Source organism: Streptomyces sp. NPDC031274 (assembly GCF_055570235.1).
This window is the reverse complement of the sequence record NZ_JBVIHP010000001.1, coordinates 577,724-634,517: the sequence shown is the minus strand read 5'-3', so window position 1 is coordinate 634,517 and position 56,794 is coordinate 577,724. Positions and strand designations below refer to the sequence as shown.

General features: G+C 69.6%; 52 protein-coding genes and 1 pseudogene (1 of these 53 only partly in view). 30 read left to right on the top strand and 23 right to left on the bottom strand.

Features of this window, described 5'->3' with window-relative positions; genetic code table 11:
• The 4 genes and pseudogenes from recA to ACZ5CR_RS02860 form a co-directional block, all read left to right on the top strand.
• Positions 1–667 carry the 3' portion of a recombinase RecA gene (recA, locus tag ACZ5CR_RS02875; protein ID WP_389913152.1) on the top strand. Its footprint begins 467 nt before the window's first position, so 667 of the gene's 1,134 nt are visible here — the last part of the coding sequence; its start codon lies off the left edge, out of view; it ends in the stop codon at positions 665–667.
• Between the two features lie 3 nt (positions 668–670).
• Positions 671–1,420 (top strand): recombination regulator RecX, encoded by a 750-nt coding sequence (recX, locus tag ACZ5CR_RS02870; RefSeq protein WP_468852915.1) that lies wholly within the window; start codon positions 671–673, stop codon positions 1,418–1,420.
• Positions 1,421–1,639: 219 nt separating this feature from the next.
• Positions 1,640–2,380: an ArsR/SmtB family transcription factor gene (locus ACZ5CR_RS02865; RefSeq protein WP_468852913.1), complete on the top strand. Its 741-nt coding sequence runs from the start codon at positions 1,640–1,642 to the stop codon at positions 2,378–2,380.
• A pseudogene (locus ACZ5CR_RS02860) lies at positions 2,377–4,919 on the top strand (FtsX-like permease family protein). Before ACZ5CR_RS02865 ends, ACZ5CR_RS02860 begins: the two are co-directional and overlap by 4 nt.
• Here the strand turns inward: ACZ5CR_RS02860 and ACZ5CR_RS02855 are convergent.
• From ACZ5CR_RS02855 to ACZ5CR_RS02820, 8 genes are all read right to left on the bottom strand, one after another.
• A complete protein-coding gene (locus ACZ5CR_RS02855; RefSeq protein WP_468852911.1) occupies positions 4,894–5,397 on the bottom strand; it encodes a rhodanese-like domain-containing protein in 504 nt (167 codons plus the stop codon). The pseudogene ACZ5CR_RS02860 and the gene ACZ5CR_RS02855 overlap by 26 nt on opposite strands.
• On the bottom strand, positions 5,394–5,996 hold the full coding sequence (locus tag ACZ5CR_RS02850) for a cupin domain-containing protein (protein WP_468852910.1): 603 nt from the start codon (positions 5,994–5,996) through the stop codon (positions 5,394–5,396). The genes ACZ5CR_RS02855 and ACZ5CR_RS02850 overlap by 4 nt, the downstream gene beginning before the upstream one ends.
• A 74-nt stretch (positions 5,997–6,070) precedes the next feature.
• Entirely contained in the window at positions 6,071–6,118 is a 48-nt protein-coding gene (locus ACZ5CR_RS02845; protein ID WP_468852993.1) for a hypothetical protein, read from the bottom strand.
• 82 nt (positions 6,119–6,200) lie between these two features.
• On the bottom strand, positions 6,201–7,844 hold the full coding sequence (locus ACZ5CR_RS02840) for an FAD-dependent monooxygenase (protein WP_468852908.1): 1,644 nt from the start codon (positions 7,842–7,844) through the stop codon (positions 6,201–6,203).
• A gap of 260 nt (positions 7,845–8,104) precedes the next feature.
• Positions 8,105–9,049, bottom strand: a complete 945-nt coding sequence (locus ACZ5CR_RS02835) for an amino acid ABC transporter permease (RefSeq protein ID WP_468852906.1) — start codon at positions 9,047–9,049, stop codon at positions 8,105–8,107.
• The gene (locus tag ACZ5CR_RS02830; protein ID WP_468852903.1) at positions 9,046–9,693 is read right to left on the bottom strand and encodes an amino acid ABC transporter permease; all 648 of its coding nucleotides are present in this window, start codon (positions 9,691–9,693) and stop codon (positions 9,046–9,048) included. Before ACZ5CR_RS02830 ends, ACZ5CR_RS02835 begins: the two co-directional genes overlap by 4 nt.
• 168 nt (positions 9,694–9,861) lie before the next feature.
• Positions 9,862–10,782: a glutamate ABC transporter substrate-binding protein gene (locus ACZ5CR_RS02825; protein ID WP_468852901.1), complete on the bottom strand. Its 921-nt coding sequence runs from the start codon at positions 10,780–10,782 to the stop codon at positions 9,862–9,864.
• Between the two features lie 46 nt (positions 10,783–10,828).
• Positions 10,829–11,608, bottom strand: a complete 780-nt coding sequence (locus tag ACZ5CR_RS02820) for an amino acid ABC transporter ATP-binding protein (protein WP_468852900.1) — start codon at positions 11,606–11,608, stop codon at positions 10,829–10,831.
• Between the two features lie 287 nt (positions 11,609–11,895).
• Between ACZ5CR_RS02820 and ACZ5CR_RS02815 the strand changes: the two genes are divergently transcribed.
• Together ACZ5CR_RS02815 and ACZ5CR_RS02810 are read left to right on the top strand one after the other, a co-directional pair.
• Complete coding sequence (locus ACZ5CR_RS02815) at positions 11,896–12,585, top strand: response regulator transcription factor (protein WP_468852898.1); 690 nt, start codon at positions 11,896–11,898, stop codon at positions 12,583–12,585.
• Between the two features lie 16 nt (positions 12,586–12,601).
• Positions 12,602–14,017, top strand: a complete 1,416-nt coding sequence (locus ACZ5CR_RS02810) for a sensor histidine kinase (protein ID WP_468852897.1) — start codon at positions 12,602–12,604, stop codon at positions 14,015–14,017.
• A gap of 43 nt (positions 14,018–14,060) precedes the next feature.
• On the opposite strand, the gene ACZ5CR_RS02805 is transcribed toward ACZ5CR_RS02810, so the two are convergent.
• On the bottom strand, positions 14,061–15,056 hold the full coding sequence (locus tag ACZ5CR_RS02805; protein WP_468852896.1) for a TAXI family TRAP transporter solute-binding subunit: 996 nt from the start codon (positions 15,054–15,056) through the stop codon (positions 14,061–14,063).
• Positions 15,057–15,142: 86 nt separating this feature from the next.
• Here ACZ5CR_RS02805 and miaB point away from each other — a divergent pair, with 86 nt between their 5' ends.
• Genes miaB through ACZ5CR_RS02790 form a run of 3 tightly spaced genes read left to right on the top strand, consistent with a single transcriptional unit; the run spans position 15,143 to position 17,756 of the window.
• Positions 15,143–16,663, top strand: coding sequence for a tRNA (N6-isopentenyl adenosine(37)-C2)-methylthiotransferase MiaB (miaB, locus tag ACZ5CR_RS02800; protein WP_389913116.1), 1,521 nt, complete (start codon positions 15,143–15,145; stop codon positions 16,661–16,663).
• Positions 16,664–16,696: 33 nt separating this feature from the next.
• On the top strand, positions 16,697–16,981 hold the full coding sequence (locus tag ACZ5CR_RS02795) for a hypothetical protein (protein ID WP_383270683.1): 285 nt from the start codon (positions 16,697–16,699) through the stop codon (positions 16,979–16,981).
• A 28-nt stretch (positions 16,982–17,009) separates the two neighbouring features.
• A complete protein-coding gene (locus ACZ5CR_RS02790; RefSeq protein WP_468852895.1) occupies positions 17,010–17,756 on the top strand; it encodes a class III extradiol dioxygenase subunit B-like domain-containing protein in 747 nt (248 codons plus the stop codon).
• A gap of 157 nt (positions 17,757–17,913) precedes the next feature.
• Here the strand turns inward: ACZ5CR_RS02790 and ACZ5CR_RS02785 are convergent, their stop codons facing one another.
• Together ACZ5CR_RS02785 and ACZ5CR_RS02780 are read right to left on the bottom strand one after the other, a co-directional pair.
• Positions 17,914–18,183: an antitoxin gene (locus ACZ5CR_RS02785; RefSeq protein ID WP_468852894.1), complete on the bottom strand. Its 270-nt coding sequence runs from the start codon at positions 18,181–18,183 to the stop codon at positions 17,914–17,916.
• A gap of 25 nt (positions 18,184–18,208) precedes the next feature.
• Positions 18,209–18,538: a hypothetical protein gene (locus ACZ5CR_RS02780; protein WP_468852892.1), complete on the bottom strand. Its 330-nt coding sequence runs from the start codon at positions 18,536–18,538 to the stop codon at positions 18,209–18,211.
• Positions 18,539–18,721: 183 nt separating this feature from the next.
• On the opposite strand from ACZ5CR_RS02780, the gene miaA reads away from it, so the two are divergent.
• The 6 genes from miaA to hflX all read left to right on the top strand — a co-directional run bounded on the left by miaA (position 18,722) and on the right by hflX (position 26,743).
• Positions 18,722–19,660, top strand: a complete 939-nt coding sequence (miaA, locus tag ACZ5CR_RS02775; RefSeq protein ID WP_468852890.1) for a tRNA (adenosine(37)-N6)-dimethylallyltransferase MiaA — start codon at positions 18,722–18,724, stop codon at positions 19,658–19,660.
• Positions 19,661–19,767: 107 nt separating this feature from the next.
• Positions 19,768–20,223 (top strand): hypothetical protein, encoded by a 456-nt coding sequence (locus ACZ5CR_RS02770; protein WP_468852991.1) that lies wholly within the window; start codon positions 19,768–19,770, stop codon positions 20,221–20,223.
• Positions 20,224–20,298: 75 nt separating this feature from the next.
• Positions 20,299–21,177 (top strand): diaminopimelate epimerase, encoded by an 879-nt coding sequence (gene dapF, locus ACZ5CR_RS02765; RefSeq protein ID WP_468852888.1) that lies wholly within the window; start codon positions 20,299–20,301, stop codon positions 21,175–21,177.
• A 142-nt stretch (positions 21,178–21,319) separates the two neighbouring features.
• Entirely contained in the window at positions 21,320–23,473 is a 2,154-nt protein-coding gene (locus ACZ5CR_RS02760) for a RelA/SpoT family protein (RefSeq protein ID WP_468852885.1), read from the top strand.
• A 111-nt stretch (positions 23,474–23,584) separates the two neighbouring features.
• Positions 23,585–25,072: a M1 family metallopeptidase gene (locus tag ACZ5CR_RS02755; protein ID WP_468852883.1), complete on the top strand. Its 1,488-nt coding sequence runs from the start codon at positions 23,585–23,587 to the stop codon at positions 25,070–25,072.
• Positions 25,073–25,243: 171 nt separating this feature from the next.
• Positions 25,244–26,743, top strand: coding sequence for a GTPase HflX (gene hflX / locus ACZ5CR_RS02750; protein ID WP_468852880.1), 1,500 nt, complete (start codon positions 25,244–25,246; stop codon positions 26,741–26,743).
• Positions 26,744–26,859: 116 nt separating this feature from the next.
• Here the strand turns inward: hflX and ACZ5CR_RS02745 are convergent, their stop codons facing one another.
• The 7 genes from ACZ5CR_RS02745 to ACZ5CR_RS02715 all read right to left on the bottom strand — a co-directional run bounded on the left by ACZ5CR_RS02745 (position 26,860) and on the right by ACZ5CR_RS02715 (position 32,605).
• On the bottom strand, positions 26,860–28,080 hold the full coding sequence (locus ACZ5CR_RS02745) for a trypsin-like serine peptidase (protein ID WP_468852879.1): 1,221 nt from the start codon (positions 28,078–28,080) through the stop codon (positions 26,860–26,862).
• Between the two features lie 244 nt (positions 28,081–28,324).
• Positions 28,325–29,560, bottom strand: coding sequence for a trypsin-like serine peptidase (locus tag ACZ5CR_RS02740; RefSeq protein WP_468852877.1), 1,236 nt, complete (start codon positions 29,558–29,560; stop codon positions 28,325–28,327).
• 1,035 nt (positions 29,561–30,595) lie between these two features.
• Entirely contained in the window at positions 30,596–31,015 is a 420-nt protein-coding gene (locus ACZ5CR_RS02735; protein ID WP_468852874.1) for a hypothetical protein, read from the bottom strand.
• Positions 31,012–31,638 carry a hypothetical protein gene (locus tag ACZ5CR_RS02730; protein ID WP_468852873.1) on the bottom strand — a complete coding sequence of 209 codons (627 nt, stop codon included), beginning with the start codon at positions 31,636–31,638 and terminating at the stop codon, positions 31,012–31,014. The genes ACZ5CR_RS02735 and ACZ5CR_RS02730 overlap by 4 nt, the downstream gene beginning before the upstream one ends.
• Before the next feature lie 131 nt (positions 31,639–31,769).
• Complete coding sequence (locus tag ACZ5CR_RS02725) at positions 31,770–31,943, bottom strand: CsbD family protein (protein WP_468852871.1); 174 nt, start codon at positions 31,941–31,943, stop codon at positions 31,770–31,772.
• A gap of 39 nt (positions 31,944–31,982) precedes the next feature.
• Positions 31,983–32,174, bottom strand: a complete 192-nt coding sequence (locus ACZ5CR_RS02720) for a hydrophobic protein (protein ID WP_468852870.1) — start codon at positions 32,172–32,174, stop codon at positions 31,983–31,985.
• A 143-nt stretch (positions 32,175–32,317) separates the two neighbouring features.
• Complete coding sequence (locus ACZ5CR_RS02715; RefSeq protein ID WP_468852868.1) at positions 32,318–32,605, bottom strand: hypothetical protein; 288 nt, start codon at positions 32,603–32,605, stop codon at positions 32,318–32,320.
• 272 nt (positions 32,606–32,877) lie between these two features.
• Here ACZ5CR_RS02715 and ACZ5CR_RS02710 point away from each other — a divergent pair, with 272 nt between their 5' ends.
• From ACZ5CR_RS02710 to ACZ5CR_RS02700, 3 genes are all read left to right on the top strand, one after another.
• Positions 32,878–33,147: a hypothetical protein gene (locus ACZ5CR_RS02710; protein ID WP_468852866.1), complete on the top strand. Its 270-nt coding sequence runs from the start codon at positions 32,878–32,880 to the stop codon at positions 33,145–33,147.
• 269 nt (positions 33,148–33,416) lie between these two features.
• Positions 33,417–33,773, top strand: a complete 357-nt coding sequence (locus tag ACZ5CR_RS02705) for a PRC-barrel domain-containing protein (RefSeq protein WP_468852864.1) — start codon at positions 33,417–33,419, stop codon at positions 33,771–33,773.
• 63 nt (positions 33,774–33,836) lie between these two features.
• Positions 33,837–34,676, top strand: a complete 840-nt coding sequence (locus tag ACZ5CR_RS02700) for a DUF1206 domain-containing protein (RefSeq protein ID WP_468852989.1) — start codon at positions 33,837–33,839, stop codon at positions 34,674–34,676.
• Positions 34,677–34,866: 190 nt separating this feature from the next.
• Here ACZ5CR_RS02700 and ACZ5CR_RS02695 read toward each other — a convergent pair whose 3' ends face one another.
• The 3 genes from ACZ5CR_RS02695 to ACZ5CR_RS02685 form a co-directional block, all read right to left on the bottom strand.
• Positions 34,867–35,280 carry a hypothetical protein gene (locus ACZ5CR_RS02695; protein ID WP_468852861.1) on the bottom strand — a complete coding sequence of 138 codons (414 nt, stop codon included), beginning with the start codon at positions 35,278–35,280 and terminating at the stop codon, positions 34,867–34,869.
• A gap of 309 nt (positions 35,281–35,589) precedes the next feature.
• Positions 35,590–36,159 (bottom strand): hypothetical protein, encoded by a 570-nt coding sequence (locus tag ACZ5CR_RS02690; RefSeq protein ID WP_468852860.1) that lies wholly within the window; start codon positions 36,157–36,159, stop codon positions 35,590–35,592.
• Positions 36,160–36,320: 161 nt separating this feature from the next.
• A complete protein-coding gene (locus tag ACZ5CR_RS02685; protein ID WP_468852859.1) occupies positions 36,321–36,680 on the bottom strand; it encodes an ANTAR domain-containing protein in 360 nt (119 codons plus the stop codon).
• Between the two features lie 508 nt (positions 36,681–37,188).
• Between ACZ5CR_RS02685 and ACZ5CR_RS02680 the strand changes: the two genes are divergently transcribed.
• From ACZ5CR_RS02680 to ACZ5CR_RS02660, 5 genes are all read left to right on the top strand, one after another.
• Positions 37,189–38,715: a diaminobutyrate--2-oxoglutarate transaminase family protein gene (locus ACZ5CR_RS02680; protein WP_468852857.1), complete on the top strand. Its 1,527-nt coding sequence runs from the start codon at positions 37,189–37,191 to the stop codon at positions 38,713–38,715.
• 98 nt (positions 38,716–38,813) lie between these two features.
• Positions 38,814–40,778 carry an IucA/IucC family protein gene (locus ACZ5CR_RS02675; protein ID WP_468852856.1) on the top strand — a complete coding sequence of 655 codons (1,965 nt, stop codon included), beginning with the start codon at positions 38,814–38,816 and terminating at the stop codon, positions 40,776–40,778.
• 36 nt (positions 40,779–40,814) lie between these two features.
• Positions 40,815–41,552: a GNAT family N-acetyltransferase gene (locus ACZ5CR_RS02670; protein WP_468852854.1), complete on the top strand. Its 738-nt coding sequence runs from the start codon at positions 40,815–40,817 to the stop codon at positions 41,550–41,552.
• Between the two features lie 71 nt (positions 41,553–41,623).
• Positions 41,624–43,564 carry an IucA/IucC family protein gene (locus tag ACZ5CR_RS02665; protein ID WP_468852853.1) on the top strand — a complete coding sequence of 647 codons (1,941 nt, stop codon included), beginning with the start codon at positions 41,624–41,626 and terminating at the stop codon, positions 43,562–43,564.
• A 40-nt stretch (positions 43,565–43,604) separates the two neighbouring features.
• Positions 43,605–45,671 carry an ATP-dependent DNA helicase gene (locus tag ACZ5CR_RS02660; RefSeq protein WP_468852852.1) on the top strand — a complete coding sequence of 689 codons (2,067 nt, stop codon included), beginning with the start codon at positions 43,605–43,607 and terminating at the stop codon, positions 45,669–45,671.
• A gap of 116 nt (positions 45,672–45,787) precedes the next feature.
• Here the strand turns inward: ACZ5CR_RS02660 and lexA are convergent, their stop codons facing one another.
• Positions 45,788–46,570 (bottom strand): transcriptional repressor LexA, encoded by a 783-nt coding sequence (lexA, locus tag ACZ5CR_RS02655; RefSeq protein WP_383270716.1) that lies wholly within the window; start codon positions 46,568–46,570, stop codon positions 45,788–45,790.
• Positions 46,571–47,088: 518 nt separating this feature from the next.
• Between lexA and nrdR the strand changes: the two genes are divergently transcribed.
• A complete protein-coding gene (gene nrdR / locus ACZ5CR_RS02650) occupies positions 47,089–47,643 on the top strand; it encodes a transcriptional regulator NrdR (protein ID WP_468852851.1) in 555 nt (184 codons plus the stop codon).
• 136 nt (positions 47,644–47,779) lie between these two features.
• Complete coding sequence (locus ACZ5CR_RS02645; RefSeq protein ID WP_468852850.1) at positions 47,780–50,677, top strand: vitamin B12-dependent ribonucleotide reductase; 2,898 nt, start codon at positions 47,780–47,782, stop codon at positions 50,675–50,677.
• A 175-nt stretch (positions 50,678–50,852) separates the two neighbouring features.
• On the opposite strand, the gene ACZ5CR_RS02640 is transcribed toward ACZ5CR_RS02645, so the two are convergent.
• Positions 50,853–51,383 carry a TerD family protein gene (locus ACZ5CR_RS02640; RefSeq protein WP_468852847.1) on the bottom strand — a complete coding sequence of 177 codons (531 nt, stop codon included), beginning with the start codon at positions 51,381–51,383 and terminating at the stop codon, positions 50,853–50,855.
• Between the two features lie 182 nt (positions 51,384–51,565).
• Between ACZ5CR_RS02640 and ACZ5CR_RS02635 the strand changes: the two genes are divergently transcribed.
• The 5 genes from ACZ5CR_RS02635 (at position 51,566) to ACZ5CR_RS02615 (ending at position 56,684) form a co-directional block, all read left to right on the top strand.
• Positions 51,566–52,399: an arylamine N-acetyltransferase family protein gene (locus ACZ5CR_RS02635; RefSeq protein ID WP_468852846.1), complete on the top strand. Its 834-nt coding sequence runs from the start codon at positions 51,566–51,568 to the stop codon at positions 52,397–52,399.
• A gap of 34 nt (positions 52,400–52,433) precedes the next feature.
• A complete protein-coding gene (locus ACZ5CR_RS02630) occupies positions 52,434–53,039 on the top strand; it encodes a YdbC family protein (protein WP_468852844.1) in 606 nt (201 codons plus the stop codon).
• 143 nt (positions 53,040–53,182) lie between these two features.
• Positions 53,183–53,842, top strand: coding sequence for a histidine phosphatase family protein (locus ACZ5CR_RS02625; protein WP_468852841.1), 660 nt, complete (start codon positions 53,183–53,185; stop codon positions 53,840–53,842).
• Between the two features lie 12 nt (positions 53,843–53,854).
• Positions 53,855–54,763, top strand: coding sequence for an ADP-ribosylglycohydrolase family protein (locus ACZ5CR_RS02620; RefSeq protein WP_468852839.1), 909 nt, complete (start codon positions 53,855–53,857; stop codon positions 54,761–54,763).
• Between the two features lie 181 nt (positions 54,764–54,944).
• Positions 54,945–56,684, top strand: coding sequence for a DUF4153 domain-containing protein (locus ACZ5CR_RS02615; RefSeq protein ID WP_468852837.1), 1,740 nt, complete (start codon positions 54,945–54,947; stop codon positions 56,682–56,684).
• Positions 56,685–56,794 lie beyond the last annotated feature (110 nt).

The following is a 56,794-nucleotide window of genomic DNA, read 5'->3' as shown; positions in this document are numbered from 1 at the left end:
GGGCGAGATGGGCGACTCGCACGTGGGTCTGCAGGCCCGTCTGATGAGCCAGGCGCTCCGGAAGATCACCAGCGCGCTCAACCAGTCCAAGACCACCGCGATCTTCATCAACCAGCTCCGCGAGAAGATCGGCGTGATGTTCGGCTCCCCGGAGACCACGACCGGTGGCCGCGCGCTGAAGTTCTACGCCTCGGTGCGGCTCGACATCCGCCGCATCGAGACCCTGAAGGACGGCACGGACGCGGTCGGCAACCGCACCCGCGTCAAGGTCGTCAAGAACAAGGTCGCGCCGCCCTTCAAGCAGGCCGAGTTCGACATCCTCTACGGCCAGGGCATCAGCCGCGAGGGCGGCCTGATCGACATGGGCGTGGAGAACGGCTTCGTCCGCAAGGCAGGCGCCTGGTACACGTACGAGGGCGACCAGCTCGGCCAGGGCAAGGAGAACGCCCGCAACTTCCTCAAGGACAACCCCGATCTCGCCAACGAGATCGAGAGGAAGATCAAGGAGAAGCTGGGCGTCGGCGTGAAGCCGAAGCCGGAGGAGCCGACCGCCGAGCCCGGCAAGGACGAGGCCGGTGTGACGGGTGCGGCCGAGGACGCCGCCAAGACGGTGCCCGCACCGGCGGCCAAGGTCACCAAGCCCAAGGCCGCCGCGGCCAAGAGCTGATCCATGACGCGGCGCACGGACTGGGCGGACCAGATCACTCCCGAGCACCACACCGACCCCGCGGGCCGAGGCCTCGCGGACGGTGCGGATCAGGGCGGCGCCGACCAGGCTGGTGACGGCACCGGCCTCCGCGGGGGCGGCGGCCGGAGGGGCCGCCGACGGCGTGGCGGCTTCGGTGAAGGTCGAGGTGACGGTTCACAGGACAGCGGCCCCCCTTCCTCGTCGAGGGCCGAGAAGGGGGAACCGCCGACGGGGGATCCGGGTGAGCGGGCGCGGGCGATCTGTCTGCGGCTGCTCACCGGGACCCCACGCACGCGCAAACAGCTGGCGGACGCGCTGCGCAAGCGGGACATCCCGGAGGACGTGGCGGACGAGGTGCTGACCCGCTTCGAAGAGGTCGGTCTGATCAACGACGGAGCCTTCGCGGGCGCGTGGGTGGAGTCCCGGCACCACGGCCGGGGCCTGGCCCGACGAGCGCTCGCGCAGGAGCTGCGTACGAAGGGCGTGGACGCCACGCTGATCGAGGAGGCCGTGGGGCAGCTGGACTCGGAGCAGGAGGAGGCGACCGCACGCGAGCTCGTCGCCCGCAAGCTCCGTGCCACGCGGGGCCTCGACCGCGACAAGCGGCTGCGCCGCCTCGCGGGCATGCTCGCCCGCAAGGGCTACTCGGAAGGCCTGGCACTGCGGATCGTCCGGCAGGCACTCGAGGAAGAGGGCGAGGACGCGGAGGGCTTGGGGTACGACGGGGGTTGAGCCGGCCAGGGCCCTCGCGGGGGTGGGGCCCAGGTCAGGGCCGGGCAGCGCGGTGCGAACCGCGGCCCGGCCCTTCTGCGTTCCGCGGGACAGGCCTCGCTCCGTAGTCGCGCCAGGCCTCAACTCACCCTGTCCAGGCAGAGGGTGGGGTTAACCCCCCGCTGAAGACGCCGGTCCACCGCACTGCACAGGAACCTGTGCACAGACGACTGTGTACGCATGGCAAAGGAACCCGGCACGACCGATGGGGCCCCGGAGGAGCTGAGCGATCTCCGCGTCCTCAAGGCGCTCGCACAGCCGCGGCGCCAGCAGATGCTGCAGCACCTCACCGTGCACGGCCCGGCCACCTCCGCGACGCTCGCCAGGGCGCTCGGCCTCAACACCGGGGCCACCAGCTACCACCTGCGCGAACTCGCCCGCTACGGCTTCGTCGAGGAAATCGAGGAAATCGAGGAAATCGAGGGCGCGGGCGCAGGCGCGGGCCACGGACGTGAGCGCTGGTGGCGCGCGATCCCCGGCGACCGCCGCTTCCCGCCGCGCAGTCGGCAGAACGCCGAGACGCGGCTCGTCATGGACGAGTTGAACCATCTCTCGTACGCCGCCGACCTGGAGCTCTTCGAACGGCTGCAGCGAGAAGGCGGCGACGAACCCGGTGAGTGGGCCGACGCGTTCCCATACTCGCGCGGCACGATCCGGCTGACACTCCCCGAACTCCGTGAGTTCTTCGAGGAGTACATCGCCCTGCTCAACCGTTACAAGCGCCCCGATGCCAAGACCCCGGCCGACGCTCGCACCGTACTCACGCGGCTCCTGGCCTTCCCGGCGCCGGAGCGGATCGACGCGCCTTCGCTGCCCGACCCAGCCCCAGCCCCAGCCCCAGCCCCAGCCCCAGCCCCAACCCCTGACCCAGCCCCCACCCCAGCCCTCACCCCCTCCTCCGAGCCCGAGGCGACATCATGATGCTGCGCTACGCACTGCAGACGGTCCGGGACCGCAAGGGCGGGTTCCTCGGCGCCTTCCTGGCACTGATGTGCGCCGCCGCACTCATCACGGCCTGCGGCACCCTCCTGGAGACCGGCCTGCGCGGCACCGTCCGGACCGAGCGCTACGCCGCGGCCCCGTGATCGTCTCCGCAGACCAGAACGTCCACCGGACCACCGTCAAGCGCAAGAAGGGCAAGACCAAGGTCAAGCACAAGGCCAAGCCGATCGCCGAGCGGGCCTGGCTGTCGGCCGACATCGCGCACAAGCTCAAGGATGTTCCGGGCGTCGCCAGAGTCGTCCCCGAACTCACCTTTCTCGCCGTGCCGTTGACTCCCGTGGCCGGTGACCTCGCCGACAAGCCCGCGTACGGCCACGCCTGGGAGTCGGCCGCGCTGACGCCCTTCCGCCTCGTCGAGGGCGAGGCCCCGCGTGCCGCGGGTGACCTCGTCATCGACCGGGACCTCGCCGGGCGCGCCCACCTCAAGACCGGCGACCACCTCACCGTCCAGTCGACGCAGGCCCCGCGCTCCTACCGCGTCACCGGTGTGGCAGCCCCCTCCGAAGGCGCCCTCGCCCATCAGACGTCCCTCTTCTTCTCCGCCGAGGAGGCCGGGCGGCTCGCCGCGCACCCCGGCCGGATCACCACCCTCGGCGTCGTCCCGTCCAGGGGCACCGGGACGGGTGACCTCAAGGAGGCGGTCACAGATGCCCTTGCCGGTACGAAGGCGCAGGTCAGCACCGGTGAAGACCGTGGTCCGGTGGAGTTCCTCGACGCGGCGGCCGCCCGCGTCAAGCTGGTCAGCATGGGCGGCGCGATGGGCGGCACCTCCCTCCTCGTCGCCGTCCTCGTGGTCGTCGGCACCTTCGCCCTCTCCGTGCAGCAGCGCCACCGCGAACTCGCCCTGCTCCGCGCCATCGCCGCGACCCCGAAGCAGATCCGGGGACTCCTCGGCCGCGAGGCCCTGATCGTCGGCGCGGCGGCAGGCGTCATCGGCGCACTCGCCGGGATCCCGCTGGGCGGCTGGCTGCACGGCGAGTTCGTGGACATGGGCGCCGTCCCCGCCACCCTGGAGCGGACGGTGAGCGTCTTCCCGCTCCTCGCCGCCGTGGCCGCGACGCTGCTCGGAGCCTGGGCCGCGGCCCGACTCTCGGCCCGCCGCATCGCTCGTGTCCGGCCGGCCGAGGCCCTCGCCGAAGCACGCGTCGAGACCACCCGGACGCCGTGGATCCGCGTCATCGCGGGCCTTGCCCTTCTTGCCGGAGGCGCCGTGCTGGTCGCCGTGCTCAGCGTGCTGCGCACCGAGCCCGCGTCGACGCCGGTGACGTTCCTGACCGTCGTGGTCCTCGCCTCCGCCGTCGCGCTCCTCGGCCCGCTCCTGGTCAGGGCGGCGGCCGCCGTACTCCGTGGCCCGCTGCGGATCTCCGGCCCCGGCGGCCGACTCGCGCACGCCAACCTCCGTGGAAACGCCGCCCGGATGGCGGCGGCCGTCACCCCGCTCACCCTCCTGATCGGCATGACCTGCACCGTCCTGTTCGTCCAGCCCACCCTCGGCGACGCCGCCCGCGCACAGGCACGCGAGGGCATCCGCGCCGACTGGGTCCTCGCGACGCAGGGGCCTGGCGTCCCGGCCCAGGCCGCGCAGAAGCTGCGTACGACCGAAGGTGTCGAGGCCGCCACCGAGGTCGTGCGCACCACCGTGCGCGTAGGACTCGACAAGTACCCGGCGCAGGGCGTCAGTACGGCAGGGCTCACCCGCACCTGGGACCCGGACGTGACCGCCGGAACCTTGAAGGGCTTCGGCGAGGACAGCATCGCCGTCAGCGAACTGGCCGCGGACCAGCTCAACGTGGAGCCCGGCAGCACCCTCAAGCTCACGCTCGGCGACGGCACGAAGACCTCGCTCAAGGTCGGCGCCGTGTACGCGCGCGGGCTCGGGTTCGGAGATCTGACCATGGCGCACGACCTGGTCGCCCGCCACGTCGACAACCCGCTCGCCACCACGGTCCTGATCAAGAGCGACCGTACATACCGACAACTCGTGGCAGGCGTCGCGAAGTTCCCGGGCGTGCGGATCCTCGCCCCGGCCGCCGCCGACAACCTCCAGGCCGAGCGCCAGCAGGCCAACTCCGAGGTGAACTACCTGGCCATGGGCCTCATTCTGGCCTTCACCGCGATCGCCGTCGTCCATACCCTCGCGATGTCGGTCTCCGAGCGCGTCCGTGAGTTCGCCATGCTGCGCCTCGCGGGAGCGAGCCGCCGCCAGGTCCTGGGCATGCTGCGCACCGAGGCACTGTCCGTCCTGCTCATCGGCACGGCCATCGGCAGCGGCATCGCGCTCGCCGTCCTGACGGCCTTCAGTGTCGGCATGACGGGCAGCGCCGCGCCCTCGATCACGCCCCTGGTGTACGTCTCCGTGGTGGCCGTCGCGGCTCTGCTCGCCCTCAGCGCGACCGCGCTCCCTGGCCGGGTCGCCCTGAAGCCCCGCCCCGTCACGGTGGCAACGGCCAAGGAGTGAGCGTGCTCAGCCCCCCGGCAGGAAGGCCTGCGTCGGCAGGAAGGCCCCCGTCGACAGGGAGCCCGGCGGCCTTCCACGCCTGGAACCCGCCGATGAGGTCGGTCGCGTGCCGCAGCCCCAACTGCCGCAGCGAGACGGCCGCGAGACTCGACGCGTAGCCCTCGTTGCAGATCACGACGGCCCGCAGGTCGTGGCTCACGGCCTCCGCGGCACGGTGGCTTCCCTGGGGGTCCAGGCGCCACTCCAGCTCATTGCGTTCGACGACGAGGGCGCCGGGGATCAGACCGTCCCGCTCGCGCAGGGCCGCGTACCGGATGTCGACCAGAAGCCCCCCGGCGGCAGCGGTGTCGCGCGCCTCCTCCGGGGTGAGCCGGTCGAGGTCGAGCCGCACGCGCTCCAGCAACTCGTCGATGCCTACGGGACGTACATCTGCGGAACGTGCGTCTGCGGAACGTGCGTCTACGGGCTGTTCACTCACTGCCAGTCCTCCGGGCGCTCCACGGACTCCAGGCGCAGGACAGCGCCCGTACGGCTGTACCGGCGGATGCGGGGCAGCGGCGGATAGTAGGCGTGCACGGAGATGGCGTGCTCGCTCGTGGACTCGTTCAGAACCTCATGTACGTGGTTCTGGCCGAACGCCCTGCCCTTGCCGGCCGTCAACTCGCGCTCGCGGTCCACGCCTTCGGACAGCTCCAGGGTCTTCCAGCCGTCGGTGGGCAGCCGGGCGGCGAGCGAGTTCTCCTTGAGGGCGCCCGCGGCGGTGAGGAAGGCACCGACCGACTCCGCGTGGTCGTGCCAGCCCGTGCCGGTGCCGGGCGGCCAGCCGATCAGCCAGGCCTCGCTGCCGCCGGGCCCCTCCAGACGCAGCCAGGTACGTCCCTCGGGGTCGAGCGGCAGTGAGGCGATGAGTTCGGGATCGGCCGCGCTGCGGCGTACGAAATCGAGAAGCTCGGCGGCGGTGGGCGCGGGCGCCGCCGTGGAGGCATGCGTGGCGGGGACAGCCGAAACAGTGGAAGTCGAGCCGGTGGAACCGGTGGAACCGGCGGAAGTCGAGCCGGTGGAAACAGAAGGAGACACAGCTACCGTCCTGGAAGTTCGCGGAAACGCGCGCCGAAGAGCCGAAGAGGCAGGCGCGCAGAGGGAAGGCGAATTCAGAAGGACGTGCGACACACGCAGCCCGCATAGCGGATGAGGTCCATATGGACCCTCCGCCACAGGCGCACATCGGTGTCGGTCATATTTCGGAGTAGACCATGACGCTGCGTACCGGTCAACTCCTGTTCACTGGGTGGTCGGCCGACTCGCGACGGCCGTGCTCTCCTCCTTCTCCGCAGTGTCCGCACCGTCCGCACGACGCTTCGGCACCGCACCGCCGAGAGCGGCCTCGGCCGCCGTATACAGCTCGGCGGGGCGTACCCCGCCGAGCGCGGTGACCAAGTGACCGTCGGGGCGGACGAGCAGCACCGAGTGCGCGGGGGCCCCGGGGTAACTCTCCGCGACGAGAAGTTCGGCCGGGTGCGGCAGCGCCGTGACGGCGGCGGCGAGCCGGGGCATGATCCCGGCCGTCACCCAGTGTCGCCGCTCCCACACCACCGTGCCGGGCGCGACGAGGACGACGAGCAGATGCCCCACGCCGAGCCGGTCCCGCAGCCGCACGAAGGAGCCGTCGGGCGCCGTCACCGGCACATCGGCCACGGGCGCCCCCGGCTCCGTGTCCACGGCCACCTCGGATTCCGAGGGCGCGGGCGCCAGCGGTGACTCCGCGTACGACGTGGGCGCGCCGAGGGGCCCGCGGCCCACATGGCCGTCGGTGAGGAGCGTGTCGTGCCCGCGCGCCGACCCCGGCACGTACGAGCGCAGGCCTCCGCCGCCCCGCAGTATCGGCAGTGACTGATCGGCGGCGCGCAGGCGTGCGGCGACGCTCGCCCGCCGCTCGGTCTGATAGCTGTCGAGCAGGGCGTCCCGCGGGCCGTGATGCCAGGCGAGGGCCAGCTTCCAGGCGAGATTGTCCGCGTCCCGCAGCCCTTCGTCGAGCCCCTGCGTACCGAGCGCGCCGAGCAGGTGCGCGGCGTCCCCCGCGAGGAAGGCACGGTCGACCCGCCACCGCCGGGCAAGGCGGTGGTGGACGGTGTGCACACCCGTGTCGAGCAGTTCGTACGGCGGCGTGGAGCCCCCGCACCAGCCCGCGAGGGTCTCGCGGATGCGGACCACCAGGGCGTCGGGCGTCACGAGATCACCGCGCGGCGGCAGCAGCCAGTCGAGCCGCCACACCCCGTCGGCGAGCGGGCGGCCCGTCACCTCGGCGCCTCCGTGGCGCCACGGAGGCATCCGATGCAACAACGCCTCGCCGGGTCCGGGAAGTTCCGTGCGCAACGCGGCCACGGCGTGTCGTTCGACAGCCGTGCGTCCCGGGAAGCGGACGTCGAGGAGCTTGCGCACGGTCGACCGAGGTCCGTCGCAGGCCACCAGATAACTGCCGCGCCACCAGGTGTCCTTGGGGCCGCGCGTGTGGGCCGTGAGGCCGCCCGCGTCCTGCTCCAGGGAGTCGAGCTTGCTCTCCACCGCGATCTTGACCAGACGTTCCTCGGCGATGGCCGCGCGCAGGGCGCCCGTCAGCGCGTGCTGGGGCACATGCAGCGGGGCGGGCGTCTGGTCACTGAACGTGAGCTCCCGCATCAGCTGCTTGCGCCGCAGGGACCGCAGGCCGATCCATCGCGCGCCGGATTCCTGGTCACCGAACGAGTGACCGGTGAGCCGCTCCATGAGGGCCGCGGTGTCATCCCGCAGGACGACGGTTCTCGCGGGCCGCTGTTCGTCCTTGCCGGGACCTTCGTCGAGTACGACGGTGGGTACGGAGTGACGCGCGAGTGCCAGGGCGAGCGTGAGACCCACGGGTCCCGCGCCGACGACGATCACCGGGTCCACGGGACGCACCCTCCCGCCGCAAGGGCCCGGGAGCGCTGGACGTACGTACAGGAACTTACAGTTGGAGCCCGGTGCGCGATCACAGAACGTATGCAACAGACTGCTCGGCGAGCCGTCAAGCTGGACGCACGGGTGGCCGGGCTTCCTCTGGGATGGTTCGTGGGGGCGCCCGGTGGGACATGCGTCAGGGCCCGTCGAACGGATTCGACGGGCCCTGAGACATGCGCTGCTGACAGAGCATCACTGCCGCTGGGATCGCGTCAGTTCTTCTTCTCCGGGCTGTCACCCGGCTGTACGTCCGCTGCTGCGGTGTCCCCGGCGGCGGGGCCCTGCGGCGCGGCGGGATCGAGGACACCGGGTGCCTCGGCCGGTTCGGCGGCCGCTGCGACGGCGATACCGGTCTTGGCGCGCCGTCCGCGTTTCTCGATCCAGGTGGCAAGCGAGGACAGGAGCAGGCAGAGCCCGATGTAGATGGCGCCGAACACGGTGACCGTCTGGACGAACGGGTACACGCCGTTGACCGGTGTGTTGTTGGCGATCAGCCGGGCCGACTGGAGCAGCTCGGGGTAGAGGACGAAGAATCCGAGCGAGGTGTCCTTCAGCGTCACCACCAGCTGGCTGATGATGGTCGGCAGCATCGACCGGATCGCCTGCGGGAAGAGCACCGAACCCATGACCTGGGTCTTGCGCATACCCAGGGCGTAGGCGGCCTCCTTCTGCCCCTTGGGCACCGCGTTGATGCCCGCACGGAGCACCTCGGCCTGGACGCATCCGTTGTAGATGGTCAGGCCGATCACCAGCGCCCAGAACGGGGTCATGTTGCCGACCAGGCCGACCCAGAACGCGAAGATGGTGATGAGCAGCGGAATCGACCGGAAGAGGTCGATGAAGGCGACGGCGAACCAGCGCACCGGCTTGTGCTCGGAGAGCCGGGCCACACAGAGCACCACGGCGAACACCAGCGAGAAGATGCCCGCCAGGGCGAACACCTTCAGCGTGGCGACGAGGGCGTCCAGAATGTTCTGCTGAATTCCGGTGTAGTTGAAGATGTCCCAGAGGTCACCTTCGAACTCGCCCTTGCTGTTCAGGCGAAGAATGATCCAGACAATGCCGCCCAGGAGAGCCGCGCTGCCGACAACGCTGTAGATGATGTTGCGGACGCGGGCCTTGGGGCCGGGGGCGTCGAAGAGAACGTTGGCACTCATCGGGCGACCTCCAGGCGGTGCTCAAGGAGTCGGAAGAGGCCGTTGATGGCGTACGTGATGATCAGGTACGCGATGGTGATCCAGAAGAAGATCATCACGATGTCGTAGCCCTCATTGCTCAGCGTCTTGGAGATGTTGAACAACTCGACGTTGTCGAAGGCGCCCGCGATGGCGGTGTTCTTCGTCAGGGCGATGAAGATGCTGGAGAGCGGCGGCACCACCGTGCGCGTGGCCTGGGGCAGGACGATGAGCCGCATCGTCTGGGCGAAGCTGAGCCCGATGGCTCGGGCCGCCTCCGCCTGGCCGAGCGGCACGGTGTTGATGCCTGAGCGGACGGCTTCGGCGACAAACGCCGACGTGTAGAAACCGCAGGCGAGCGTGGCGAGGAGGAACGAGTCGAGGTCGGGGTAGAGAACCTTGGGCACGACGAAGAACGCCACAAGGAAAAGCAGAGTCAGAGGGGTGTTCCGCAGCAGCGTGACCCAGAGGGTTCCGAATATTCGCAGCGGCGGTACGGGTGATACCCGGAACCCGGCGATGATGACCCCGGCCAGCACAGCCACGAGCGCGCTGGATGCGGTCAGCTTCAGAGTCCCCAAAAACCCTTCGCGGAAAAGCGACAGGTTGTCGAGCAGTACGTCCATGAATTCTCCGCGAGGTCTTTCGCGACGGGTCGCAGGTGATCGCGACGGGCCCCGGCCGGCGGGGCCGGGGGCGGTGGCAGGGTTGTGCGACAGGTCCGGCAGCGATGCGGGCAGCGGACGTCCCGCTCCGCACCGCTGATGGGTGCGGGCGGAGCGGGACGTGCCGGACTACTTCGGGTCGGTGAAGGCCGGCGGGTCCTTGTAGTCGGAGCCGGACTTGCCGAGGGTGGCGTCGTAGGCCTTCTTGTAGTCGCCGTTCTCCTCGTGCGCCTTGATGGCGTCCGCGACGGCCGTCTGCAGGGCCGCGTCGCCCTTCTTCAGACCGACACCGTAGGGCTCGTCCGAGAACGGCTTGCCGACGACCTTGAGCTTGCCCTTGTTCTGCGCCGCGTAGCCCATCAGGATCGCGTCGTCCGTGGTGACGGCGTCGACCTGGTTGTTCAGGAGCTGGGCGACGCACTCCGAGTACTTGGAGAGCTCGGTGACCTTGGCGCCGTACTTCGGCTTCTTGATGTTCTGCAGCGGCGTGGAACCGACGATGGAACAGACCTTCTTGCCGCGGACCGTCTCCGGGCCCGTGAGTTCCTTCTCGTCCTTGCGGACCAGGAGCGAGGCGCCGGCGTGGAAGTACGGTCCCGCGAAGTCGATCTGCTTCTTGCGCTCGGGGTTGATCGTGTACGTGCCGATCATCAGGTCGACGTCGCCCTTGGCGACCGCGGTCTCACGCGCGCCGGAGTCGACGGTCTTCCACTCGATCTGCTTCGGCGAGAAGCCGAGATCGGCCGCGATCATCTTGGCGATCTCGATGTCGAAGCCGGAGTACTCCTTGGTCGACTGGTCCTGGAAGCCCAGGTACGGCTGGTCGGCCTTGGCGCCGATCACCAGTTTGCCGCGCTTCTTGGCTGCCTTGAAGACGGACGAGTCGACCGACGCGTCCTTCTTGACGTCGTAGCTGAGGGCCTTGGCGCCGGAGGTGTCCGGTCCTTCCGGCTTGTCGCCGGCGGAGCCCTCCTTGCCGCCGCAGGCCGTGGCGGCAAGTGAGAGCGCGGCGATCGCCGCTACTGCGGCGGCGGACTTACGGAGCTTCATGGTGAACATCCTTTGATTCGACTGGCGTTGAGACGACGTAGGAGCCTCAGTGTTTAAGGATCTTCGACAGGAAGTCCTTGGCCCGGTCGCTGCGCGGGTTGCTGAAGAACTGGTCCGGCACGGCTTCTTCGACGATCCGGCCGTCCGCCATGAAGACGACGCGGTTGGCCGCCGACCGTGCGAAGCCCATCTCGTGGGTGACCACGACCATGGTCATGCCGTCACGCGCGAGCTGCTGCATGACCTCCAGGACCTCGTTGATCATCTCCGGGTCGAGCGCCGACGTGGGCTCGTCGAAGAGCATCACCTTGGGGTCCATCGCCAACGCGCGTGCGATCGCGACGCGTTGCTGCTGACCACCGGAGAGCTGCGCGGGGTACTTGTCGGCCTGCGTGGCGACACCCACGCGGTCCAGAAGTGCGCGTGCCTTCGTCTCTGCTTCCGCCTTGGACGTCTTGCGCACCTTGGTCTGGCCCAGCATCACGTTCTCGAGCACGGTCTTGTGCGCGAAAAGGTTGAAGGACTGGAAGACCATGCCCACGTCCGCACGGAGACGGGCGAGCTCCTTGCCCTCCTGGGGCAACGGCTTGCCGTCGATCGAGATGTCTCCCGACTCGACCGTCTCCAGGCGGTTGATGGCGCGGCACAAGGTCGACTTGCCCGACCCGGAGGGGCCGATCACGACGACGACCTCACCGCGGGTGACGGTCAGGTCGATGTCCTGGAGGACGTGCAGAGCGCCGAAGTGCTTGTTGACGTTCTTCAGCACGACCAGGTCGTCCGCTCCAGGCGGTATGGCGTCCTTGGTCACCGATACTTCGGTCACGGCTTGTTGCTCCATCCTCCTCGGTTGGGAGGACAGTAATAACCCGGTGCGACCAGCGTCATTACATCTGAGGGGAAATTGAGCATAACGATCCGGCCGCAACCGGACACTCCGCGTGAAGGGGACGCCCCCGCACGTACCGGCTGCGTAACGGAACGTGCCCGTGGCCCGAACCCTCTTGACGCGGTCCTTACCTATCGGCGTGGATGCGTTGGTGCCTGTGCACGCGCGCGTACCGGCCATCGGCGAGCGCGAACGGAACGACCGATGAACCGGAGGGGGCCCGCATGAGACTGCTCCTCGTCGAGGACGACAATCACGTGGCGGCGGCCCTGTCCGCGGTCCTGGCCAGGCACGGCTTCGACGTCGTGCACGCACGCAGCGGAGAAGAAGCGCTGCAGGCCCTGCTGCCCGGCAAAACGGCACCCTTCGGAGTCGTGCTCCTCGATCTGGGGCTGCCCGATCAGGACGGCTACGAGGTCTGCGGAAAGATCCGCAAGCGCGGGTCGACGCCCGTGATCATGGTGACCGCGCGTGCCGACGTGCGCTCGCGGATCCATGGTCTGAATCTCGGGGCCGATGACTACGTGGTGAAGCCGTACGACACAGGGGAGCTGATCGCCCGCATCCACGCGGTCATCCGGCGGCCCCCGTCCGGCGCTGCCGCGGGGCCCGCGGACAGCGAACTGCGCCTCGGTTCCGTACGCATCGAACTGCCCACCAGGCAGGTCAGTGTGGACGGTTCGACGGTCCAGCTGACCCGCAAGGAGTTCGACCTGCTCGCGCTTCTCGCGCAGCAGCCCGGTGTGGTGTTCCGCCGGGAGCAGATCATCAGCGAGGTGTGGCGCACCAGCTGGGAGGGAACGGGGCGCACTCTTGAGGTGCATGTCGCTTCCCTGCGCTCCAAGTTGCACATGCCGGCCCTGATCGAGACCGTGCGGGGCGTGGGCTATCGGCTCGTCGTCCCGGCCGCGTAGCGCGTAGCGAGGTCAGGTGCGTTCTCGCCTCCTCCCGCTGCTCATCGTCCTCATGGCGGGGGTACTGCTCGCGCTCGGCTTCCCGCTCGCGGTGAGCGTGGCCGCGGCGCAGCAGCAGAAGGTGGTCGTCGACCGGATCGACGACACGGCGCGCTTCGCGGCACTCGCGCAGTTCGTCACCAAACGTCCCACGGGATCGCGCCTGCGGAACAAGGATGAACGCCGCGAAACCCTCCAGACCGAACTCGGCTACTACCACGAGGTCTACGGGATCAAGGCGGGCGTCTTCTTCCGGGACCGTGAGCCCATGGCTCACGCGCCGGGGAGCTGGTTCCTGCCCCCCAGGGGCGCCGAGGTGCGGGAGGCCTTCGAGGAGGCCCTCAGGTCCCGTGGAAGTCACGATCCGCAGCAGGTGTGGCCCTGGCAGCGCGGCCGGCTCGTCGTCGCCTCCCCGGTGATCAGGGACGGGGACGTCATCGCGGTCGTCGTCACCGAATCACCTACGGGGCGCATGCGTTCGAAGACGCTGCAAGGGTGGCTGCTCATCGGCGCGGGAGAGTCGGCGGCCATGCTCCTGGCCGTCGGTGCAGCGCTGCGCCTCACCGGCTGGGTGCTGCGTCCGGTGCGGGTCCTGGACGCGACCACGCACGACATCGCGACCGGGAGACTGAAGTCGCGGGTGGCGGCCGCGGGCGGACCGCCCGAACTCCAGCGCCTCGCCCGGTCGTTCAACGAGATGGCCGACAACGTCCAGGACGTCCTCGAGCAGCAGCGGGCCTTCGTCGCCGACGCCTCGCACCAGCTGCGCAACCCGCTCTCCGCCCTGCTGCTGCGCATCGAGCTGCTCGCCCTCGAACTGCCCGAGGGCAACGAGGAGATCGCCTCCGTGCGCACCGAGGGCAAGCGCCTCGCCCAGGTCCTCGACGACCTCCTCGGCCTCGCCCTCGCCGAGCACGCGGCGGCCGATCTGCGGCTCACCGACATCGGCGCGCTCACGGCCGAACGGGTCGGTGCCTGGCGGCCGCTCGCCGAGGAGCGCGGGGTGCGGCTGCTCGGCACCTGCCCGGCGACCACCGGCTGGGCCGACCCGGTCGCCCTGTCCAGCGCCCTGGACGCGGTGATCGACAACGCCCTCAAGTTCACGCCCGAGGGCGAGGAGGTGCGCGTGGAGGTCTCCTGGAGCGGTGCGCTGACGACCGTGGTGATCACCGACGGCGGCCCCGGCCTCACGGAGGACGAGCTCGCCCGCATCGGCGACCGCTTCTGGCGCAGCAACCGCCACCAGAACGTGCAGGGCTCGGGCCTCGGTCTGTCCATCTCGCGGGCCCTGCTCACCGCGGGCGGCGGCTCGATCGCCTACGAACAGCACGAGCCGCACGGACTGCGGGTGACCGTCGGAGTCCCGCGCGGCGAACCCGCCACCCGGACCTGACGGGATCCGACGGGTCCGGACACGGCCGGACAGGGTCTGAGCGCTACGGCTTGACCGACTGGTAGTAGCGGCGTGCGCCCTCGTGCAGGTCGAGCGGGTCCGTGTAGAGCGCCGTGCGCAGGTCGACCAGCTGGGCCGCGTGCACCTTGTCGCCGATGTGGTCGCGGCTGTCGATCACCGTGCGCGTCAGACCCTCGGTCAGCTTCGGGTCCGCCCGGTCCGTGGTGACCAGGAGGTTCGCCACCGCCAGGGTCGGTACGGCCTCGCTCTGCTGAACGGCGGGATAGGCGTCGGCGGGCATCACCGCCGCCCGGTAGTAGCGGGAGGCCCCGCCCTGCTTGTGCAGCGCGTCCACGAGGTCGCCGAGCGGGACGAGCCGGACGTCGAACTTCTCGGAGAGCTCGGCCACGGTGAGGGTCGGCAGTCCGCCCGACCAGAAGAAGGCGTCGATGTCGCCCTTCTTCAGAAGTTCGGGCGCCGTGTCGATACCGGAGTCCACCGGCGTGAGGTCCTTGCCGGGATCGAGGCCGGCGGCCTTGAGCACCCGGTCCGCTATCAGCCGCACGCCCGAGCGCGGCTGGCCCACGGCCACCTTCTTGCCCCGCAGGTCCTGCGCCTTACCGATGTCCGACGAACGCCGGACGACGAGCTGAACGTAGTCGTCGTACAACCGCGCACAACCCCGCAGCCGCTCCGCGCCCGCGCGCCCCTCCTGGCGGTACTTCGCGACGGCGTCGGCCGCCGCGACGGTGAAATCGGCCTTCCCCGTGGCCACCCGCTCGACGTTCTGCTGCGAGCCCTCGCTGTTGAGCAGCTTCACGTCCACCTTGGGCATGTCATGGGAGACCGCGGTCCGCAGGAGCTTGCCGTACCGCTCGTACACCGCGTTCTTCACGCCCGTGCTGAACGTCATCCGGCCCTCCGGAGAGTCGTCGCCCACCGGAACGAGCCACCACATCAGGAGTCCGAAGACCACGAGGGCGGCGGCCGCACCCTGGAGTGCGCGGCGCCTGCTGAGGTGGTGGGGTGCCTTGAGCATGCGCGCGATCCTGCCAGGCCACTCGCCGCGATGGCCAGGGCCCGGCTCCCGGCAGGGACACTCCGGCGACCGCCTACCCTTGTCGTATGAGCAGCGGAGACCGGGGACAGGCAGTGGGCGTCAAAGGAACGTACGAGGTACGCACTTACGGGTGCCAGATGAACGTCCACGATTCGGAGCGCCTCTCCGGTCTCCTTGAGGGCGCCGGCTACGAACGCGCGCCCGAGGGGTCGGACGGCGACGCCGACGTGGTCGTCTTCAACACGTGCGCCGTGCGGGAGAACGCCGACAACCGTCTGTACGGCAACCTCGGCCGCCTGGCGCCGATGAAGACCAAGCGGCCCGGCATGCAGATCGCCGTCGGTGGCTGCCTGGCCCAGAAGGACCGCGACACCATCGTCAAGAAGGCGCCCTGGGTCGACGTCGTCTTCGGTACGCACAACATCGGCAAGCTGCCGGTGCTCCTGGAGCGCGCCCGCGTCCAGGAAGAGGCGCAGGTCGAGATCGCCGAGTCGCTCGAGGCGTTCCCCTCGACGCTGCCCACGCGCCGCGAGAGCGCCTACGCGGCGTGGGTCTCCATCTCCGTGGGCTGCAACAACACCTGCACGTTCTGCATCGTGCCCGCCCTGCGCGGCAAGGAGAAGGACCGCAGGACCGGCGACATCCTCGCCGAGATCGAGGCACTCGTCGGTGAGGGCGTCTCCGAGATCACCCTGCTCGGCCAGAACGTGAACGCGTACGGCTCGGACATCGGTGACCGCGAGGCCTTCAGCAAGCTCCTTAGGGCCTGCGGGAAGATCGAGGGCCTGGAGCGCGTGCGCTTCACGTCGCCGCACCCGCGCGACTTCACGGACGACGTGATCGCCGCCATGGCCGAGACCCCGAACGTGATGCCGCAGCTGCACATGCCGCTCCAGTCCGGCTCGGACCCGATCCTCAAGGCGATGCGCCGCTCGTACCGCCAGGACCGCTTCCTCGGCATCATCGAGAAGGTCCGCGCCGCCATGCCCGACGCGGCGATCTCCACCGACATCATCGTCGGCTTCCCCGGGGAGACCGAGGAGGACTTCGAGCAGACGATGCACGTGGTCCGTGAGGCCCGCTTCGCCAACGCCTTCACCTTCCAGTACTCCAAGCGCCCCGGTACGCCCGCGGCGACCATGGAGGGGCAGATCCCCAAGGAGGTCGTGCAGGCGCGCTACATGCGTCTTTCCGCCCTCCAGGAGGAGATCTCCTGGGACGAGAACAAGAAGCAGGTCGGCAGGACCCTGGAGCTGATGGTCGCCGAGGGCGAGGGCCGCAAGGACGGCGCCACCCACCGCCTCTCCGGACGCGCCCCCGACAGTCGCCTGGTCCACTTCACCAAGCCGGACACCGAGGTCCGCCCCGGTGACGTCGTGACGGTCGAGATCACCTACGCGGCGCCGCACCACCTGCTCGCCGAGGGCCCCGTCCTGAACGTGCGCCCCACGCGCGCGGGTGACGCCTGGGAGAAGCGCAACACCGAGGCGGCGGCCAAGCCCGCGGGCGTGATGCTCGGACTGCCGAAGGTCGGCGCCCCCGAGCCGCTCCCGGTGGCCGCGGGCAGCGGTTGCGGCTGCGACTGACCGGGGCGAGCGACGGGGACGGGGGAGGGGCTGATGGCGCGCTGGGCGCTGATGATGGAGAACCCTCCGGGGCCGGGGGCGTGGCATCTGTTCGAGCTGATGGCCACGGTGGACGGCACGCATGAGGAAGCGGTGGAGCGGTTCGCGGAGTTCGTCCGCCTCTACCGCCCCAAGCACCCGCGCTATCCCGTACGCATGCGGCGCTACCGCACGGCCGACGGCTGGATGGTGATCGGCGACGGCTCGTCCGGGGGCTCCTTCCCCTACCGCTTCTCGATCTCCGAGCTGGAGTGGGACTCGGGCCCGATCGCCTACTAGCGCGCGGGCGCGCGTTACGCTGCCGATCATGCTTGTCGCCGCAGCCGTCTGCCCCTGCCCGCCCCTGCTCGTCCCCGAGGTCGCCGCGGGCGCTGCCCCCGAACTGGACGCCGCGCGTGCCGCGTGCACGGACGCCGTCGGGGTGCTCGCGGCCTCGCGGCCCGACCGGCTCGTCGTGGTCGGCCCCGCCGAGCAGAGCGGGCGTGGCCCGCATCAGCAGGGCGCCCGTGGGTCCTTCCGCGGTTTCGGCGTGGACCTCGACGTGCGCCTCGGGCGCTCGGACGATGACGGCACGGACGGCACGGACGGTGCCCCGGAAGCTGCGGCGGAGCGTGAACTTCCGGCCTCCCTCGCCGTCGCCTCCTGGCTGCTCGACCGTACGGAGTGGTCGGCGGCCCCGCTGGAAGGGCTCGGGGTGGGGGAGCCTCTGGCGGCCGAGCGGTGCATTCGAGTCGGAGGGGACATCGCGGCGCTGGGTGAGCGGGTCGCTCTGCTGGTGATGGGCGATGCCAGCGCGTGCCGCACGCTGAAGGCGCCGGGTTATCTCGACGAGCGGGCGGCCGGGTTCGACGCGGAGATCGCTCGTGCGCTGGGGGCGGCGGACGTCGAGGCGCTCAAGGCGCTCGACGAGGAGCTGGCGTACGAACTGAAGGCGGCGGGGCGGGCTCCGTGGCAGGTGCTCGCGGGCGCGGCCGAGGGGGCGGGCCTGAGCGGCGAGCTGCTCTACGAGGACGCTCCGTACGGCGTCGGGTATCTGGTGGCCACCTGGTCGTAGCGGCCTGGTCAAGGCCGCACGACGCACGGCGACGGCCGCGGAGCTGGTGGCGCTCCACGGCCGTCCGCCGGTGTCGTTCAGTGACCCGGTCGGCTGACTCAGCCGGTGCTCCGGCGCTGTGCCGCCGCCGGCAGCGACGAGTGATCCAGCCGATGGTTCAGGGAGCCTGAGGGGGCTTCGGCGGGGCGGCGTCGCCGCCCGGGCCCTTGCCCTCGTCGGGCGTCCCGGCGAGGCGGTCCATGGCGTCCTTCGCCTTGCCCGTTCCCGTCTGGATCTTGTCGCTGTACTTGCCCTTGGTCTTGTCGTCGACCGCCTTCGCGGCCTTGTCGAGACCTTGGTCGATCTTGTCCCCGTGCTGTTGCGCGAGGCCCGCGACCTTGTCCTTCGCCGGGGCGAGCTTGTCTTTCAGGCTCTGCAGGAAGCCCATCGGTTACCTTCCCTCGCTGGGAGAGTCACTTGCGGGCGCCCTCGTCGGCCTCGTCGTTGTCGGCGGCCTTCTCCGCGGACTGCTGCTTCGGGATGTCCACGTTCTCCGCGGCAGCCTCTTCGGTCTTCTCCGCCTCGTCCTCGGTCTTGCCCTCGGTGTCGGCGTCGGCCTTCGTGTCGGCCTTGGTCTCGTCCTCGGCGGCGGCTTCGGCCTTGGCCTCTTCCTTGCCGGTCTCGGGCTCGGAGGACTCCCCGGCCGCTTCCGGCTCGGCCGTCAGGGTGGCGGCCGACGCCTCGGTTGTTGACGCCTCTTCCGTGTCCTTGGACTTCTTACGGAACCGTGCAAAAACGCCCATATCTACTCCATACGGTACTCGTGTGGGCGAAATCCCGCGCCGCCCGGTGCGCCCTGTTGCGCCGCCCGGGTCGCCGGTCCTCGAAAACCGGCGGCTGGAACCTCGCAACAGGCAACGACCCCGGACGCGTGGCGTCACGTAGCTCGTTCGGGAAGTGGTCGCGGTGTTTGCGAGACTGGGGCGGTGAGTAGAGCAGCTCCCGCACCGCGGGTCATCGCCGTCGTCGGTCCGACCGCGGCAGGAAAGTCCGATCTGGGCGTTTTCCTCGCCCAGCGTCTCGGCGGCGAAGTCGTCAACGCCGACTCCATGCAGCTCTACAGAGGGATGGACATCGGGACCGCCAAGCTGACCCTCGAAGAGCGCGACGGAGTCCCGCACCACCTCCTCGACATCTGGGACGTCACGGAGGCGGCGAGCGTCGCGGAGTACCAGAAGCTGGCGCGAGCCGAGATCGACCGTCTCCTTGCCGACGGGCGCTGGCCGATCCTGGTCGGCGGCTCCGGGCTCTACGTCAGGGGGGCCGTGGATCACCTGGAGTTCCCGGGTACGGACCCGGCGGTCAGGGCCCGCCTGGAGGAGGAGCTCGAGCTCCGGGGCTCCGGCGCGCTCCACGCCCGCCTCGCCGCCGCCGACCCCGGTGCGGCCCAGGCCATCCTCCCCAGCAACGGCCGCCGGATCGTCCGCGCCCTCGAGGTCATCGAGATCACCGGCAAGCCCTTCACCGCCAACCTCCCCGGACACGACTCCGTCTACGACACCGTCCAGATCGGCGTCGACGTCGGCCGCCCCGAACTCGACGAACGCATCGCCACGCGCGTGGACCGCATGTGGGCCGCGGGCCTCGTCGACGAGGTGCGCGCTCTGGAGGCGGTCGGACTGCGAGAGGGGCGTACGGCGTCGCGCGCACTGGGGTACCAGCAGGTGCTCGCGGCGCTCGCGGGGGAGTGCACCGACGGCGAGGCGCGCGCGGAGACCGTGCGCGCGACCAAGCGCTTCGCCCGCCGTCAGGACTCGTGGTTCCGCCGCGATCCCCGGGTGCACTGGCTCAGTGGCGCCATGGCCGATCGAGGGGAACTCCCAGGACGGGCACTGGCGTTGGTCGAACGAGCGGTCACAGCCTGATCACGTGATGGCATCGGGACGCTCAGGCGGTCATCCCGGCCCCTGGCGCCGTGCCATCATCGACCATCGATCGACCAGTGGAGTCCGGAGTAGGAGGGCGGATGGCGATGGAGGCCGGCCCTCGTGACACCGCACATGGCGGCGGCGAGCTGACCCCGGACGGCCCCGACGGGGAACCGGACGGCGTGATCGACGACGGTCCCGGCGCGGACCAGATGGCCGTGGCCGAGGTCGAGGTCGAACTGCGCCCGCAGCGCCGTCTGCGCATCTGGCAGCTCGCACCGATCGTCATCCTGGCCGCGGCGGGATCGCTGATGTTCGCCTTCCCGCTCGCCTTCGAGTTCGGTGACGGCGGAGCCGTCGTCGCCATGCTCGGGCTCCTGATCAGCTGCTGCGCCGCAGGCTGGGGCATGATGGCCGCGCGCCGCGTGGGTCACACCTGGCCGGGGCTGCCGGAGCGCGGTTCCGGACGCCGCCCGGACTGGCGGATCGTCTGCGCGTACGCCCTGGTGTTCCTGGCCGTCGCCGTCCTCGCCGTGTGGCGCGTCGCCCGCCTTCGCTGACGGCGTCCTGCCAGGTCAGGGCTCTGATGGGCACCGTACGGACCGAGTGTCGTCGGCACCCCGTACGATCGAGGAATGAGCACGCGGATCGCCTTCCTCAAGGGGCACGGGACCGAGAACGACTTCGTGATCGTCCCGGACCCCGAGAACGCCATCGAGCTGCCCCCGGCCGCTGTGGCCGTCCTGTGCGACCGCCGCGCGGGCATCGGGGGAGACGGCCTGCTGCATGTCGTGCGTTCCGCGGCACACCCCGAGGCACGCCACCTGGCCGCCGAGGCCGAGTGGTTCATGGACTACCGCAACGGCGACGGTTCGATCGCCGAGATGTGCGGCAACGGCGTGCGCGTCTTCGCCCGCTATCTGCAGCGCGCCGGCCTGGTGGGCGAGGGCGATCTGGCCGTCGCGACCCGTGGTGGCGTGAAGACCGTGCACATCGCCAAGGCCGCTGCCGGTGGGGACGTCACCGTCGGCATGGGCAAGGCGCTCTTCCCCGAAGGGGATGTCGCCGTCTCCGTGGGCGACCGCCACTGGCCGGCGCGCAACGTGAACATGGGCAATCCCCACGCGGTCGCCTTCGTGGACGACCTGGCCCACGCCGGGACTCTGCACGACCCGCCGCCATTCAGCCCCGTCTCGGCCTACCCTGACGGCGTGAACGTCGAGTTCGTCGTCGACCGTGGCCCGCGTCACGTCGCCATGCGCGTGCACGAGCGCGGCGCGGGCGAGACCCGCTCGTGCGGCACGGGCGCGTGCGCCGTCGCCGTCGCGGCGGCCCGCAGGGACGGGGTGGACCCGGCGGCGACCGGTTCGCCGGTCACGTACACCGTCGATCTGCCTGGTGGGAGCCTGGTGATCACCGAGCGGCCCGACGGCGAGATCGAGATGACGGGCCCCGCGGTGATCGTCGCCGAAGGCGAGATCGACGCGGAATGGCTCGAAACTGTAAACCCGTGAACTGTCGCTCGAATGGGTGATCCGTTTCACGCTCGGCGAGAGGCGGTCAGCGGCGCGTGATGGGCTCGGTAGCATCAAGCACCGGCCCGGACGGAGCATGTCGTCGTCCGCTCACCGCCGGTCGGAGCAGCCGGAGGTGCCCATGAGTGCGGAGGCTACAAACCCTGCGATGTCTGGGCCCGTGACGCCCGCAGCGCAGCGCAGGCGCGGTCGTCCGAGGCTTGACCTGCGAAGGCTCGGACGGGCGGCCCTGATGGGGCCCGCCACCCGGGACCGTTTGCCGGACGCGATCGGCCATGTGGCGGAAGCCCATCGCGCCCATTACCCGGACGCGGATCTGGAGCCGTTGCGGCGCGCGTGGGTGCTCGCGGAGTCCTCCCACCGCGGTCAGATGCGCAAGAGCGGTGAGCCGTACATCACACATCCGCTCGCGGTGACGCTGATCCTGGCGCAACTGGGCGCCGAGATCACGACACTGACCGCGTCCCTGCTCCACGACACCGTCGAGGACACGGACGTGACGCTCGATCAGGTACGTACGGAATTCGGCGACGACGTCTGTTATCTGGTCGACGGCGTCACCAAGCTGGAGAAGGTCGACTACGGGGCGGCCGCCGAGCCGGAGACCTTCCGCAAGATGCTCGTGGCCACCGGCAACGACGTACGCGTCATGTCGATCAAACTGGCCGACCGCCTGCACAACATGCGCACGCTCGGCGTCATGCGCCCCGAGAAGCAGGCGCGGATCGCCAAGGTGACGCGGGACGTGCTCATTCCGCTCGCCGAACGCCTCGGCGTGCAGGCGCTCAAGACCGAGCTGGAGGACCTCGTCTTCGCGATCCTCCTGCCGGAGGAGTACTCCCGGGTCCAGGAGCTGATCGCGGCCAACGAGGCGGACGGCGGCGACCCCCTGGAAAGGACGGCCGACGACGTCCGGGCCGTACTGCGCGAGGCGGGCATCGCCGCGGAGGTCCTCATCAGGCCGCGGCACTTCGTCTCGGTCCACCGGGTGCACCGCAAACGCGGCGAGATGCGGGCGGCGGACTTCGGACGGCTCCTGGTCCTGGTGAACGAGGACGCGGACTGTTACGGCGTGCTCGGGGAGCTCCACACGTGCTTCACGCCGGTGGTGTCGGAGTTCAAGGACTTCATCGCCGTACCGAAGTTCAACCTCTACCAATCGCTGCACACGGCCGTGGCCCGCCCGGACGGAGAGGTCGCCGAAGTCCTCATCCGTACGCACCAGATGCACAAGGTGGCCGAGGCCGGCGTCGTCGCCCTGCGCAATCCGTACGCTCCTCCTTCGGAGGAGCAGTCCGATACCGCATCCGGCACCCCTTCCGGCGACTCCTTCGAGGGCGAGCGCGCCGACCCCACCCGGCCCGGCTGGCTCTCCCGCCTGCTCGACTGGCAGGAAGCGGCCCCCGACCCGGACACGTTCTGGTCCACGCTCCGCGAAGACCTCGCCCAGGACCGCGAGATCGCCGTCTTCCGCCCCGACGGCGGCACGCTCGGACTGCCCGCAGGGGCGAGCTGCGTGGACGCCGCCTACGCCCAGTACGGCGAGGACGCCCACGCCTGCATCGGCGCACGGGTCAACGGACGCCTGGCGACGCTGAGCACGGTCCTGCGGGACGGCGACACGGTCCAGCTGCTCATGGGGCAGGACGCGGCGTCCGGGCCATCGCGCGAGTGGCTCGACCACGCGCGCACGCCCGGCGCCCGGATCGCCATCCGGCGCTGGCTCACGACCCACCCCACGCCCGCGTCGGCTCCCGCCGCGTCGTCCCCGGAGAAGCCCACGCCCCCGCCGCAGGCCGCCGACTTCCCCCGACCCGCCGCGGCGAACGCCGTCGTGGACAGGGAAGGCGCGAGCGTACGGCTCGCGGGCTGCTGTACGCCCGTGCCCCCCGACGAGGTGACCGCCTTCGCCGTGCGCGGCGGCGTCGTCACCGTGCACCGCGTCGAGTGCTCCGCGGTCGCACGCATGAAGGAAGTGGGCCGCGCCGAGGTCGGAGTGCGCTGGGGGGACAGCGCGGAGTGCCGGGTCACGCTGATCGCCGAATCGTTCGGGCGGGCGCACCTGATGGCCGACCTCACCGAGGCCATCGCCATGGAGGGCGTCGAGGTCATGTCGGCGACCGTCGAGCCGCCGAGCCAGCAGCGCGTGCGCCACACGTACACGCTGCAACTCCCGGACGCGGACCACCTTCCGGGGCTGATGCGCGCGATGCGTGCGGTGCCCGGGGTGTACGACGTCAGCCGCGCCCAGCACCCGGCGGCGGCGACTCCGTAGCAGCGCGCTCCGGGGTGTCAGCGTCGCCGCAGCCGCCTACTGGCGACTCGTTCGAGTGGCATGTCGCGCGCCGACACCGGTGTGGAAGGTCCGCGCTGATAGCGGTAGTTCATGCTGCTCACCCCCCGGGTCAAGGCCTCGCGGCCGAAGACTCTTCGCATCGCGACCGCGCTCCTGGCCGCGGCCGCCTCCGCCACGCTTCTCGCCGCGAGTGTGCCGTCACCGGCCAAACCGCTCGGCATCGGCGACCGGCTCTTCCCGCACCTGGGAAACCCCGGCTACGACGTCATGTCGTACGACATCGACTTCACGTACCGCGGCGACAACAAGAAGCCGCTCGACGCCACGACGGTGATCGACGCGCGGACGAGTGCTCCGCTGGAACGGATCAACCTCGACTTCGCCCACGGCAAGGTGCGCTCCGTAGAGGTCAACGGCGCTCCCGCCCGCTTCGAATCCACCGGTGAGGACCTGGTCGTCACACCCTCGCGGCCGCTCGGCCCGGGCGAGAACATGCGGATCACCGTCCGGCACACCAGCGACCCCGCGCCCACCAAGGACCAGGAGGGCGGCTGGGTGCCCACCTCCGACGGGCTCGCCATGGCCAACCAGGCCGACGCCGCGCACCGCGTGTTCCCGAGCAACGACCACCCCGCCGACAAGGCGCGGTTCACGTTCCGCGTCACCACCCCGAAGGGGCTCACCGCCGTCGCCAACGGCCTGCCCGTCGCCACGGCGCACACCGGGTCCACCACGACCCGGGTCTTCCGCACCCACCACCCCATGGCGACGGAACTCGCGCAGGTCTCCATCGGCCGCTCCACCGTGGTGCGGCGCTCCGGGCCGCACGGCCTCCCCGTACGCGACGTGGTGCCCACCAAGGACCGCGAGAAGGTGGAGCGCTGGCTGAAGAAGACGCCGGACCAGATCGGCTGGATGGAGGGGAAGGTCGGCCGCTACCCCTTCGAGGCCTATGGGGTGCTGATGGCGCAGGCGCAGACCGGCTTCGAACTCGAGACGCAGACCCTCTCGCTCTTCGAGAGCGACCTGTTCAAGCGGCCCGAGTTCCCCGAGTGGTACGTGGACTCGATCATGGTGCACGAGCTGGCGCACCAGTGGTTCGGCGACAGCGTGAGCCCGAGCTCCTGGTCCGATCTCTGGCTCAACGAAGGACACGCCACCTGGTACGAGGCACTCTTCGCCGAGGAGAAGGCGAAGAAGCCCCTCCAGAAGCGGATGCGTGAGGCCTATCGCCAGTCCGACGGCTGGCGTGCCGCGGGCGGACCGCCCGCAGCGCCGAAGGGCCCTGAGCCGGGGCAGAAGATCAGCATCTTCCGCCCGGTCGTCTACGACGGCAGCGCGCTGGTCCTCTACGCGCTGCGGCAGGAGATCGGGCACCGCGACTTCGAGCGCCTAGAGCGTGACTGGGTGCGGACCTACCAGGACGGGAACGCGACGACCGAGGACTTCGTGCGGCTCGCCTCGTCGGTCTCCGGCCGTGACCTGAGCGGATTCTTCGAGGCCTGGCTGTACGGCGCGAAGACGCCGCCGATGCCGGGGCACCCGGACTGGCGTAAGGCGGCTCCCGCAGGGAAATAACCCCGTGACGAGACGGGCCGTTCCGTGCAACCATTCTTCAGGTCGGCGCCGCTGCGGGTCCGGGGAAACCCTTCGGGGGCATCTCAGGGCCGGTATCGGTCGGCCCGGGGAATCTCGGGGCGGCCCGGAGCGTTGACCACCATGACGAGTCCCATCGACGTTAAGGATCCAATGACCTCCTCCTCTTCCCCTTCCCAGGACGCGCAGAGCCTCGCGCAGAACTACTCCGAAGGTCTTCGGGCCGATGCCCTGATGGAAGAGGACGTCGCCTGGAGCCACGGACACGACGGAGATCGGGACGGCGAGCAGTTCGACCGCTCCGAGCGCGCGGCCCTGCGCCGCGTCGCCGGCCTCTCCACCGAGCTCGAGGACGTCACCGAAGTCGAGTACCGACAGCTCCGTCTGGAGCGAGTGGTGCTGGTCGGCGTGTGGACCTCGGGCACGGTGCAGGACGCGGAGAACTCGGTCGCCGAGCTGGCCGCCCTCGCCGAGACGGCGGGCGCGCTCGTGCTCGACGGCGTCATCCAGCGCCGCGACAAGCCCGACCCGGCCACGTACATCGGATCCGGCAAGGCTCTGGAGCTGCGTGACATCGTCGTCGAGACCGGGGCCGACACCGTCGTCTGTGACGGTGAGCTGAGCCCTGGCCAGCTGATTCACCTCGAAGACGTCGTCAAGGTCAAGGTGGTCGACAGGACCGCCCTGATCCTCGACATCTTCGCCCAGCACGCCAAGTCCCGAGAGGGCAAGGCGCAGGTCGCCCTTGCCCAGATGCAGTACATGCTCCCGCGCCTGCGTGGCTGGGGTCAGTCGCTCTCCCGTCAGATGGGCGGCGGCGGTTCCAGCGGTGGCGGCGGCATGGCGACGCGTGGTCCCGGCGAGACCAAGATCGAGACGGACCGCCGCCGGATCCGCGAGAAGATGGCGAAGATGCGCCGGGAGATCGCGGACATGAAGACGGGCCGCGAGATCAAGCGCCAGGAGCGCAAGCGCAACAAGGTGCCCTCGGTCGCGATCGCCGGTTACACGAACGCGGGCAAGTCCTCCCTGCTCAACCGCCTCACGGGTGCGGGCGTCCTGGTGGAGAACTCCCTGTTCGCCACCCTCGACCCGACCGTGCGCCGGGCCGAGACGCCGAGCGGCCGGATCTACACCCTGGCCGACACCGTCGGGTTCGTACGGCATCTGCCGCACCACCTCGTCGAGGCGTTCCGCTCCACCATGGAAGAGGTCGGCGAGTCCGACCTGATCCTGCACGTGGTGGACGGTTCGCACCCGGTGCCGGAGGAGCAGCTGGCCGCCGTGCGCGAGGTGATCCGCGATGTGGGCGCGACCGACGTGCCCGAGATCGTGATCGTCAACAAGGCGGACGCGGCCGATCCGCTGGTCCTCCAGCGGCTGCTGCGCAACGAGAAGCACGCGATCGCGGTCTCCGCCCGCACGGGCGCGGGCATCGAAGAGCTGCTCGCACTGATCGACACCGAACTGCCGCGGCCCGAGATCGAGATCGAAGCCCTCGTTCCGTACACGCACGGTCAGCTCATCGCGCGGGCGCACGCCGAGGGCGAGGTGCTCTCCGAGGAGCACACCGCCGAGGGCACGCTGCTCAAGGCGCGGGTGCACGAGGAACTGGCGGCGGACCTCACGCCGTACGTCCCCGTCGCGGGCTGAACGCAGGCCCGGACCGTGTAGTGCACGCGGATCACATGACGAAGGCCCGCCCCCTCTCGTAGGGGGCGGGCCTTCGCCGCGTCATGTGCGAGGTGCGGCGGTCGCCCGCCGTGCGGCTACTTGGAGCCGTACTTCTCGCTCATCATGTCGTAGACCTGCTCGGCACCCTTGCCCAGCTGCGGTCCGGCAAGCCAGGTGTTCTCGGCCGGGCCGATCGAGGTGTTCGAGACCAGCTGGGTCTTGCCGCCCACCATCCGGAACCAGCCGCCGCCGGACGAACCACCGGTCATGGTGCAGCCGATGCGGTACATCGTCGGCTGCGCGGAAGTCAGCGAGAGACGGCCCGGCTTGTCGACGCACTTGTGCATGATCTGGCCGTCGTACGGGGGAGCGGCCGGGTAGCCCCAGGCGCCCATCGAGCTCACGCTCTGCGTCGAGGGGGTCGTGAAGTCGACGTCGAGCGCGTTGCCGACGGTCTCCTCAAGGGACTTGGATCCCTGCTCCGGCTTCACGTGCAGCACGGCGTAGTCGTACGGCGCACCGGCACCGCCCGAAGCGGCGCCCTGGTCGATCCACTCGTTGGAGGTCGAGACCCAGTCGGCCCAGTACTGGCCGTAGGGGGCGACTTCCTGCGGGGCCGCGTTGCTCAGCTCGGCCTCGGACTTGCCCAGGTCGTTGTAGGCGGGCACGAAGGTGATGTTGCGGTACCAGCCACCGGCGGAACCGGCGTGCACGCAGTGGCCCGCGGTCCACACGAGATTGGACTTGCCCGGGTTGCGCGGGTCCTTCACGACCGTGCCGGAGCAGACCATCGAGCCTTCGGGGGCGTCGAAGAAGATCTTGCCGACCGGGGCGGCGTTCTCGTGGTAGGGCGTCTTCTCGCGCTTGGCCTGGACCGGCGACGGCTCGGGGTCGGTCGCGCCCTGGTCGGCTGCGGCGTCCTTCGCGGCGATCGTCTTGTTCGGGTCCTTGGCGTCCTTCATCCGCTCGGGCTTCCAGAGGCCCTCGATGACCGGGTTGACGAAGTCCTTGGACTCGCGGAGCCAGTCGTCCTTGTTCCAGTTCTTCCAGGCCCCGTCCTTCCACTTGTCCGGGTCGATGCCGTGCTTCTTCAGCTTGTCGGCGAGGTCCGCGGGCAGCTTTGCGTCGGAGCCGGTGTCGGAACCCTTGTCCGCGTCCGCGCCTTGGGAGGAGCCGGAGTCCGTCTTGTCACTGGCCTTGTCGTCGCTCGGACCGCAGGCCGTGGCGGTAAGTGCCAGAGTCGCGGCGAGCCCGGTGGCGGCGAGTGCGAGACGCCGCCCGCGACTGCGCGCCAAGGGCACACGAGTGGAGTGCATGGTGCTGTAACCCCCGTATTGAACGTGAAATGCTGCAATTGCCATGTACGTGTCATGTGCGGGCGTGGATGCTCCGAAAGCTTCCCGCCGAGGCGACACCTCACTATGCCTGTGTGTTTGGGGACGAACGGAGGCGGGGTCGTGAAGGTTTGCGGCGACCCCGCCTCGTACATCAGGCAATTACCGATCACTGAATACCGGCAACGGACTACCGGCAACGAACCGCCGGTCGGCTACTTGCCGTCTACTTGTCGGCGAACTTCTTGCTGACCTCGCCGTAGACGCCCTTGGCCTCCTTGCCGAGGCGCGGACCGGCGAGCCAGCCTGCCGTCACCGGGCCGATGGAGGTGTTGGACACCAGAGCGGGCTTGCCGTCCGAGCCCTCCGCGACCCAGCCGCCACCGGACGAACCACCGGTCATCGTGCAGCCGATGCGGTACATCGTCGGGTCGGGCTTGCTGATCGAGAGCCGGCCCGGCTTGTCGGCGCACTGGAACGCCTTCTGGCCGTCGAACGGCGGGGCGGCCGGGTAGCCGGTCGCCCTCATGTCGGCGATCTGGGGCACGGCCTTGGCGTTGAAGTCCACCGGGAGCGCCGAACCGACCTGCTCCTCGAGCGACTTGCCCTCGCTGCCCTTCTCGGGCGTCACGTGGATGACCGCGAAGTCGTACGGCGCGCCCGTGCCGCCCGTCGGGCCACCGTTCTCGATCCACTGGTCGGAGGTCTGCGCCCAGTCGCCCCACCAGACGCCGTGCGGAGCGACTTCTTCCTTGGGGGTGCTCTCCAGCTCGTCGACCGACTTACCGGTGTTGTTGTACGAGGGCACGAAGGCGATGTTGCGGTACCAGCCGCCCTTGGCGCCGGCGTGCACGCAGTGACCCGCGGTCCACACCATGTTGGACTTGCCCGGGTGCGCCGGGTCCTCGACGACGGTGGCGGAGCAGACCATCGAGCCGTCGGGCGAGTCGAAGAACAGCTTGCCCGACGCGGGAGCGCTGGCGTCGTACGGCGTCTTCAGGGCCGCCGCCTCCACCGGCTCGGGCGTCGGGTCGGTCACGCCCTGGTCCCCGGAGATGTCGTTCTCCTCGACACCGCGGTCGGGGTTCTTGTCCGCGTCCCGCATGCGGTCCGAGTCCCACAGGCCTTCGATGATCGGGTTGACGTAGTCACCGGCCTCGCGGAGCCAGTCGTCCTTGTTCCAGTTCTTCCAGGCCCCGTGCTTCCACTTGTCCAGGTCGATGCCGTGCTCCTTGAGCCGGTCCTGGATGTCCTGCGGAATCTTGACCTTGCCGTCGTCGTTGCCGTCGCCGGCGGACTGGGACGCGGACGACTCGTCACCCGCGTTGTCCTCGCTCGGGCCGCAGGCCGTCGCGGTCAGAACGAGCGCCGCGCCGATGGCGACAGCGGCCGCCACGGGGGAGGTTCTGCCGCGCGCGCTCCTCCCGCGACGAGCGGTCTTGAGCGGGCGTATGGGTCGCATAGAGAGATTCCCCCTGGGCTTCGAGATCGTTCGCATACCAGACACCCGGTGTCGTACGGCGCGTTGAGCACCGCACTCGCGTGGCGGTGCGCACCCTGCTGCGGATGAACGGCACCCCACACTATGCCGGTGCTGTAGGGGACAGCCGACGGAACGGCAACGGTTTCGCTACGACCTTGCTGACCTGCTAATTGTCCAGAGATCTACCGATTTGGCATCTGCTTGTGTCTGAGCCTGTCGGCAGATGTCGGATCCCGTTGATGTCAACGGCTGATGTCAGCAGCTGCGTTGACATCAACCTCTGAGCCCCCGCTTCCCGAGGGCGCTTGGTGCGCTCGGGAAGCGGGCGAGTGCGGACTTGCGTAGCCCTCGGTTGGGCTCGGGGTGACCTAGGGGCTGACTCCCGGCCAGAGGTGCCCTGCCGGAGGTGAAGCGTCTCTACCCGCACCGGGGTACTTGTCCCGAGTGCGTCTTCGGCGAGGCGGACGACCGGCCGTACGGCATGCATAGGGAACGATCCGCCCGGTTTGGCCAACCGGCGATCAGCCGCTACGTTGCGGCTTCCCGCGGATGCGCCAGGTGCCGGTCAGGTGATGGACCTCCCGGTCGCGACAGCCGGTTCTGTGACTGGGCAGCTGTCCACCAGTACGTGGTTGCTGTTGCGCGCCGGATCGCCCTCGTGGCGTGCAGTTCTTCGGCGTCGCGATGGCGGACCCGCCGGGGACCCGCCCATATTCGTCGCTGCCGTACACACTTCTGGGGCCTGAGCCCTGAGAAGGATGGCGGTGGTCCAGCACCCGCGTGCGCGTTGGGGACCATGCGGCCCCATCTCACGTACTCTCCCGAGCAGCGCGCTCTTATCAAGCCGAAGAAGAACTTCTCGATGGCTGGCGGACCCTGCTCGTCCATCGGATCGAGGCGGAGATGCGTTGACGAACCCTCCGCAGTACCTCATCGCCGGTGGACAAAGGGCCGTGACACGCGCGGCCCGCGCTGTGCCTGCACGAGATGGATGTGCCACTGGCCCGTCCTGGATCAGATGCGCAGCAGCCGCTCGGTGGTCTCTTGGTACTGGCGCAGTGCGAGGCGTAGTTCCTCGGTCTGCGTTTCGGTGTCCTGGTCCTGCCAGCTTGCGCGCAGGGTGTGGCGTCGTTCGGTCAGGACGTCGGTCAGATGGGTGGCGGCTTCCTCGAAGACGCTGTCGGCCTGTTGGACCGCCTGGTGCGGGTTCTCGACGAAAGTGCTCAGGGCCTGCTGGAGGCGCATGGTCATCTCGTCCCTGTCGCCCTGCGTGATCAGCATCTCCGTCGGAGTCCGACCAGGGTTGTCGGCGCTGATGCCGGACCGGTGCGGCGCGCGGGCCGGTTCGGCCGGAGATGCCTGTGGGGCGCGCTGCTTCACGGATTCCGGACTCGTGGTCGCAGGCTGCTGGGCGCGCTCTTGGTCGTACCTCATGATGTGCCACTTCCCTTGGCGTGCCGCCCGCCGGGTGTCCACGACGGGTGGCCGTGATCTTCGGTGGACTGCGTACGGTGCCGGTCGTTGTGGGTGGGTTGTGCGGTGACGAGTGCTTCGAAGAGGCTGCGGGCCTCGACCATGGCCTCTCGCATCTCCTCGGTCCCGCTCTGACCACGAGCCGCGGTGTGCATGCTGCGATAGCCCTGCACGTAGTGGGCGTGGTGGACGGAGAGTGCGGCGATCTGCTCCTCGAACCGCTCCCCGACGGGATATCCCCGGTCGCTGGCCAGCCGCGCCAACAGTACGTCGGCCTCAGCGACCGCCTTCTGCGGCGATGTGACGAACTGTTCCTGAGCGTCGGCCCATTGAGCCACGTAGTACTCGCGCTCCTCGGGTGACAGCGGCTGCTCCTGGAGTGAACCGTGCCGTTTCACACGCTCGCTGAGTTCCCGTTCGGCCGCTTTGACATCACCGCCGTGGTCAGTGATCGCGCGGTGATACTCGGGTCCGAAGCGGTTCTGCAGGCCGCGCTTGCCACCGCCGGGAGTCCGCGTCCGTTTGATGAAGAAGAAGACGGTCGCTGCGATGACGGCCACAGCGATGATCACGATGATGGCCATGGCCGCCTTCTCCGTCCCGTGCTCTGTTCGGTGCTTTGCTTCATTTCCAGTCAACCTCTATTGAGTTGTTCCCTGTTGATGCCGGCCGGGTGGCGTCCACGTGCCGTGAGTACCACCCGGGGCGTTTGTGGTCAGCGTCGGAAGGCGTTCTTGGCCTTGTCACCGGACTGCTTCAGGTTTCCGGAGATCCGGTCGGTCCTGCCTTCGCGCTCAAGCCGCTTGTTGCGGGTGCCTCGGCCGACGCGCTGAGTGATCCGGCCCTTGAGCGCCTGCACTTTGTTCCGGAACGTGTTTCCAGTACTCATGGCTGTCCTCTGTTTGACCTTGAGGGGCGGGGTGCCGGGCTATCCGCGGCTGCGGCTGAAGCGGCCTCGGCCACCGCTGCGGCTCCGACTACCGCCGCTGCGGCCGCGCATGACGAATGCGATGAGCCAGACGGCGAGCAGTACTGCTGCGACGTACCAGAGGACCTGCATGGTGAAGCCGAACCCGAAAATCACCAGGATCAGCAGAAGGAGAAGAATCCAGAACAACATCGCCGGGCCTCCAGAGCGCGCGGAGAGGTTCTTGATATCCGCGGGGTCCGGGCGAAGCGGGGAGGTGAAATGCCGCACCTCAAGGGTCCGGAGTGGCAAAGTCCTACGCCGTGTCGCCAGTCAACGCCTGCTCACGACTCCTGTCAACGGCCGTTGAGCGGCGTGGGGTCAGACATGGTGTGCGGGCCCGCTGGGGTTGTCTGAGCGGTGCGGGAAGCGTCGGTCGGGTCGGCCGGCGTCGGCAGAATGCGGTCCTCCCACCAGGACAGGCTCATCACGGTGGCGAGCAGGATGAAGGGAACGAGGGCGATCAGCGCGTACATGAGCACCGCCTGCTTGGGGGCATGTGCGGTGAGGCGGGCAGTGGTGGGGATGCCCGCGTGGAGCGCATCGAGCCGTTGCCGTGGTCGCTGCGGGGGAGGCAAGGGCAAAGGCGGCAATGTGCGTGATGCGGTGGTGTCGCCTGCGGTGCGCGAGCGGCGCCCGTGAGGGGCGCGACAACCAATCGGTGCCGCCGGGGGCCGGGGCGGCACCGTAGACGCTAATCACCGCCTCATTCTTTGACAAGCTGTCAAGTGGCCACGTGCGTACGGTGCTATGCGGCGGCGTCGAAACGTATCCGCGACCTCTTGACAGGGCTAAGCTGCGAAGCGAGGCCCCAGCCCCCGGCAGCGATGATCTGTTCCGCCCCGGGAGGCCCGTCGTGATCGTCTCGTTCGTCATCCTGGCCGTTGCTCTGCTCGGCCTCGGATTTCTGAATCCCATGTGGTGGGTGGCTGCAGCCGTGCTGATTTTCGGAGCTGTCCACTACGGACGGGGTGACAGGGGCAGCCGGGATCAGCGCGGCAATCCCGAGTACCGCGACTACCGGGACCGCAGGGATCGTCAAGACCGCTGGGACCGCCGCTACCGACGCCAGCGCCAAGGACGCTGGAACCGCCGGGACCGCCGGGACCAACAACATCACCGGTGACGGTTACCGGCATCCGATACCCGAGCGTCTCAGGGTGAGGCAGGTTTCATGGGCCAGACAGTCAGGACCCAGGAAGACGAGAGGACACTGGCAGAAGAGGTGGCCTGAAGTGACGACGCGCTCTTGGAACTGGCCACCGCCGACGGCGAAACGCTCCCCGCGCCACTGCACAAGGCGTTGCCGCCGTGCTCTGCGGCGACTTCATGCGGAAAGCCGGCGGTGACATCCCGCACCGGTCACCAAGGCAACCGCCCAGAGGAGGCAAGCCCATGATCCAGTCAGCAGATGTCCGCGAGTGGCGCGACCGGGACGTCCTCGACATCGAAGGCCACAAGATCGGCATCCTCGAAGCGGTATACGTCGACACCACCACCGACGAGCCGGCCATGGCTACGGTGCGCACCGGGCTGCCGACCCGTCACCGGCTGCTCTTCGTCCCCCTGGACGAGGCGATCGTCGGACCCGACTACCTCAAAGTTCGCTACGCCAAGTCGCTGGTGCGCAAGGCCCCTTCGATCGGTACGGACGACGTGCTGCCGGCCGAGCAGGAGGCGGCGGTCTTCCAGCACTACGGCCTGACCTATGAGCCGGGCACCCGCGGCGAGCGACAACTTGCCCGCCGCTGACCACACCAAGCTGCCACTCGGCGGGCCGAGACGCTCACCGCCGGCCACGCTGCAAGGAGAAACATCGTGACGTCATCCGAAGTGTCCGGTCAGAAGCGGACCGGCGGTGCCGCGACCCGGCGCTCGGCGGAGAACCAGACGCTGTCCACCGCGGGTCGGGCGGGCTTCTCCGCGCGGGGAGTCGTGTACGTCCTCATCGGCGCCCTGGCCATCCAGATGGCGCTCGGCAGCGGCGGCAAGTCAGCCGACCGGCAGGGCGCGCTGGCGAAGATCGCGGAACAGCCCTTCGGGAAGATCATGTTGTGGGTGCTGGCCGTGGGATTTGGCTGCATGGCCCTGTGGCGTGCCTCCCGTGCGGTGCTGACCCGGGGCCCTGACCGCAAGACTCCCTCCCGACTGCTCGACGGCGGCCGGGCGCTCTTCTACGGCTTCATCTGCTGGGCCACCGCCACCTACGCCGCCGGCAGCGGCCAGGGATCCAGCGGCAACGCGAAGTCCAAGGACTGGACGGCATCCGTACTGAAACTGCCCTACGGGCAGATCCTCGTGGCCGCTGGAGGATGCCTCCTGGTCGGGGTCGGCACGGTGCTCGCGATCCAGGCGGCCAGGCGCAAGTTCCTGCGCCAGCTGGACACCGCCGTCATGAGCCCCCGCACGAAACAGATCGTCACCGGCCTCGGCGTCAGCGGTGGCGTGGCACGTGGCATGGTGTTCGCCGCCGCCGGGATCTTCGTCCTGACAGCGGCCGTCCAATTCGATGCCGACGAGGCCAAAGGCATGGACGGCACACTCCGCAGCTTCACCGACACCCCGATGGGGCCGTGGCTGCTGGTCGCTGTCGCCATCGGACTGATCCTCTTCGGCGTCTTCTCCTTCGCCTCCGCCCGCTGGCGCCGACTGTGAACGATGACTCGAACCCGCAACGATTGCGTTGTTGACGTGGTCCCCGACAGACATGGACTGAGCCGATGAAGGCCGGCCGGCAGTCCTCCTGGCGTCGGCTGAACGGATCACAGCGCTGAACGGATCACAGCGCTGAACGGATCACAGCGCTGAACGGATTACAACGACGAGAACCCGCTCAGTGTGTGGATCACCGCCCTAAGCCATACGGCCTCCGTGGCCCCCCGGCGAGTGATGGAACGGCCGACCTGCCGTGGGCTTGCGGTCGGACCAGGGCCCCGCAGTGCGCGCACAGTTGTTGGGGCCAGCGGTCCTGCCAGGCCCGCCAGATCTGCACGTGCAGGATCACCAGGAGGGACGCGGCGAGGGAGACGGTGCCGAGCGACAGCGCGAGCATGGCCACGATCTGCTCGGTGACCCCTTGGGGCCCGGTGCCGGGTGTGCCGAAGGCGCTCTGCCTCAGGAGCAGGCAGGTGGTGAGCGCGATCCATCCCGCGGCGATCAGCCCGGCGGCCCACGGGGCGTGGTCGGCGCAGTGTTCGTGCCGCGTGCGGCGGGGCGGCAAGTAGCCCGACAGCCGCTCCGTGTGGACCGCGCAAGCCATCCCGCTCGTCTGAAGCGATCGACGCTCCGTCACCCGCGGGCCAGGCACGGTGACTCCACAGGGTCAGGATGTCGATCCCCGTGTTCAACACCACCAGGAGCCCGCTCGTGTTCAGCACGAGCCGCTTCACACCATCGGCCATGGACAAGGATCAGAGCATGCGCCCCGTTCCGAACAGAGGCGTCCCGGCAGGCCGCGCGAGAGTCCGCCAGAGCATCAGCGGTCGGTGACGGTTGGGGGCGCTCCGTTCAGCGGGTCATGCGTGAGGACTACGGCGGCATTGCGTACTGAGGTGCCGGGCGCCGACCGTCACGCGTTGGCGCTGCGGGGGTGGGTGGAGTCCGTACTCAGGGTGAAGGTTCGGGGCGGCAGCGGCTCCAGCCACGGAGTGCTGGTCTTGTCCTGGATCTCCAGGCCGAAGACGAGATCGGTGAAGTCGGCATGTCCCGTGCCGTCGCTGCAGCTGAAGCGGTAGGAGGCGCCGGGGTTCAGGTCGACGAGCAGACCGGCGTTGCCCCTCCACATCTGAGGCTCCCCGTCCCCGCCTCGCCAGCAGTTCCAGACTTGCAGCGTCGACGTGGCGGTGGGCTTGATCAGCGGCTCCAGGTACACCACCGGCGGCGCCGAGTCGGCCCACAGGCAGACGCCCGACGACCGGGAGCCGTTGACGAGCAGATCGCCTTCCGAAAGTTCCAGACACACGCCTTGGGGCGGTTTGTCTACGGAGGAGGTGAAGGCAATGGCCAGCCTCGACGTCGCCCACTTCATGGAGATACCGAAGGCGAGGTGCACCGTCTTGCCTTCGAACTCCACCGGTTGACCGTCCGAAACGCGGAACGCCTGGTCGATCTTCGGCTTACGGACACGCTTCTCAGGCATGTGAACCTCCGGTGGTTCAAGTCCCCGCTCCAACGGCGGGTGCGGCCTCTGCGCGGCGGCGCGTGTCCGTCCGACGCAGGGGCCTGGTGTCTGATCCGTGTCGTGCGTATTCGGCCCAGGGAACAGGAGCGCGCGGCCGGAAGGAGGAGCGGCTGACCCGCTCAGGCCGGAGCGCCGTCTTTGAGGCGCACCACCGCGCAGCCGAGCTCGCGCTGCATCCTCGCCGTGAGCGGACGGCCCTCGAAGGTGCCGACGAGGGCGCGGGCGACGTCGCGCACCGTGAGGCCGCAGTGATCGGCCAGATCAGCGAGAAAGTCCCTGGCGCGTTCGCTGGAACAGGGCACGAGCGCCATGACCACGCCCTGAGCCCGCATGGTGACCGCACGCCTGCGCAGCCGTCGGCGCAGTTCCACGTTCTCCGAGCGAAGAGTCGCGACCTCGCCGGCAGGACTGCTCTCGTGCCAGACGAGCGACTCTTTTCGAGACCAGCGCTCCTCGTACGTCCTCAATGTGCGCTGCATGACACACCTTGCTCGGTCATTTTCGCGGAGCCGGGGGCTGGGGCCAGTCCTCCCACCGTAGTCCTGTCGTCACTCAGCGGCTACCTTCGGGCAGAGATCCCGATCAGGGAACCGTCGAACGAACCCTCAGCGCCACCGGATTGAGCCTGCCCGGGTCGCGGAACACGCTGACGCCGACCTCGCCAAGAACGGCAAGCCGGCACCTGGACAGCAGCGTGGGCCCGGCCGGCGAGAGCCGCCCAGGGTGCGACGCAATCTGCGATCCCTGCTGTGACGGAACCAGGCCGACGTCGTCATCGGATGTCAAATGTGCTGCACCTGGGCGTCTTCGGACCGGCAACGGTTCCGTCACGGCAAGGATCTTTCGATTACCCGTGTTCCTCCGCAGCCCCCGTCGTTGGTACGTACGGGGGAGTGGCGGCCTGTGTTCATCTCCCCTGCCAACTCGTCGGCGCACCAGCCCAGATCGAGTGGGAAGTGCCCATTCCCAGCGGGAGGACCAACAGTCGTGGCCGTGACCGAGCCGGCGCCCGCGGCGGTTTCCGCGGCGCAGTCCGCAGCACACCAGGGAGCACAAGAGGGAGCGCACGAGGGGATCCTGCGACGCCAGGCGGCGCGCGAATCGTCGGCGCGCACCTATGCGCGCGCCCTGCCGATCGTCCCGGTGCGGGCGCGCGGCCTGACGATCGAGGGCGCCGACGGACAGCGTTACCTCGACTGCCTCTCGGGTGCGGGGACCCTGGCCCTCGGGCACAACCACCCGGTCGTGCTCGAGGCGATCAGAAAGGTCCTCGACTCGGGGGCACCGCTGCACGTCCTCGATCTGGCCACGCCGGCCAAGGACGCCTTCACCACCGAGCTGTTCCGCACGCTGCCCCGCGGACTCGCGGACCGGGCGCGGATCCAGTTCTGCGGACCCGCCGGTACGGACGCGGTGGAGGCCGCGCTCAAACTCGTGCGTACGGCCACCGGGCGCGACGGCATGCTCGCCTTCACCGGCGCCTACCACGGGATGACGGCAGGGGCGCTCGAAGCATCCGGCGGCGCTTCGGACGTACGCGTCGCGCGCCTGCCCTATCCGCAGGACTACCGCTGCCCGTTCGGCATCGGCGGTGCGGGCGGCGCCGAGCTCGCGGCCCGCTGGACCGAGAGCCTCCTCGACGACACCAAATCGGGAGTGGCGCAGCCGGCCGGGATGATCCTCGAACCGGTGCAGGGCGAGGGCGGTGTGATCCCCGCCCCCGACGCGTGGCTGCGCCGGATGCGCGCGATCACCGCCGCTCGCTCGATCCCGCTCATCGCGGACGAGGTCCAGACCGGCGTCGGGCGCACCGGCGCCTTCTGGGCCGTCGAGCACAGTGGCGTCGTCCCGGACGTGATGGTGCTGTCCAAGGCCATCGGCGGCAGCCTGCCCCTGGCCGTCGTGATCTACCGCGACGACCTCGACGTCTGGCAGCCCGGCGCCCACGCGGGTACCTTCCGCGGCAACCAGCTCGCCATGGCCGCGGGCACGGCCACCCTCGCGTACGTCCGTGAGAACGGCCTCGCGGAGCGCGCGGGAGTCCTGGGCGCCCGCATGCTCACCCAGCTGCGGTCCCTGGCCGCCGAGCATCCCTGCATCGGCGATGTCCGGGGCAGAGGCCTGATGATCGGCGTCGAGCTCGTGGACCCGGCTGCCGCGGACCGGTTCGCCCCGGCTGCCGCGGATCAATTCGACACGGCTGCCGCCGACCAATTCGACCCGGCTGCCGCGGACCAGCCCGGCCCGGGCGGCACGGGCCTCCCCGACCCTGCCGGATCCGCCGACCACCTCGCCCTGGACCGCTCCCGACGTCCGCTTCCCCCGGCACCCGCACTCGCTGCCGTGGTGCAACGAGAGTGCCTGCGCCGCGGGCTCATCGTCGAGCTGGGCGGACGGCACTCCAGCGTCGTACGCCTCCTTCCTCCTCTGACCATTACGGACGAGCAAGCGGCCGCGATCCTGGACCGCCTCGCCGACGCGATCTCCGCGGCGGCGCGTCCGCACAGCGGATAGCCACGCCGGACCAGAGCCGTCCCGTGTACGGCCCCAAGACATCAGCACAGCTCCAGCCCGTCACCCCGGAGCCCGAACGACTTCACAAGGAAGCCCTCTTGAACGCCACCCCCGCATCCGACGGCCCACCCCACTCCCACGTCCCAGGCGCGTGCGGCAAGCAATCCTCGCTGGTGGCGGAGCCCGGTACGGTCCCCCGGCAGAAGGGAGGCCGACAGAGCGAGCAGCTGCGAGGCGCGACCGCCGACCTCTTGGAGCACCCGGATCCGTACACCGCCGCGCAGGTGGCGGCCATCGAGAACCTCCTGCGCTGCTGGGTACGCGAGAACAACTTCCCCGCCCCCGAGCAGGGCGTCCTGCGCATCCCGCTCGACGCCAGCGGCACCGCTCTCCTCGTCCCTGTGTACTACTGGTCGGCCACGGGCTGGCACCGGTTCGGCCTCCCGTACCTGGAGGACGGCCCCCAGAGCGCGCCCCCGGCCGACGCCGTCACCGTCGCCGCCCTCCTGGGCCGCGAGACGGGCCGGCGGAGCGCGGCCGCCGGTACCAGTACGGGCACCACCACCGGCATCAGCACCGACGGCGATGGCGACGGCGACGAGCGAGTCGAGGCAGGCGACCTCGTCGGCCGCGTCGCCGACTCCGTGCGGCGCACCGCCACCTTCATCGCCGACCGCAGGAACACCCCCGGCGACGAGCCCGACCTCTTCCTCGCCGCCGAGCAGTCCTTGCTCCTCGGCCACCCCCTGCACCCCACCCCGAAGAGCCGCGAAGGACTCTCCGACACCGAATCCCGGCTCTACTCACCGGAGTTGCGCGGCGCCTTCGCCCTGCACTGGCTCGCCGTCGCACCCTCCGTGCTCGCCGCGGACACGGCCTGGACCGAGCGTGGCCGCAGCCTCCCGGCCGAACAGCTCATCGCCCGCCTCGCGGGCCCGGACCTGCCGCTGCCGGAAGGCCGCGCCGCCCTGCCCCTGCACCCGTGGCAGATCCGTGAGCTCAGGCACCGCCCCGCGACCGCCGCTCTCCTGGAAGCCGGGCTCCTGAAGGACCTCGGCCCCCACGGCGCACCGTGGTACCCGACCTCCTCCGTGCGCACCCTCTACCGCTCGGGTGCCGCAGCCATGCTGAAGCTCTCGCTCGGCCTGCGCATCACCAACTCCCGTCGTGAGAACCTCCGTAAGGAACTCCACCGAGGCGTCGAGGTCCACCGGCTCCTCCGCAGCGGCCTCGCCGAGCAGTGGCAGGCCGCTCACCCGGGATTCGACGTGATCCGCGACCCGGCCTGGCTCGCCGTGAACGGCCCCGACGGCGAGCCGGTCCCCGGACTCGACGTCATGATCCGGCACAACCCCTTCAGACCCGGCGACGACGTCACCTGCATCGCGGGACTCGTCTCGCCCCGGCCGTCACCGCAGTCCACCGGGCATGACCGCGCCCCCATGCGCTCCCGGCTCGGCGAGATCGTGACCCGCCTCGCCGGGCGGACGGGCCGTCCGCGGGGAGCAGTCGCCACGGAGTGGTTCCTGCGCTACCTGGAGAACGTCGTACGCCCCGTGCTCTGGCTGGACAGTGAGGCAGGTGTCGCCCTGGAGGCCCACCAGCAGAACACACTCCTGCTGCTCGACTCCGACGGCTGGCCGGTGGGCGGCCGGTACCGCGACAATCAGGGTTACTACTACCGCGAGTCCCGGCGCGCCGAACTCGAACGAAGGCTCCCCGGCATCGGTGAGCACAGCGACACGTTCGTGTCCGACGAAGTGGCCAACGAGCGCTTCGCCTACTACCTCGGCATCAACAACGTCCTCGGCCTCATCGGAGCCCTCGGCGCCGAATGCCTGGCCGACGAGCGGCTGTTGCTCGCGGCGTTCCGACGCTTCCTCGGTGATGTCGCCTCCGGTCCTGCTTCGCTGCGTACGCCCTTGGCCTCCCTGCTTCTCGACTCTCCCGTGCTGCGGTGCAAGGCCAACCTGATGACCCGGCTTCGCGGGCTCGATGAGCTCGAGGGCCCCGTCGACACCCAGTCCGTCTACGTCTCCATCGCCAACCCCCTTCATTCCTGAGGAACATGACCCACCGTTTCTGAGAGGAGCGACGCCGTGCCTCTGCCTGATGCGAGCGCCGACGCCGGAACCGAGACCGCCCCCGAGTCCGTTGCCGAGTCCGCCACCGCCGACAGGGCAGACATCCAGGACACCCTGGACCTGCGCCTCCCGGACGAACTCGTCGCCCTGTTCGGCGCGAGTGACGCGAGTGAGTCAGTCGACGATCTGCTCGACAACGTCGCCGGCTGGGGCCCGGCGACCACCTCTGCCGGTGTCTTCCAACTCGTCTCCGTACGTGTCGAACGCGACCTCCCTCTCATCAGCCGGTGGATGAACGACCCCGCCGTGGCGGCGTTCTGGGAGCTGGCAGGCCCCGATGCCGTCACGGAGGCTCATCTGCGCGACCAGATCGACGGTGACGGGCGCAGCGTCCCCTGCCTGGGTGTCCTGGACGGCACGCCGATGAGCTACTGGGAGGTCTACCGCGCGGACCTCGACGCCCTGGCCCGCCACTATCCGGCCCGCCCGCACGACACCGGTCTCCATCTCCTCATCGGCGGTGTCGCCGACCGTGGCCGGGGGCTCGGCACCTCCCTGCTGAGAGCGGTCGCCGACCTCGTGCTCGACCATCGAGCCGCATGCGCACGCGTCGTCGCAGAACCCGACCTCCGCAACACCCCCTCCGTCTCCGCGTTTCTGAGCGCCGGCTTCCGCTTCTCCGCCGAGGTGGATCTCCCCGACAAGCGCGCGGCGCTCATGGTCCGTGACCGGGCCCTGCGCGCGGTGCTCTGACCCGCTCACCCCCAGCGCTCACCCTCAGTACACCGCTCGACCTGATCCGGTTCCCTCCCTGAGGAGTTCCCGTGCCGAATCCATCCGTCCCCCCGACGCCCCGAGAACCGTCCGTCCTCTCCGACCCGCCTCTCTCCGACCCGCCTCTCTACGACCCACCCGAACTGACCCCGGAGAGATGGGCGAGGGCCGGGCGCCGTCTCCTCGCGAAAATGGTCGGTGAGTTCGCCTATGAGGAGATCATCGAGCCCGCCCCCGCAGGGCCGGGCAAGACGGACGGTTACAGCCTCCGTCTCGATGAGGACGACGGGGGCCATGGGAACCACGGACAGGGCAGGGACCACGGACAGAGCAGGGACGACGGACACGAGCCCCCGACGGCGGCCCCCCGTCTCCTCTTCCGCGCACACCGCGGCTCGTACGACAGCTGGCGCGTCGACCCGGACAGCCTGGCCCTGGCCGAGGGAGACGGACCACCGCTCCCCTTCAGCGACCCCCTCCGTTTCCTCGCCCGAGCCCGCCGCACCCTGGGAATCGACGGCGCCACGCTCGGCCACCTCATCCGCGAGCTGACCGTCACGCTCTCCGCCGACGCCCGGCTCGACCGGACCGCCCTCACCGCGGCGCAGCTCGCCGACCTCGACTACGCGGAACTCGAAGGGCATCAGACCGGCCACCCCTGGCTCGTCCTCAACAAGGGCCGCATCGGTTTCTCCGCGAGCGACACCGCCCGCTGGGCACCCGAGGCCCGCCTCACCGCGCGGCTCCCCTGGATCGCGGTCCACACCGACCTCGCCGCCTACCGGGGCGTCACCGGTCTGGACACGGCGGAGAAGCTCTACACGCGTGAACTCACCCCCGCCACAAGGGAGTCCTTCGCAGGCATACTCAGGGCACGCGGCCTCGACCCGCATGCCTATCTCTACTTGCCGGTGCACCCCTGGCAGTGGGACGACATCGTCCTGCCCCTCTTCGCCCCCTCCGTCGCCGCGGGAATGATCGTCCCCCTCACCACCGACGGCGACCTGCGACTGCCCCAGCAGTCCATTCGTACGTTCCTGAACCTGTCCCGGCCCGACCGGCACACCGTCAAGCTGCCGCTGTCGATCCTCAACACCCTCGTGTGGCGCGGACTCCCGACCGAGCGCACCCTGGCCGCCCCCGCCGTCACCGCCTGGATGCACGCGCTGCGCGACGCGGATCCCTTCCTGCGTGACGAATGCCGGATGATCCTGCTCGGCGAGGTCGCATCGGTGACCGTCGAGCACCCGCTGTACGAAGGGCTGCCCGAGGTCTCCTACCAGTACAAGGAACTGCTCGGTGCGATCTGGCGCGAGCCGATCACCCGGTATCTCGCGCCCGACGAGCGCGCCCGCACGCTTGCCTCCTTGTTGCACACCGATCCGCACGGCAAGGCTTTCGTCGCCGAGCTGGTCGAGCGCTCGCGTCTCGCCCCCGAGGTGTGGCTGCGGCACTTCTTCGCCGCCCTGCTCCCTCCGCTCCTGCAGTTCCTGTACCGGTACGGCACGGTGTTCTCCCCGCACGGGGAGAACACCATCGTCGTCTTCGACGACAAGGACGTACCCGTGCGGCTCGCGGTGAAGGATTTCGTCGACGACGTCAACGTCAGCGCCGAAGCCCTCCCGGAGCACGCGTCGATGCCGGACGGCGTCCGGGACGTCCTGCTCACCGAACGTTCCGACTTCCTGACGCAGTTCATCCACTCGGGGCTCTTCGTGGGTGTCTTCCGCTATCTCGCCCCGCTGTGCCACGAGCAGTTGGGCATCTCGGAGAGCGCCTTCTGGTCCCTCGTCCGTGCCGAGATCCTCCGCCATCAGGCGCGCGCCCCGCAGCTCAAGGAGCGATACGAGATGTTCGACCTGCTCACCCCCCGCATCGAGCGGCTGTGCCTCAATCGCAACCGGCTCCACCTCGACGGGTACCGGGACCGCCCCGAACGCCCGCATGCCGCCGTGCACGGGAGCGTGCCGAACCCTCTTCATCAGCCTTGACCGGAGGATTGTCAGTGGAGACCCGTAGGGTGGTCGCGCTATGACAAAGCCCTCCCTTCCCGAGCTCCTGCACGCCGCCGTCACCGCCGTCGGCGGCACGGAGCGCCCTGGCCAGGTGACGATGGCCGAGACCGTCGCCGAGGCGATCGACGACGGCTCCCACCTGCTGATCCAGGCCGGTACCGGCACGGGCAAGTCCCTCGGCTATCTGGTGCCCGCCCTCGCGCACGGCGAGCGTGTGGTGGTCGCGACCGCCACGCTGGCGCTGCAGCGCCAGCTCGTGGAGCGCGACCTGCCGCGGACGGTGGACGCCCTGCATCCCCTGCTGCGGCGCCGGCCGCAGTTCGCCATGCTCAAGGGCCGCTCGAACTACTTGTGCCTGCACCGCCTCCACGAAGGAGTGCCGCAGGAAGAGGAGGAGGGGCCGGGCCTCTTCGACCAGTTCGAGGCCGCCGCCCCCTCCAGCAAGCTCGGCCAGGACCTGCTGCGGATGCGCGACTGGGCGGACGAGACCGAGACCGGCGACCGGGACGACCTCACTCCCGGCGTGTCCGACCGCGCCTGGTCCCAGGTGTCCGTCTCCTCCAGGGAGTGCCTGGGAGCGTCGAAGTGCGCGTATGGGGCGGAGTGCTTCGCCGAGGCGGCGCGTGAGCGGGCCAAGCTCTCCGATGTGGTGGTCACCAACCACGCGCTCCTCGCGATCGACGCCATCGAGGGCGCTCCCGTCCTTCCTCAGCACGAAGTGCTGATCGTGGACGAGGCCCATGAGCTGGTGTCCCGGGTCACCGGCGTCGCCACCGGTGAGCTCACTCCGGGCCAGGTCAACCGCGCGGTGCGCCGAGCCGCCAAGCTCGTCAACGAGAAGGTGGCCGATCAGCTCCAGACCGCGTCCGAAGGCTTCGAGCGAGTGATGGAGCTGGCCCTCCCCGGCCGTATCGAGGAGGTTCCGGAGGACCTCGGGTACGCGCTGATGGCCCTGCGTGACGCCGCCCGCACGGTCATCTCGGCGCTCGGCTCCACCCGGGACAAGTCGGTCCAGGACGAGGACTCGGTGCGTAAGCAGGCACTCGCGTCCGTCGAGTCGATCCACGACGTGGCGGAGCGCATTTCGAACGGCTCCGAGTGGGACGTCGTCTGGTACGAGCGTCACGACCGCTTCGGGGCGTCGCTGCGGGTGGCGCCCATGTCCGTGTCGGGCCTGCTCCGCGAGAAGCTCTTCAGCGACCGCTCCGTGGTCCTCACGTCCGCCACCCTCAAGCTCGGCGGCGACTTCAACGGAGTGGGAGCCTCCGTGGGGCTCGCCCCCGAGGGCACCGCGTCCGAGGACGCCCCTGCCTGGAAGGGCCTCGACGTCGGCTCGCCCTTCGACTACCGCAAGCAGGGCATTCTGTACGTCGCCCAGCATCTGGCCCGGCCCGGCCGCGAGGGCACGCGCAGCGACATGATCGACGAGCTGGCCGAACTGATCGAGGCGGCGGGCGGCCGCACGCTCGGTCTCTTCTCGTCCATGCGCGCCGCTCAGAACGCCGCCGAGGAGCTCCGTGGCCGGCTCGACATGCCCATCCTGCTGCAGGGCGAGGAGACGCTGGGCGAGCTGATCAAGAACTTCGCGGCGGACTCGCAGACCTGCCTGTTCGGGACGCTTTCGTTGTGGCAGGGCGTCGATGTGCCGGGTGCGAGCTGCCAGTTGGTGGTCATGGACAAGATCCCCTTCCCGCGTCCCGACGACCCGCTGATGAGCGCGCGCCAGAAGGCGGTCGACGACGGTGGCGGTAACGGCTTCATGGCCGTCGCCGCGACGCACGCGGCGCTCTTGATGGCGCAGGGCGCGGGCCGCCTTGTGCGGGCCTCGGCGGACCGTGGAGTGGTCGCCGTCCTGGACCCCCGGCTCGCCACGGCTCGGTACGGCAGTTATCTGAAGGCCTCGCTGCCTGATTTCTGGTACACGACGGACCGCAATCAGGCGCGCCGTTCGCTGGCCGCGATCGACGCGGCGGCGAAGGCGACGGTCACGATCACGGCCGCCGACGAGGACAAGGCCGCTGAGGAGGACAAGGCAGCCGACGAGGCCAAGGCCGGTGGCGAGGACTCGGCCGACGAGGAGTAGCCCGCGTACGGCCCTCAGGCGCACGTACGTACGACCCTCGGACCGCAGGGGCCCCGGACGCAGCAGGGCCCCGGAACCGGCGCAGTTGGTTCCGGGGCCCGGTCAGGGGCGGGGGCTCACACCCGCCGCAGCACCGCCACGACCTTGCCGAGGATCGTTGCCTCGTCACCGGGGATGGGCTGGTACGCGGAGTTGTGAGGCAGCAACCACACGTGTCCGTCCTCGCGCTTGAACCGCTTGACCGTCGCCTCGCCGTCGAGCATGGCGGCGACGATGTCGCCGTTCTCCGCGACGGGCTGGCGGCGGACCGTCACCCAGTCCCCGTCGCAGATCGCGGCCTCGATCATCGAGTCGCCGACGACCTTGAGGACGAACAGCTCACCGTCGCCGACGAGCTGCCGGGGGAGCGGGAAGACGTCCTCCACCGACTCCTCGGCGAGGATCGGACCACCGGCGGCGATGCGGCCGACCAGCGGCACGTACGAAGCGGCGGGCTTGCCTGCCGTGTCCGTGGGCTGGCTGCTCGGCTGGTCGGAGCCGCGCACCTCGTACGCACGCGGGCGGTGCGGGTCACGGCGCAGGAAGCCCTTCCGCTCCAGGGCCATCAGCTGATGGGCGACCGACGAGGTGCTGGAGAGGCCTACCGCCTGCCCGATCTCCCGCATCGACGGCGGGTACCCCCGCCGCTGCACCGAGTCCCTGATGACCTCGATGACACGGCGCTGCCGGTCGGTGAGTCCCGAGCTGTCGGCGCGGATTCCAGGAGGTCGGCCCGGTAGGGAGCGGGTGGGCTTGGGGCCCTCCTGGTTCGTGTCTGCGTCATTCATGGCATGCACCGGCTCGAGTCGGCTCTGGCGGTCCTGGGCGGTGATGGTGGCGCTGTCTGCGGTGGTGGTCACGTCGGTCGGCCCCTCTCGAGAATGTTCTCCCTAGTTAGCCAACGGTAGTTGCTTTCGAAAGGTTGCGCCAAACACACGTTCGAGTGAAAAATCGCAGAATGCCTACTGCGATCATGCGTCTGGGTGTATGGCTAACGTTCGAGCCGAATGGCATTTCGGTTGATTACGGTACGCTTCACCGCCGAGGTCGCGGCCCCCTCGGCGGGGCTCCCATACTGCCACTCGCCGCCCGGTCGGACCGGCACCGCCCCCTTCCTGTGTGGCGCGCGAGGCGGGCTCGTAACCTTCCGCGAGGCGGGCTCGTAACCTTCACGGCAGGCCGTGGGTGCGCGACACGCGATGGGGCCGGATTTGCGGCCAAACCCCAGATCTAGTGGTTGGATTGCGGCCACGGCCCAGAAGTTGTGGTCCCCGGTCTTTTCAGGCCTCGGGCATCGCCTATGCTTGGGGCTGCTTCGAGGGCCTCACGGGCCTGGTGAGGCCTACGAGTCGTGTCTTGAAGGAGGGTTGGGAGTTCCATGCACTGCCCCTTCTGCAGGCACCCCGACAGTCGCGTCGTCGACAGTCGCACCACCGATGACGGAACGTCGATCCGCAGGCGCCGTCAGTGCCCCGACTGCTCGCGTCGATTCACGACCGTCGAGACGTGCTCACTGATGGTGGTCAAGCGCAGCGGCGTGACCGAGCCTTTCAGCCGTACGAAGGTGATCAACGGCGTACGCAAGGCGTGCCAGGGGCGGCCGGTGACCGAGGATGCCCTCGCCCTGCTCGGACAGCGGGTCGAAGAGGCGGTGCGGGCCACCGGGAGTGCCGAACTGACCACGCACGACGTGGGTCTGGCCATACTCGGTCCGCTGCAGGAGCTGGACCTGGTGGCCTACCTGCGCTTCGCGTCCGTCTATCGGGCGTTCGACTCTCTCGATGACTTCGAGGCTGCCATCGGGGAGCTGAGGGACCAGCGGGAAACGCGGCTCGACGACGAGTCGCCCGGCGCCGACGGCGAGCGCGGCGCGAATGACTGCGGGCCCGGAGGGACTGTCGAAGTCCCGGTGCCCGCCACTGCCACCGACTGACCCGCGCAGCGGTCTACGGCGGCACACACAGACCTGCTTGCGGGGCGCCTTTGCGGGCTCCGCGGCACCGGACAACACCGTGTCACGGGAACATCGTGGCACTTCAGGGCGTTTTAGCCTGATACAGGGAGGCGGCATGACCGAGACGACGAGCGGCCCGGCACGAGGTTCCCGCGCCAAGGGATCCAAGGCCAGCAAGGGTCTGCGTATCGAGCGCATCCATACGACGCCCGGCGTGCATCCGTACGACGAGGTGGTCTGGGAGCGCCGAGACGTCGTCATGACCAATTGGCGCGACGGCTCGGTCAACTTCGAGCAGCGTGGCGTCGAGTTCCCCGACTTCTGGTCGGTGAACGCGGTCAACATCGTCACCAGTAAGTACTTCCGCGGGGCCGTTGGCACCCCGCAGCGCGAGACCGGCCTCAAGCAGCTGATCGACCGCATCGTGAAGACGTACCGGAAGGCCGGCGAGGACTACAACTACTTCGCGTCGCCCGCCGACGCCGAGATCTTCGAGCACGAGCTGGCGTACGCCCTCCTGCACCAGATCTTCAGCTTCAACTCGCCGGTCTGGTTCAACGTGGGCACGCCCCAGCCGCAGCAGGTCTCCGCCTGCTTCATCCTGGCCGTGGACGACTCCATGGACTCGATCCTCGACTGGTACAAGGAAGAGGGGATGATCTTCAAGGGCGGCTCCGGCGCCGGCCTGAACCTCTCCCGCATCCGTTCCTCGAAGGAGCTCCTTTCCTCCGGCGGCAACGCCTCGGGACCGGTCTCCTTCATGCGCGGTGCCGACGCGTCCGCGGGAACGATCAAGTCGGGTGGCGCCACGCGCCGCGCGGCGAAGATGGTCATCCTCGACGTCGACCACCCCGACATCGAGGGCTTCATCGAGACCAAGGTGAAGGAAGAGGAGAAGATCCGCGCCCTGCGTGACGCGGGCTTCGACATGGACCTGGGCGGCGACGACATCACGTCCGTCCAGTACCAGAACGCCAACAACTCGGTCCGCGTGAACGACACGTTCATGAAGGCGGTCGAGACGGGCGGCAAGTTCGGCCTCACGTCCCGCATGACGGGCGACGTCATCGAGGAGGTCGACGCCAAGTCGCTCTTCCGCAAGATGGCCGAGGCCGCCTGGGCCTGCGCCGACCCCGGCATTCAGTACGACGACACCATCAACGCCTGGCACACCTGCCCGGAGTCCGGCCGGATCAACGGCTCGAACCCGTGCAGCGAGTACATGCACCTGGACAACACGTCCTGCAACCTCGCCTCGCTGAACCTGATGAAGTTCCTGAAGGACGACGGCCTGGGCAACCAGTCCTTCGAGGCCGACCGCTTCGCGAAGGTCGTCGAGCTCGTCATCACCGCGATGGACATCTCCATCTGCTTCGCGGACTTCCCGACCCAGAAGATCGGCGAGAACACCCGCGCCTTCCGTCAGCTCGGCATCGGTTACGCCAACCTCGGCGCCCTGCTGATGGCGACCGGCCACGCCTACGACTCGGACGGCGGCCGCGCGCTGGCCGGTGCCATCACATCGCTGATGACCGGCACCTCGTACAAGCGTTCCGCCGAGCTCGCCGCGGTCGTCGGCCCGTACGACGGCTACGCCCGCAACGCCACGCCGCACAAGCGCGTCATGAAGCAGCACTCCGACGCCAACGGCACGGCGACCCGCGTCGACGACCTGGACACGCCGGTCTGGGCCGCCGCCACGGAGGCCTGGCAGGACGTGCTCCGCCTCGGTGAGAAGAACGGCTTCCGTAACTCCCAGGCGTCGGTCATCGCCCCGACCGGCACCATCGGTCTCGCGATGTCCTGCGACACCACCGGCCTCGAGCCGGACCTCGCCCTGGTCAAGTTCAAGAAGCTCGTCGGCGGCGGCTCGATGCAGATCGTCAACGGCACCGTGCCGCAGGCGCTGCGTCGCCTGGGCTACCAGGAGGAGCAGATCGAGGCGATCGTCGCCCACATCGCCGAGAACGGCAATGTGACCGACGCCCCGAGCCTGAAGACCGAGCACTACGAGATCTTCGACTGCGCGATGGGCGAGCGCTCCATCTCCGCGATGGGTCACGTCCGGATGATGGCGGCCATCCAGCCGTGGATCTCCGGCGCGCTCTCCAAGACGGTCAACCTCCCGGAGTCCGCCTCCGTCGAGGACGTCGAAGAGGTCTACTACGAGGCCTGGAAGATGGGCGTCAAGGCGCTCGCCGTCTACCGCGACAACTGCAAGGTCGGCCAGCCCCTCTCCGCCAAGAAGAAGGAGCAGGAGAAGGCCGCGGTCACCGAGAAGGCCGAGGACACGATCCGCACCGCGGTCGAGAAGGTGGTCGAGTACCGCCCCGTCCGCAAGCGCCTCCCCAAGGGCCGCCCGGGGATCACCACCTCCTTCACGGTGGGTGGCGCCGAGGGCTACATGACCGCCAACTCCTACCCGGACGATGGTCTCGGCGAGGTCTTCCTGAAGATGTCCAAGCAGGGTTCGACCCTCGCGGGCATGATGGACGCCTTCTCGATCGCCGTCTCCGTGGGCCTGCAGTACGGCGTTCCGCTGGAGACGTACGTCTCGAAGTTCACGAACATGCGCTTCGAGCCGGCCGGCATGACGGACGACCCGGACGTGCGGATGGCGCAGTCGATCGTCGACTACATCTTCCGCCGCCTGGCGCTGGACTTCCTGCCCTTCGAGACCCGTTCCGCGCTCGGCATCCACTCGGCCGAGGAGCGTCAGCGTCACCTGGACACCGGTTCGTACGAGCCGTCCCTCGACGGCTCCGACACGGACGCCGAGGGTCTGGGCCTGGCCGCCCCGCAGCCCGAGGTCCTGAAGCCGGTCGCCGTGCCGAAGACGGCCGAGGCGGAGAAGCCCGCTCCGCAGCAGGCGCACACCAGCGCCGAGCTCGTCGAGATGCAGCTGGGCATCCAGGCCGACGCGCCGCTGTGCTTCTCCTGCGGGACGAAGATGCAGCGTGCCGGTTCCTGCTACATCTGCGAGGGCTGCGGCTCGACCAGCGGTTGCAGCTGAGCGGTTCGGTTCTGGCTGAGCGGTTGTAGGAGCTGAACGCCGCACCTGCCGGGAGCTTCGGGCGCGGCCCGGAGTGAAGCCTGAACGCCAAGGGCGGTGGTGCCGAGAAATCGGTGCCACCGCCCTTGGCGTTTCTGGTGACGCGAAGACCTGGTGCTGTCTCCGGGAGCCGTCCTCAGATCTTGGTCCCCATCACCGCGGCGAACGACGTCGGGTCGGCGTCGAATCCGCGGATGATCTCGCGGAAGGACCATGCGCCCGACTCGTTCCGGGTGAACTCCGCGATCGTCGCGGCCGTGTGCCCGGAGACCGCGGAGAGGTCGTTCTCCGCGAGGTCGGTGTGTCCGGTGCGGATGCGCACCGCGGTGTTCGGGATGTCGCCGAACACCTTCTCCCCCTCGTGATGAGGCTGTATGGCCACACCGACCACCACGCGCGCGTACGAGGCCGCGAGCCGGTCGAGCTCAAGCGTCATGACCTCGTCGAAGCCGAAGCCCTGGCCCGTCTGGCTGTCCCTGTTGAGGGTGATGGTCCCGTCGGGGGCGCGGCTGTCGAAGTGCACCAGGTACACGGGGCTGTCGTACGGAGCGTCCGCCAAGTAGGTCGCGGCGATGATGTCGAGATCATTCGGCGGTGCACCGGCGGGGCTCGGGTCCCATTTGAGCCCCACTTCGACCTTTTCGATCCCCTTGCTGACACTGCTCACAGAGCTTCCCCTCCTCGTGTACCGGCTGACGCTGACGCATCGGGCATGTCCGCGCGGCACGTCCTACGGACACGCTACGGCGTATGACCGACATCACTGAAGTTTCCTGGTCGGTAGGGCTGTTGGGCTGCCGGGGGCATTTCTGGTGGCGTGCGTCCGTGGGTGCGTAGATCATGGGCCCCATGACATGGAACGGGGAAGAACTGGACATCGAGGCCTACTTCGCCAGGATCGGCTACGGGGGAGAGGCGAAGCCCGACTTCGACACGCTCCGCGCGCTCCACCGGGCGCATGTGGCCTCGATCCCCTTCGAGAACCTGGAGATGATGCTCGGCCGGCCCGTACCGCTGGACCTGGCGGCGCTGCAGGACAAGCTGGTGCGGCAGCGCAGAGGCGGCTACTGCTACGAGCAGAACCTTCTGTTCGCTGCGGCTCTGGAACGTACCGGCTTCGCCGTCACGGGACTCGGCGCGCGGGTCAGAGTGGGCGCCTCGTCGCGTCGCGCGGTGACGCACATGCTCCTGAAGGTCGAGGCGGGCGGGCGGCAGTGGCACTGTGACGTCGGTTTCGGCGCCGAGGGGCTGCTCGAACCGATCCCCATGGGGGACGGGGACGACGTACCGCAGAACATGCGACAAGGAGAGTGGCGGTTCGGGATCGTCCAGGAGGCGAACGGCGTACGGGTGTTGCGGACCGAGCACGCGGACGGATGGTTCGATCTCTACGAATACACCTTGGAAGAACGCCTTCCCGTCGACTACGTAGTGATGAACCACTACACATCGACCCACCCCAAGTCGTCGTTCATCCGCCGTCCCGTGCTCCAGAGGGCCGCTCCGGATGTGCGCCGCACATTGGTCGGTGAGCGTCTGACGGTGACGCGACCGGACGGCACGACGGACGAACGCGACGTATCCGTCGATGAGTTGAGCGAGGTTATCGCCCGCGAGTTCGATATTGAACTCGGCGCCGATGACTGCGCCGAGCTGATCCGGGAGCACTACGCCGGAGCGTGACCCGGGCCACGCTCGGCGGCCGTACGATGGCGCGGTGCTGGTCAAGTGGATTCGCTGCACCGTGGTGGACCGACGGGGGTTCGAGCGGGGGCAGCGAAAGTGGGCGGGGCTTCTGGGGGAGCCGGGGTTCCGGGGACAGGGTGGAGGGTGGAGCCGTGAGCGGCCGGGCGTGGCGCATGTCTTCGCCTTCTGGGAGAGCCGGGCTTTCTACGACTCCTTCATGGCGCGCTCCCACGACCGGCTGGCCGCAGCACAGGCGGGCACTTTCAAGGACATCCAGAGCAAGCTGTTCGACCACCGTTTCGACGTGAAGACAGGATTTGAGCCGCGCTTCGCGGACGCCGACGTGGTGCGGGTGGCGCACTGCCGGGTCCATGAGGCGCGGGTGGAGCACTTCGCGCTGATGCAGGAGAAGGTCTGGAACCCGGCGATGGCGGGCTCTCCCGGGATGGTGCGCGGGCTCTTCGGTGAGGCGCCGGGGCACGAGTTCCTCGTCCTCTCGATGTGGCTGTCGGCCGCCGAGCACGGCAAGTACCGCAGGGAACGGGTGGAACGCCTCTCGCTGCGCGCCCAGACGGAGGCCGACGTCGCTGCGCTGGCCGGTGACATCGTGGAACTGGAGCCGTCGTGGACGGTGTGACGCGTCGTGCGGGGTGACCTGCTGCGGCGCTGGTGCGGGTGGGGGTGGCGGGTGGCGGTACGGGTAGTGGCCGTATGCGCCGGATGGAGCTCGGACGGCCGACCGGTTGGGCCGTCCGGCAGGGGGCGATCTAGGGTTTCCGTATGGCACGTCCGCGGCGCATCTTCCTTGTCCGACACGGCGAGTCGGCCGGAAACGCCGACGACACCGTGTACGAACGCGAACCCGACCACGCCCTGGCGCTCACCGAGAAGGGGTGGCGGCAGGCGGACGAGACGGGCGAGCAGCTCCGGGGCGCCGTCGGCGTGGAGCGGGTGAGTGTGTACGTCTCGCCCTATCGCCGCACCCATGAGACCTTCCGGGCCATGCGGCTCGACCCCGACCTTGTGCGGGTGCGCGAGGAGCCGCGGCTGCGGGAGCAGGACTGGGGAAACTGGCAGGACAGGGACGACGTCAGGCTCCAGAAGGCGTACCGCGACGCGTACGGACACTTCTTCTACCGTTTCGCCCAGGGAGAGTCGGGGGCCGACGTGTACGACAGGGTGGGCGCGTTCCTGGAGAGCCTTTACCGGAGCTTCGAGGCGCCGGACCACCCGCCGAACGTCCTCCTCGTCACCCATGGCCTGACCATGCGCCTGTTCTGCATGCGCTGGTTCCACTGGTCGGTGGCGGAGTTCGAGTCGCTGTCCAACCCCGGGAACGGCGAGATGCGGACGCTGGTGCTCGGCGACGACGGCAAGTACACACTGGATCGCCCGTTCGAACGCTGGCGCGAACCGGAACCGTACGGCGTCACCGGATAGAGTGGCAGGGCGATGACCGCTGACTCCTCTCCCGACCGGCGCCTGGCCCGCGCTCTGGCCAGCCTGCGTGGACTGGCGGTGGGGGACGCGCTGGGCTCACAGTTCTTCGTGCCCGCGAACTACCCGCTGCTGAAGCGCCGGGAAGCGCCCCCAGGCCCCTGGCAGTGGACCGACGACACCGAGATGGCCTGCTCCGTGCTCGCGGTCCTGGTCCGTCACGACCGGATCGACCAGGACGCGCTCGCCCTGTCCTTCGCCGAGCACCATGACGTCGACCGCGGCTACGGCCCCGCCGTGAACCGGCTGCTCGCACAGGTCCGGGAGGGCGGTGACTGGCGGGAACTGGCCTCCGCGCTGTTCAAGGGGCAGGGCTCCTGGGGGAACGGCGCCGCCATGCGGATCGCGCCGCTCGGCGCCTGGTACGCGGATGATCCGGAGCAGGCGACACACCAGGCGGAGATCTCCGCCTACCCCACCCATCAGCACCGTGAGGCGGTCGTGGGAGCCATGGCGGTGGCCGCCGCCGCGGCACTGGCCGCCGCCCCCGGTGGGCCGCCCGCGCCGAAGGCGCTGCTCGACGGCGTCATCGACCTCGTGCCCCGCAGCGCCGTGGGAGCGGGGCTCCGCCGGGCGCGGGACATGCTCGACTACGGGGACGCGGCTACGGTCGCCGCGGTCCTCGGCTGCGGCCGCCGTACGACGGCTCATGACACGGTGCCCTTCGCCCTGTGGTCGGCCGCCCGAGGCCTCGGCGCCTATGAGCGGGCCATCTGGTCCACCGCCCAGGTGGGCGGCGACATGGATACGACCTGCGCCATCGTGGGCGGAGTGGTTGCTTCCGGTGAGGGTGGTGCGCCCTTGGACGAGTGGCTGGAGCAGAGCGAGGCGTTGCCCGGCTGGGTTCCGGTCGCGGCGGGCTGACTTCGGGGGTTGCGGAATCCGGATTCCGGAGTCCGAGGTTCCGGGTTTCCGGGCCTTCCGGGTTCTGGGGCGACTGTCACGGTCATGCCACAGCCGGGCCGATTCGGGGGGCGTCATCGGCCTCGCGGCTACTCTTTCCGGCAGGCCGCGAGTTGATCATGACTTGTGTGTCCTCAACGAGATGCCGGTCGCCCGGCGGCCCCGCCACGCGTGCGTGCCGTCTGCTGCACGTGCGGACCGGCCGGGAGGGGGTCCCGTGTCCGATACACCGTCTACGTCGTCTACACCGTCCACGTCGTCCACGCCGTCCACGCCTGTGCCGTCAGGCAGTGGCAGCGAGAGGGAGAGCGAAGAGCCCAAGGACGCCGTGCCCGGCCTCCGTGCCGCTGCGGCGAGCCCAGGGCCGCCTGCCGACTGGGCGTACCCGGCGGGCTCCGTGGGCAAGCCCGAGCCGTTCCTGGCCGATCTGCGGGCCGAGCCGCCCGCTCCGGTCCGGACGGGAACGCTCGGCGCGGTGCTCGCCACCGGCCTGCTGAGCATGGTGCTGCTCGGCGACGGGCTCGCACTCAATCTGCTGATCGTCGCCGTGCCGGCCGCGCTCGCCGCGTACTTCGCCGCCGAACAGGCCGGTCGCAGGCCGCGCCCCTGGACGCTGGTCTGGGCGATCGGTGGCCTCGGGCTGCTTGCCGTGCCCGCCTTGCGGGACGCGGGCTGGCCTTCGTTCCTCGCCATCGTCTCCGCCGTCGCGCTCGGCTCGCTCGCCCTGCACGGCTGCCGCACCTGGCCCGGTGTCCTGCTCGGCCCGCTCGGGCTCTTCGACGCGGTGCTCTCCGGCCTGGGCTGGGGTTGGCGCGGTGCACGGAGCCGCGCGAGCGGGTCACGGAGCGGGCCCGTGCTGCGGGCGGTCGCGGTGACCGCCGTGCTGCTGCTGGTCTTCGGCGCGCTGTTCGCCGGGGCCGACGCCGCCTTCGCGGGGCTCCTCGGCGACCTGATGCCCGACGCCTCCGTCTCCGAGGGGCCGTGGCGCGTGCTGCTCTTCGCGGCCGGTGTCGTCGGAGCGCTCGCCGCGGCACACACCGCTGCCGCGCCCGTGCGCTGGGACCGGCTCGTCGTGGGTCCTGGCCGGGAGCGGGGCCGCATGGAGTGGGCGCTGCCGCTGATCGTCCTGAACCTGCTGTTCGCGGCGTTCAACGTGGTCCAGCTTGCCGTGCTCTTCGGTGGCTACGACGCGGTCCTGGAGAAGACAGGCCTCTCGTACTCGGAGTACGCACGCCAGGGCTTCTGGCAGCTGCTGCTCGCCACGCTGCTCACCCTGGTCGTCATCGTCGTCGCCCTGCGCTGGGCGCCGCGTGACGGGTCACGCGACCGGGGTCTGGTGCGGGCCGTGCTCGGTACGCTCTGCGCCCTCACGCTCGTCGTCGTGGCGTCGGCGGTGCGCCGCATGGACATGTACGTCGATGCGTACGGCCTGACCCGGCTGAGGGTCTCGGTCGTGGCCGTGGAGCTCTGGCTCGGCCTGATCGTCGTATTGATCATGGCGGCGGGGGTGTGGGGCGCCCGCTGGCTGCCGCGCGCCGTCGCCGCCAGTGCCGCGGCCGGTGTGCTGGCCTTCGGGATCCTCTCGCCCGACGCACTCATCGCCGAGCGCAATGTCCAGCGCTACGAGGACACCGGGAAGTTCGATCTGGAGTACGCGCGCGGCCTGTCCGCCGATGCCGCCCCGGCCGTCGACGGGCTGCCGGAGCCGCTGCGCTCCTGCGCCCTTGAGGGCATCGCGAACGGCCTCGGTTCCGAGCGTGGCCCTTGGTATGCCACCAGCCTGGGCGAGGCGCGGGCCAGGGACATCATCGAGAAACGGTCGCCGGAAGTTCCCCCGGAGGGCTGCGAACGATCCGGCAGCCGGGAGACCTCGTACCGCTGAGGCGCGCCCCGGGGGGGGGGGGGGGGGGGGGGGGGGGGGGGGGGGAGGGGGGGGGAGAGGGGGGGGGGGGGGGGGGGGGGGGGGGGGGGGGGGGGGGGCCCCTCCAACGG

What these genes read in the sequence shown, in the direction of transcription:
- ACZ5CR_RS02645 (WP_468852850.1), top strand. Translation starts at nt 47,780, where the DNA reads ATGACCGAGACGACGAGCGGCCCGGCACGAGGTTCCCGCGCCAAGGGA.
- ACZ5CR_RS02730 (WP_468852873.1), bottom strand. Translation starts at nt 31,638, where the DNA reads ATGGCCATCATCGTGATCATCGCTGTGGCCGTCATCGCAGCGACCGTC.
- hflX (WP_468852880.1), top strand. Translation starts at nt 25,244, where the DNA reads ATGACCTCCTCCTCTTCCCCTTCCCAGGACGCGCAGAGCCTCGCGCAG.
- ACZ5CR_RS02690 (WP_468852860.1), bottom strand. Translation starts at nt 36,159, where the DNA reads ATGCCTGAGAAGCGTGTCCGTAAGCCGAAGATCGACCAGGCGTTCCGC.
- ACZ5CR_RS02865 (WP_468852913.1), top strand. Translation starts at nt 1,640, where the DNA reads ATGGCAAAGGAACCCGGCACGACCGATGGGGCCCCGGAGGAGCTGAGC.
- ACZ5CR_RS02770 (WP_468852991.1), top strand. Translation starts at nt 19,768, where the DNA reads ATGGAGGCCGGCCCTCGTGACACCGCACATGGCGGCGGCGAGCTGACC.
- ACZ5CR_RS02635 (WP_468852846.1), top strand. Translation starts at nt 51,566, where the DNA reads ATGACATGGAACGGGGAAGAACTGGACATCGAGGCCTACTTCGCCAGG.
- recX (WP_468852915.1), top strand. Translation starts at nt 671, where the DNA reads ATGACGCGGCGCACGGACTGGGCGGACCAGATCACTCCCGAGCACCAC.
- dapF (WP_468852888.1), top strand. Translation starts at nt 20,299, where the DNA reads ATGAGCACGCGGATCGCCTTCCTCAAGGGGCACGGGACCGAGAACGAC.
- ACZ5CR_RS02620 (WP_468852839.1), top strand. Translation starts at nt 53,855, where the DNA reads ATGACCGCTGACTCCTCTCCCGACCGGCGCCTGGCCCGCGCTCTGGCC.
- ACZ5CR_RS02705 (WP_468852864.1), top strand. Translation starts at nt 33,417, where the DNA reads ATGATCCAGTCAGCAGATGTCCGCGAGTGGCGCGACCGGGACGTCCTC.
- ACZ5CR_RS02790 (WP_468852895.1), top strand. Translation starts at nt 17,010, where the DNA reads ATGCTTGTCGCCGCAGCCGTCTGCCCCTGCCCGCCCCTGCTCGTCCCC.
- ACZ5CR_RS02825 (WP_468852901.1), bottom strand. Translation starts at nt 10,782, where the DNA reads ATGAAGCTCCGTAAGTCCGCCGCCGCAGTAGCGGCGATCGCCGCGCTC.
- ACZ5CR_RS02625 (WP_468852841.1), top strand. Translation starts at nt 53,183, where the DNA reads ATGGCACGTCCGCGGCGCATCTTCCTTGTCCGACACGGCGAGTCGGCC.
- ACZ5CR_RS02725 (WP_468852871.1), bottom strand. Translation starts at nt 31,943, where the DNA reads ATGAGTACTGGAAACACGTTCCGGAACAAAGTGCAGGCGCTCAAGGGC.
- ACZ5CR_RS02740 (WP_468852877.1), bottom strand. Translation starts at nt 29,560, where the DNA reads ATGCGACCCATACGCCCGCTCAAGACCGCTCGTCGCGGGAGGAGCGCG.
- ACZ5CR_RS02835 (WP_468852906.1), bottom strand. Translation starts at nt 9,049, where the DNA reads ATGAGTGCCAACGTTCTCTTCGACGCCCCCGGCCCCAAGGCCCGCGTC.
- nrdR (WP_468852851.1), top strand. Translation starts at nt 47,089, where the DNA reads ATGCACTGCCCCTTCTGCAGGCACCCCGACAGTCGCGTCGTCGACAGT.
- ACZ5CR_RS02830 (WP_468852903.1), bottom strand. Translation starts at nt 9,693, where the DNA reads ATGGACGTACTGCTCGACAACCTGTCGCTTTTCCGCGAAGGGTTTTTG.
- ACZ5CR_RS02660 (WP_468852852.1), top strand. Translation starts at nt 43,605, where the DNA reads ATGACAAAGCCCTCCCTTCCCGAGCTCCTGCACGCCGCCGTCACCGCC.
- miaB (WP_389913116.1), top strand. Translation starts at nt 15,143, where the DNA reads ATGAGCAGCGGAGACCGGGGACAGGCAGTGGGCGTCAAAGGAACGTAC.
- ACZ5CR_RS02815 (WP_468852898.1), top strand. Translation starts at nt 11,896, where the DNA reads ATGAGACTGCTCCTCGTCGAGGACGACAATCACGTGGCGGCGGCCCTG.
- ACZ5CR_RS02780 (WP_468852892.1), bottom strand. Translation starts at nt 18,538, where the DNA reads ATGGGCGTTTTTGCACGGTTCCGTAAGAAGTCCAAGGACACGGAAGAG.
- ACZ5CR_RS02760 (WP_468852885.1), top strand. Translation starts at nt 21,320, where the DNA reads ATGAGTGCGGAGGCTACAAACCCTGCGATGTCTGGGCCCGTGACGCCC.
- ACZ5CR_RS02720 (WP_468852870.1), bottom strand. Translation starts at nt 32,174, where the DNA reads ATGTTGTTCTGGATTCTTCTCCTTCTGCTGATCCTGGTGATTTTCGGG.
- ACZ5CR_RS02695 (WP_468852861.1), bottom strand. Translation starts at nt 35,280, where the DNA reads ATGGCTTGCGCGGTCCACACGGAGCGGCTGTCGGGCTACTTGCCGCCC.
- ACZ5CR_RS02615 (WP_468852837.1), top strand. Translation starts at nt 54,945, where the DNA reads ATGCCGGTCGCCCGGCGGCCCCGCCACGCGTGCGTGCCGTCTGCTGCA.
- ACZ5CR_RS02755 (WP_468852883.1), top strand. Translation starts at nt 23,585, where the DNA reads ATGCTGCTCACCCCCCGGGTCAAGGCCTCGCGGCCGAAGACTCTTCGC.
- ACZ5CR_RS02805 (WP_468852896.1), bottom strand. Translation starts at nt 15,056, where the DNA reads ATGCTCAAGGCACCCCACCACCTCAGCAGGCGCCGCGCACTCCAGGGT.
- ACZ5CR_RS02745 (WP_468852879.1), bottom strand. Translation starts at nt 28,080, where the DNA reads ATGCACTCCACTCGTGTGCCCTTGGCGCGCAGTCGCGGGCGGCGTCTC.
- ACZ5CR_RS02795 (WP_383270683.1), top strand. Translation starts at nt 16,697, where the DNA reads ATGGCGCGCTGGGCGCTGATGATGGAGAACCCTCCGGGGCCGGGGGCG.
- ACZ5CR_RS02785 (WP_468852894.1), bottom strand. Translation starts at nt 18,183, where the DNA reads ATGGGCTTCCTGCAGAGCCTGAAAGACAAGCTCGCCCCGGCGAAGGAC.
- ACZ5CR_RS02735 (WP_468852874.1), bottom strand. Translation starts at nt 31,015, where the DNA reads ATGAGGTACGACCAAGAGCGCGCCCAGCAGCCTGCGACCACGAGTCCG.
- ACZ5CR_RS02685 (WP_468852859.1), bottom strand. Translation starts at nt 36,680, where the DNA reads ATGCAGCGCACATTGAGGACGTACGAGGAGCGCTGGTCTCGAAAAGAG.